Annotated in this window: 36 protein-coding genes (1 of these 36 running past the window's edge); 20 read left to right on the top strand and 16 right to left on the bottom strand. The window is 65.9% G+C overall.

What is annotated here, in order from left to right; all coding sequences use genetic code 11:
- Positions 1-577: 577 nt before the first annotated feature.
- From Q0743_RS32800 to Q0743_RS32790, 3 genes are all read left to right on the top strand, one after another.
- A complete protein-coding gene (locus Q0743_RS32800; RefSeq protein ID WP_298245548.1) occupies positions 578-1,357 on the top strand; it encodes a mechanosensitive ion channel domain-containing protein in 780 nt (259 codons plus the stop codon).
- Between the two features lie 253 nt (positions 1,358-1,610).
- A complete protein-coding gene (locus Q0743_RS32795; RefSeq protein WP_298245547.1) occupies positions 1,611-3,941 on the top strand; it encodes a TonB-dependent receptor in 2,331 nt (776 codons plus the stop codon).
- A 19-nt stretch (positions 3,942-3,960) separates the two neighbouring features.
- Complete coding sequence (locus tag Q0743_RS32790; protein WP_298245546.1) at positions 3,961-4,779, top strand: class I SAM-dependent methyltransferase; 819 nt, start codon at positions 3,961-3,963, stop codon at positions 4,777-4,779.
- A gap of 9 nt (positions 4,780-4,788) precedes the next feature.
- Here the strand turns inward: Q0743_RS32790 and Q0743_RS32785 are convergent, their stop codons facing one another.
- Both Q0743_RS32785 and Q0743_RS32780 read right to left on the bottom strand, forming a co-directional pair.
- Entirely contained in the window at positions 4,789-5,400 is a 612-nt protein-coding gene (locus Q0743_RS32785) for a CinA family protein (RefSeq protein ID WP_298245545.1), read from the bottom strand.
- Positions 5,401-5,403: 3 nt separating this feature from the next.
- Positions 5,404-6,585 (bottom strand): bifunctional 2-C-methyl-D-erythritol 4-phosphate cytidylyltransferase/2-C-methyl-D-erythritol 2,4-cyclodiphosphate synthase, encoded by a 1,182-nt coding sequence (locus tag Q0743_RS32780; protein ID WP_298245544.1) that lies wholly within the window; start codon positions 6,583-6,585, stop codon positions 5,404-5,406.
- Between the two features lie 281 nt (positions 6,586-6,866).
- On the opposite strand from Q0743_RS32780, the gene dusB reads away from it, so the two are divergent.
- From dusB to ntrC, 3 genes are read left to right on the top strand one after another with little or no spacing between them, the layout of a single operon-like run.
- Positions 6,867-7,868, top strand: a complete 1,002-nt coding sequence (gene dusB / locus Q0743_RS32775; protein WP_298245555.1) for a tRNA dihydrouridine synthase DusB — start codon at positions 6,867-6,869, stop codon at positions 7,866-7,868.
- Positions 7,865-9,034, top strand: a complete 1,170-nt coding sequence (locus tag Q0743_RS32770) for a nitrogen regulation protein NR(II) (RefSeq protein WP_097662710.1) — start codon at positions 7,865-7,867, stop codon at positions 9,032-9,034. The genes dusB and Q0743_RS32770 overlap by 4 nt, the downstream gene beginning before the upstream one ends.
- 9 nt (positions 9,035-9,043) lie before the next feature.
- A complete protein-coding gene (gene ntrC / locus Q0743_RS32765) occupies positions 9,044-10,486 on the top strand; it encodes a nitrogen regulation protein NR(I) (RefSeq protein WP_097662565.1) in 1,443 nt (480 codons plus the stop codon).
- A gap of 208 nt (positions 10,487-10,694) precedes the next feature.
- Here ntrC and Q0743_RS32760 read toward each other — a convergent pair whose 3' ends face one another.
- Complete coding sequence (locus Q0743_RS32760; RefSeq protein ID WP_298245543.1) at positions 10,695-10,835, bottom strand: hypothetical protein; 141 nt, start codon at positions 10,833-10,835, stop codon at positions 10,695-10,697.
- Between the two features lie 183 nt (positions 10,836-11,018).
- Between Q0743_RS32760 and Q0743_RS32755 the strand changes: the two genes are divergently transcribed.
- From Q0743_RS32755 to hflX, 4 genes are all read left to right on the top strand, one after another.
- Positions 11,019-13,412 (top strand): PAS domain-containing sensor histidine kinase, encoded by a 2,394-nt coding sequence (locus Q0743_RS32755; RefSeq protein WP_298245542.1) that lies wholly within the window; start codon positions 11,019-11,021, stop codon positions 13,410-13,412.
- A 17-nt stretch (positions 13,413-13,429) separates the two neighbouring features.
- The gene (locus tag Q0743_RS32750) at positions 13,430-14,800 is read left to right on the top strand and encodes a sigma-54 dependent transcriptional regulator (protein ID WP_298245541.1); all 1,371 of its coding nucleotides are present in this window, start codon (positions 13,430-13,432) and stop codon (positions 14,798-14,800) included.
- 290 nt (positions 14,801-15,090) lie between these two features.
- A complete protein-coding gene (gene hfq / locus Q0743_RS32745; RefSeq protein WP_007591126.1) occupies positions 15,091-15,339 on the top strand; it encodes an RNA chaperone Hfq in 249 nt (82 codons plus the stop codon).
- Between the two features lie 11 nt (positions 15,340-15,350).
- The gene (gene hflX / locus Q0743_RS32740; RefSeq protein ID WP_298245540.1) at positions 15,351-16,733 is read left to right on the top strand and encodes a GTPase HflX; all 1,383 of its coding nucleotides are present in this window, start codon (positions 15,351-15,353) and stop codon (positions 16,731-16,733) included.
- Positions 16,734-16,830: 97 nt separating this feature from the next.
- Here hflX and mazG read toward each other — a convergent pair whose 3' ends face one another.
- Positions 16,831-17,685: a nucleoside triphosphate pyrophosphohydrolase gene (mazG, locus tag Q0743_RS32735; protein WP_298245539.1), complete on the bottom strand. Its 855-nt coding sequence runs from the start codon at positions 17,683-17,685 to the stop codon at positions 16,831-16,833.
- A gap of 125 nt (positions 17,686-17,810) precedes the next feature.
- On the opposite strand from mazG, the gene queC reads away from it, so the two are divergent.
- Positions 17,811-18,524, top strand: coding sequence for a 7-cyano-7-deazaguanine synthase QueC (gene queC / locus Q0743_RS32730; RefSeq protein WP_298245538.1), 714 nt, complete (start codon positions 17,811-17,813; stop codon positions 18,522-18,524).
- A gap of 158 nt (positions 18,525-18,682) precedes the next feature.
- On the opposite strand, the gene Q0743_RS32725 is transcribed toward queC, so the two are convergent.
- Genes Q0743_RS32725 through nthA form a run of 3 tightly spaced genes read right to left on the bottom strand, consistent with a single transcriptional unit; the run spans position 18,683 to position 20,339 of the window.
- Positions 18,683-19,060 (bottom strand): nitrile hydratase accessory protein, encoded by a 378-nt coding sequence (locus tag Q0743_RS32725; protein ID WP_298245554.1) that lies wholly within the window; start codon positions 19,058-19,060, stop codon positions 18,683-18,685.
- Positions 19,057-19,716, bottom strand: a complete 660-nt coding sequence (gene nthB / locus Q0743_RS32720; RefSeq protein ID WP_298245537.1) for a nitrile hydratase subunit beta — start codon at positions 19,714-19,716, stop codon at positions 19,057-19,059. Before nthB ends, Q0743_RS32725 begins: the two co-directional genes overlap by 4 nt.
- The gene (gene nthA, locus Q0743_RS32715; RefSeq protein WP_298245536.1) at positions 19,713-20,339 is read right to left on the bottom strand and encodes a nitrile hydratase subunit alpha; all 627 of its coding nucleotides are present in this window, start codon (positions 20,337-20,339) and stop codon (positions 19,713-19,715) included. The genes nthB and nthA overlap by 4 nt, the downstream gene beginning before the upstream one ends.
- 62 nt (positions 20,340-20,401) lie before the next feature.
- On the opposite strand from nthA, the gene Q0743_RS32710 reads away from it, so the two are divergent.
- From Q0743_RS32710 to Q0743_RS32695, 4 genes are all read left to right on the top strand, one after another.
- Positions 20,402-21,160: a hypothetical protein gene (locus tag Q0743_RS32710; protein WP_298245535.1), complete on the top strand. Its 759-nt coding sequence runs from the start codon at positions 20,402-20,404 to the stop codon at positions 21,158-21,160.
- A gap of 30 nt (positions 21,161-21,190) precedes the next feature.
- Positions 21,191-21,997, top strand: coding sequence for an enoyl-CoA hydratase/isomerase family protein (locus Q0743_RS32705; RefSeq protein ID WP_298245534.1), 807 nt, complete (start codon positions 21,191-21,193; stop codon positions 21,995-21,997).
- A 243-nt stretch (positions 21,998-22,240) separates the two neighbouring features.
- Positions 22,241-23,380: a methionine ABC transporter ATP-binding protein gene (locus Q0743_RS32700; RefSeq protein ID WP_298245533.1), complete on the top strand. Its 1,140-nt coding sequence runs from the start codon at positions 22,241-22,243 to the stop codon at positions 23,378-23,380.
- A complete protein-coding gene (locus Q0743_RS32695; protein ID WP_298245532.1) occupies positions 23,370-24,035 on the top strand; it encodes a methionine ABC transporter permease in 666 nt (221 codons plus the stop codon). The genes Q0743_RS32700 and Q0743_RS32695 overlap by 11 nt, the downstream gene beginning before the upstream one ends.
- Before the next feature lie 5 nt (positions 24,036-24,040).
- Here the strand turns inward: Q0743_RS32695 and Q0743_RS32690 are convergent, their stop codons facing one another.
- Entirely contained in the window at positions 24,041-25,030 is a 990-nt protein-coding gene (locus tag Q0743_RS32690) for a helix-turn-helix domain-containing protein (RefSeq protein ID WP_298245531.1), read from the bottom strand.
- Positions 25,031-25,212: 182 nt separating this feature from the next.
- Between Q0743_RS32690 and Q0743_RS32685 the strand changes: the two genes are divergently transcribed.
- Positions 25,213-26,403: a serine hydrolase gene (locus tag Q0743_RS32685; protein ID WP_298245530.1), complete on the top strand. Its 1,191-nt coding sequence runs from the start codon at positions 25,213-25,215 to the stop codon at positions 26,401-26,403.
- Between the two features lie 15 nt (positions 26,404-26,418).
- Complete coding sequence (locus Q0743_RS32680) at positions 26,419-28,413, top strand: primary-amine oxidase (protein WP_298245529.1); 1,995 nt, start codon at positions 26,419-26,421, stop codon at positions 28,411-28,413.
- A 436-nt stretch (positions 28,414-28,849) separates the two neighbouring features.
- Here the strand turns inward: Q0743_RS32680 and Q0743_RS32675 are convergent, their stop codons facing one another.
- The gene (locus Q0743_RS32675) at positions 28,850-29,086 is read right to left on the bottom strand and encodes a hypothetical protein (protein ID WP_298245556.1); all 237 of its coding nucleotides are present in this window, start codon (positions 29,084-29,086) and stop codon (positions 28,850-28,852) included.
- Here Q0743_RS32675 and Q0743_RS32670 point away from each other — a divergent pair.
- From Q0743_RS32670 to Q0743_RS32660, 3 genes are all read left to right on the top strand, one after another.
- A complete protein-coding gene (locus tag Q0743_RS32670) occupies positions 29,052-30,989 on the top strand; it encodes a TonB-dependent siderophore receptor (RefSeq protein ID WP_298245553.1) in 1,938 nt (645 codons plus the stop codon). The two genes, Q0743_RS32675 and Q0743_RS32670, sit on opposite strands and share 35 nt — an antisense overlap.
- A gap of 53 nt (positions 30,990-31,042) precedes the next feature.
- Complete coding sequence (fsrB, locus tag Q0743_RS32665; RefSeq protein WP_298245528.1) at positions 31,043-32,332, top strand: siderophore utilization protein FsrB; 1,290 nt, start codon at positions 31,043-31,045, stop codon at positions 32,330-32,332.
- An 86-nt stretch (positions 32,333-32,418) separates the two neighbouring features.
- A complete protein-coding gene (locus Q0743_RS32660; protein WP_298245527.1) occupies positions 32,419-33,234 on the top strand; it encodes a hypothetical protein in 816 nt (271 codons plus the stop codon).
- 26 nt (positions 33,235-33,260) lie between these two features.
- Here Q0743_RS32660 and Q0743_RS32655 read toward each other — a convergent pair whose 3' ends face one another.
- The 7 genes in view from Q0743_RS32655 to Q0743_RS32625 are tightly spaced (at most 22 nt apart) and all read right to left on the bottom strand, a layout consistent with a single transcriptional unit that may run on beyond the window.
- Positions 33,261-34,256, bottom strand: coding sequence for an FAD:protein FMN transferase (locus Q0743_RS32655; protein ID WP_298245526.1), 996 nt, complete (start codon positions 34,254-34,256; stop codon positions 33,261-33,263).
- A complete protein-coding gene (locus tag Q0743_RS32650; RefSeq protein ID WP_298245525.1) occupies positions 34,253-34,825 on the bottom strand; it encodes a nitrous oxide reductase accessory protein NosL in 573 nt (190 codons plus the stop codon). Before Q0743_RS32650 ends, Q0743_RS32655 begins: the two co-directional genes overlap by 4 nt.
- Positions 34,822-35,649 carry an ABC transporter permease subunit gene (locus tag Q0743_RS32645; RefSeq protein WP_298245524.1) on the bottom strand — a complete coding sequence of 276 codons (828 nt, stop codon included), beginning with the start codon at positions 35,647-35,649 and terminating at the stop codon, positions 34,822-34,824. The genes Q0743_RS32650 and Q0743_RS32645 overlap by 4 nt, the downstream gene beginning before the upstream one ends.
- Positions 35,646-36,566 (bottom strand): ABC transporter ATP-binding protein, encoded by a 921-nt coding sequence (locus tag Q0743_RS32640; RefSeq protein ID WP_298245523.1) that lies wholly within the window; start codon positions 36,564-36,566, stop codon positions 35,646-35,648. The genes Q0743_RS32645 and Q0743_RS32640 overlap by 4 nt, the downstream gene beginning before the upstream one ends.
- On the bottom strand, positions 36,563-37,921 hold the full coding sequence (locus tag Q0743_RS32635; protein ID WP_298245522.1) for a nitrous oxide reductase family maturation protein NosD: 1,359 nt from the start codon (positions 37,919-37,921) through the stop codon (positions 36,563-36,565). The genes Q0743_RS32640 and Q0743_RS32635 overlap by 4 nt, the downstream gene beginning before the upstream one ends.
- A gap of 13 nt (positions 37,922-37,934) precedes the next feature.
- The gene (gene nosZ, locus Q0743_RS32630; RefSeq protein WP_298245521.1) at positions 37,935-39,884 is read right to left on the bottom strand and encodes a TAT-dependent nitrous-oxide reductase; all 1,950 of its coding nucleotides are present in this window, start codon (positions 39,882-39,884) and stop codon (positions 37,935-37,937) included.
- A gap of 22 nt (positions 39,885-39,906) precedes the next feature.
- A protein-coding gene (locus tag Q0743_RS32625) for a NosR/NirI family protein (RefSeq protein ID WP_298245520.1) crosses the window boundary here: on the bottom strand, positions 39,907-41,624 show its 3' portion. 586 nt of this gene lie beyond the right edge of the window; 1,718 of the gene's 2,304 nt are visible here — the last part of the coding sequence; its start codon lies off the right edge, out of view; the stop codon is at positions 39,907-39,909.

Here is a 41,624-nt window from a genome sequence, read left to right as displayed (position 1 = left end):
GACGGCTTATGCCGTGCTCTCCCCGGGGAGCGTTGCACTATTGCCCCCGTCGCCTTGCAGATGACTGATGGGCGCGCCCGGTCGGGCAACACACATCACCACAAGACTTGACGCACAGACCCCGGGCGTCAGGACGACACGGTTTTGCCGTACGCAAATCACACCGGTCGTATGCGCGACGGTTTTCGCTCACGGTTTCCCGCCCTGCGAACCCTTCGCGCCGATGTGACGAGCGTCCACTGCAACTCACCCCACGTTCGTGACGATCGCGATACGCCCCTCTGACAAGGGATGAGGTAGCCCGAGAATGCGTCAAAGCCGAAATTCTGTAAAGGCGAATATTTTCGTCATCGCGTATTGCCCCACCGCTGGCGTGTTTTGCCCGTCAGGCAACGCAAGGGCTTGTGTGCCGTAGGGCGGATTAGCCGAAGGCGTATCCGCCATCTGTGCCTCGGAGGCAAAAGAGGCGGATTACGCTTCGCTAATCCGCCCTACGGGCCGTGTTCCACCTCGGCCCTTGCCGGGATCATTTCGCATCGCAATGCGTTCTCAACGGATTGCCCGGGTTGGAGCCGCCATGACCATCAATTTCGACACGTTGAAAGCCTCGCTCGTCCTGTATGGCCTGAACGCGATCTACGCGATCCTGCTGCTTGCGGTCGGCTGGTATCTCTCCGGCGCCATGCAGCGTTTCGTGACACGGCTGCTCAGCGTCACGCACCGCGTCGACCCGCTCGTCACGCTGTTCGTGGGCAGTCTCGTGCGCTATGGGGTGCTGGCCGTGGTCGGAATCGCCGTGCTTCAGCTGTTCGGCATCCAGACCGCGAGCCTTGTTGCCGTGCTGGGCGCGACATCGCTCGCCATCGGCCTGGCGCTGCAGGGCACGCTGTCCAATCTCGCCGCCGGCGTGATGCTGCTGCTGTTCCGGCCCTTCCATATCGGCGACGACGTCGAGATCGCCGGCAAGGCGGGCAAGGTGAAGTCGCTGTCGCTGTTCATGACCGAGCTGGTCGCGGCCGACAACACGCAGATCCTGCTGCCCAACGGGCAGGTGTGGGGCGCGGCGATCGTCAACCACAGCGCCTACCCGGGCACGGGCGAGGTCAAGGTGGCGTTTCCGGTCCCGGCCGGCGCGGCCAATACGCTCGCGGATCGCATCCTGAAGGAGCTGCGCAACGATTCCCGCATCGACGTTCAGGCGCAACCCACCGTCTCCGTCACGAGGGTCCTCGATGTCGGCAATCCCGCGGCACCGATCCTGGAATTGACGGTCAGTGCGAAGGCGAAACCCTCCGAGGCCGGTGCGGTCAAGCAATGTGTGCTCGACCATGCGAGCGCGCTACTGATGGCGGCATAGCGCCGGCGACATCGGCCAACCTGCAGCTTGGAACGAAACTAATTCCAAGCTGCGCGCTATTTGCTCCAGCGCAATCAGATTCCCGGCACCAGCGGCGAGCTTCGCGACCGATCGCGACGGCATGCACCGTCGCGCGGACATCGGCTCGCGCTCCCAACGCGTCGGCCGCAAGAGCAATGGGGCTGCAGTGCAACATACAATCAAAAACCTTGCATCGGGGCGAGGGCGCTCACGAAACAAAATTCAGGGAACGATGCGGCTGTCGTTGACGGCGTCGGTCCTGTTGCTGCCGGCGCTTGCCGGTGAAGCCTGCCTTGCGCAATCGGCAACGCCTGGCGCGGCGGTCCAGCTCGATCCCGTGATGGTGGATGCGCCGAAGAGCGCGGCAAAGCCCGCCTTGGTCTCGCGCGAGCGGGTCGCAGCACGACGCCGGGCCGCCAAGCCGCAGCCTCTTAGCGGTGACGGCGCCCGCGAAGCGGCAACGGCGCCCGCTACGGCAGCGGCGTCGGTGCAGGAGCGTTTCGAGGCGCTCGCGGGCGGCGTCGCGCTGGTCAAGCGCGAGGATCTCGCGCCCACCGGCAACCCGACCGTGTCGCGCGCGCTCAGCGGCGTTCCCGGCGTCGTGGTGCAGAATTTCTTCGGCGGCAACGACCAGCCGCGCATCCAGATCCGCGGCTCCGGCCTGCAACAGAATCCGGTCGAGCGCGGGCTGCTGGTGCTTCAGAACGGCCTGCCGATCAATCGCGCCGACGGCTCCTACATCGTCGGCTTTGCCAATCCGCAGCAGGCGGAGGCCATCGAGGTCTATCGGGGCTACATGGCCAACCGGCTCGGCGCCACCGTGCTCGGCGGCGCGCTGAATTTCGTCTCGCCGACGGGATCGTCCTCACCGGGCACGCAACTCGTGGTCACCGGCGGCAGCTTCGGACAGATCAATGCCAGTGCGCAGACGGGCGGCAGGAAGGACAATGTGGACGCGCTGGTGCAGGCCGATTTCAGCCGCCGCGACGGCTTTCGCGACTACAACAGCTCCGAGCGCTCAAGCTTCAACGCCAATGTCGGCGCCGTGCTGTCCGAGAACGTCAGCACGCGCTTCTTCATCGGCTACACCGATCTCGGCTTCGACGTCGCGGGCCCCCTGACCAAGAGCGCGATGGAGGCCAATCCGCGGCAGGTGTTCGCCGGCCCGACCTTCATCCCGCCATCGACCTCGATCAATCCCGGCCCCAACGTCGTGCGCGACAGGCCGCGGCGCGAGGCCGACCAGTTCGTGGCGGGCTCGCGGACCACCGCGACATTCGACGCGCATCTGTTCGACGTCGCGCTCGGCTACACCCACACCGACGACATGTTCCGCTTTCCGATCTCCTCGGGCATCCGCGCCACGCGGGGCGACGATGCGACCGGCGTGTTCCGCTACGCCTACAAGCCCGACAGCGCAGCCGCCTTGCCGCTCGTGGAAACGACCGCGCAATATTCGGTGGGATCGGCGGACCGGGAGAACTTCATCAACCAGGCCGGGCAGACCGGGGCGAAGTTCGGCGAGAGCCGGCTCGATGCGACCACGCTTGCGCTGCATACCGGTGTCAATCTGCCGGTCTGGGACCGGATCACCGTGTCGCCGGCGATCGCCTATGGCTACGCCACGCGCGACAATGACGACCTCTATCGGAACGCGACACGGCCGACGATTGCCTACAATCCGGCGAACCCGACCGCGCTGCTGCCGAACGGCGCGGTGCCGACGCAGAGCTCGAGCTACGCGCGCAGCTATTCGGCTTGGAGCCCCAGCCTCGGCGTGACCTTCCGGCCCGTGACCGGCCAGACCATCTTCGCCGCGGTCAGCCGCAGCTTCGAGCCGCCGTCGCATGACGATCTGCTCGCGACCGTCAACGGCACGCCCAACAGCAGCGCGGGACGGCCGACGCCGGGTAATCCGGCGCTAATCGCCGCGGTGTTCGCGACGCCCGATCTGAAGGCCCAGACCGCGACCACGGTCGAAGGCGGCTGGCGCGGTCGCGCCGGCATCCTGTCATGGGATGCGGTCAGCTATTATTCCTGGGTCGACAACGAGCTCTTGAGCCTGCGCGACTCCACCGGCGCGTTGATGGCGGCGTTCAATGCGGACCGCACCACGCATTTCGGCGTCGAGCTCGGCTTCGGCGTGAGGCTGACGGAGCGGCTGACCGGGCGCGTCGCCTACACCTATCAGGACTTCCGCTTCGATAATGATCCGCTGCGCGGCAACAACCATCTCGCCGGCGCGCCGCCACATCTCGTCAACGCAGTCCTGCAATATCAGGCGACCGACGCCTGGAAGCTCGAGGGCGTGGTGCGCTGGAGTCCGGGCCACATGCCGGTCGACAACATGAACACGCTGTTTGCCGATCCGTTCGTGGTTGCCGACCTGCGCAGCGAATACCGGATCAGCGATCGCTTCTCGGTGTTCGGCGAGATCACCAATCTGTTCAATGCGACCTATGCCGCATCAACCCTGATCGTCGATCAGGCGCGACCGGACCAGGCCGCTTTCATCCCCGGCGACGGACGCGGCTATTACGGCGGCATCCGGGCGCGGTTCTAACTCGCAAAGGAGATTCCAGATGATTGCGGACCACACGATGCCGCCAGCCGAACTGCCGGGCTGCGATCTCGACGTCGCCAAGATGCCAGGCCACTGGTTGCTGGCCCGGCTTGGCAAGCGCGTGCTGCGCCCCGGCGGGCTTGGCCTGACGCGCGCGCTGTTGCACGGGCTGGTGATCGGCGCCGCAGATGATGTCGTCGAGTTTGCGCCGGGCCTTGGCGTCACCGCCCGCATGATCCTGGAGCGGGGTCCGCGGCGCTATGTCGGCGTCGAGCGCGATGCGCAGGCGGCGGCGTGGACCAGCCGCCAGCTTCCTGCGAAGGGACATATCGCGGTCGTCGTCGGCACGGCCGATCAGACGACGCTGCCCGCAGGCTTTGCCTCGGTCGTAATCGGCGAGGCGATGTTGAGCATGCAGACTCAGGAGCAGAAGCGCCGCATCGCGGCCGAAGCGTTCCGCCTGCTGCGCCCGGGCGGACGCTATGGCATCCACGAGCTCGCCGTGACACCCGACGACATGCCGTTTGGCCAAAGGCAGGAGATCGACCGCGCGCTTTCCGGGGCCATCCATGTCGGCGCGCGTCCCTTGTCCGGCGACGGATGGAGAGGGCTGCTGGAGAGCGTCGGCTTCGAGATCGAAGCGGTCGAATTCGCGCCGATGCATCTGCTGCGGCCGCGGCGCCTCGTGCAGGACGAGGGCCTGATCGGCGCCTTGCGGCTCGCCAGGAATCTGCTGCGCGATCGGGCGGCGCGGCGGCGGGTGCTGGGGATGCGCCGGGTATTCGAGCAGCATCGCGCCAATCTGGCGGCGATCCGCGTGATCGCCCGCAAACCCTAAGCGGAGCGATCAGCCCCGCGGCGACCGCGGCGTCCGGCGTTTGGCCGCATGGCGGCGCGGCGAGCGCGTCACGCGGGGGCGCAGGCGGGTGACTGCGGCGGCGCGTTTCGGCTTGGCCGCGACTTGCGGACCGCGCGCCAGGTCCATCAGCATGCGCAGCGCCTCGACCACGGAGCGCTGGCGCACGGCGCTGCGGCCGATCGCGCCGAAGCGATGCTCGCGGTGGATGATCCGGCCGTCGCGCGCGGCAGCGGCGAAGTGCACGAGGCCGACCGGCTTGCCGGGCGTCGCGCCACCGGGACCTGCAATGCCGGTGATGGCAACCGCGAGATCGACATCGGCCCGCTCCAGCGCGCCGACCGCCATCGCGGTTGCGGTCTCCTTGCTGACCGCGCCGAAATTGGCGAGCGTGCCCGCCTCGACACCAAGCATCGCGCGCTTGGCATCGTTGGAATAAGTGACGAAGCCGCGATCGATGACGTCGGACGAGCCGGGGATGTCGGTCAGCGCGCCCGCGACGAGGCCGCCGGTGCAGGACTCAGCCGTCGCGATCGTCAGCTTGCGCATCCGGCACAGATCGAGCAGCGAGCGGGAGAGGGCGCGTGCGTCGCTGCCGCCCATGGCCTAGACGCTCCAGGGCAGACGGATGGTGGCGCTCGCAGTGGCCGCGATGCCTTCCTCGCGGCCGGTGAAGCCGAGCCGCTCGCTGGTGGTCGCCTTCACAGCGACGCGCGAGATGTCCACGCCGGAGATCGCGGCGATGCTCGCACGCATGGTGTCGCGCAACGGGCCGATCTTCGGCCGCTCGCAGATCATGGTGACCTCGAGATTGGCGATGCGGCCGCCACGCGCCGTCACGCGCTCGATGGCGTATTTCAGGAACTGGTCGGAAGAGGCGCCCTTCCATTTGGGATCGGTCGGCGGGAAGTGCGAGCCGATGTCGCCGTCGGCGAGTGCGCCGAGGATGGCGTCGACCAGCGCATGCAGGCCGACATCGCCGTCGGAATGGGCGAGGAAGCCCTTGCTGTGCGGCACGCGCACGCCGCAGAGCATGACGTGGTCGCCCTCGCCGAAGGCGTGCACGTCGTAGCCCGTGCCGGTCCTGATGTCGCCGAGCTGGGCCGCCAGGCGCGCTTCCTCGCGCACGAAATCTTCGGGTGTGGTGAGCTTCATGTTGGCAACATCGCCTTCAAAGGTTGCAACCGTCAATCCCGCCCATTCGGCAATCGCGGCATCGTCGGTGAAATCCGAGCGCCCGTCCCTGGCCGCACGACGATGCGCCTCGAGGATGACGTCGAAACGAAAGGATTGCGGCGTCTGCGCGATTCGCAAACGGGCGCGGTCCGGCGTGTCCTCGACATCGCCGCTCGCGCCGGTGACCTTGATGGTGTCGGTGACGGGAACGACGGGGAGGGCGGCACCGGTGCGGCTCGCCGCCTCGATCGCGCGCGAGATCACGCCGGCGGAGACGAAGGGCCGGGCGGCGTCGTGGATCAGCACGATATCAGGCTTGTGCCTGGCGAGCGCTTCGAGGCCGGCGAGCACCGATGCCTGACGGGTGGCGCCGCCGTTGGTCGGCGGCTCGTGCTTCAATCCCGCGACCGCGGCCGTGAAGATGGCGCTGTCATCGGGGTTCACCACGGGCTGCACCGCAAACACCTCAGGGTGGCGGCTGAAGGCTTCCATGGCGCGGTAGATCACCGGCACGCCGCCGATCTCGCGATATTGCTTCGGCCCGCCGGCGCCGGCACGCAGTCCACGCCCGGCTGCGACGAGGACGACCGCGGTGCGCTGTGATTTCGCCATAGGACTCAAATACTCAGTTGGTGATGGAGAGTCGGGGGAGTGGGGTAATTGCCGCATGCCTCTAGCACGGCAGGCCCGCAAAAAAAGGGGGTTTCCCCGGATTGTTGGAAACAGCATTTTGCTGCACTGCACTTGAAAGATTTGCAGACTTGTCTAAACTGTAGGCATGACGCTTGACTGCACAAGAATTGTGCGCAAGATAGGTCATGGCAGGCGCGATGAGGCCCTGCCCAGGCAACGAGACCCCCGTGACCGGCTCGGCAGTATCCGGCTCTAAGCCGTTGAAAATTGGCGATATTGACGTCGCCACCCCGGTCTTCCTGGCGCCGATGTCGGGGGTGACGGACTCGCCCGTCCGCCGGCTGGCGGCCGAGCTTGGGGCCGGTCTCGTCGTGTCCGAAATGACCGCCAGCGATGAGCTCGCCAGCGGCCACAGGATGTCCCGGTTGCGCTGCGAAGCCACGGGGGTCGGGCCCCATGTGGTCCAGCTCGCCGGCTGCGAGGCCCGTTGGATGGCCGAGGGCGCCCGGATCGCCGAGGCCGAGGGCGCCGATATCATCGACATCAACATGGGCTGTCCGGCCCGCCACGTCACCGGCGGCCAGTCGGGCTCGGCCTTGATGCGCGACCTCGACCATGCCGTCAGCCTGATCGATGCGACCATCGCAGCGGTGAAGGTGCCGGTGACGCTGAAGATGCGGCTCGGCTGGGATGATCGCACGCGCAACGCCCCGGAGCTGGCGCAGCGCGCGCAAGCCGCCGGCGTCAAGCTCGTCACGGTCCATGGCCGCACCCGCAGCCAGTTCTACAAGGGCGAGGCCGATTGGGACGCGATCCGCGCCGTGCGCGTGGCGGTTTCGATTCCGCTCGTCGTCAATGGCGACATCACCTCCTACGAGAAGGCGGTCGCGGCGCTCGAGGCCTCCGGCGCCGATGCCGTGATGATCGGCCGCGGCGCGAACGGCCAGCCCTGGCTGCCCGGCCAGATCGGCCGCCGCCTGACGGGCGGGGCCGAGGAGGCCGCGCCCTCGCTCGAAAACCAGCTGCATTATGTCCAGACGCTCTACGAGGGCGTCTGTGCGCTCTATGGTCTGCGCGTCGGCCTCAAGCACGCCCGCAAGCATCTCGGCTGGGCGCTCGACGTCGCCGCAGAGGCGAGCGGCGCATCCATCGAGAAGCTGAAGGGGTGGCGGAAGACGATCCTCACTTCGGAGGATCCGCGCCTCGTTCGCCAGTCGCTGCAGGATGCTTTCGACGATTTCGCATGGAGCGCTGCTGCATGAGCTCAGCCGCTGAACATCGCCGGGTGTCCGACAGCGACGCGATGCTGGATGCCTTGCCCAATCCCGTGCTCATGATCGGGCCGGACGGCAAGATCGTCGCAGCCAATATCGCAACCGAAGCCTTCTTCGATATCTCGACCCAGTTCCTGAAACGGCAATCGCTGAAAGAGCTGGTGCCGTTCGGCAGCCCGTTGCTGGCGCTGATCGACCAGGTGCGGTCGTCGAACTCACCGGTCAACGAGTACAAGGTCGATCTCGGCACGCCGCGCATGGGTGGCGACCGCCAGGTCGATCTGCACGTCGCCCCGCTCACCGAGCGGCCCGGTCATATCGTGGTGATGCTGCAGGAACGCACCATCGCCGACAAGATGGACCGGCAGCTCACCCATCGCAGCGCCGCGCGCTCGGTGATCGCGTTGGCCGCGATGCTGGCGCACGAGATCAAGAACCCGCTCTCGGGCATCCGCGGCGCGGCGCAGCTGCTGGAGCAGCAGGCCTCGTCCGAGGATCGCATGCTGACGCGGCTGATCTGCGACGAGGCCGACCGCATCGTGACGCTGGTCGACCGCATGGAGGTGTTCGGCGACGAGCGCCCCGTGGTGCGCGGCCCCGTCAACATCCATTCCGTGCTCGACCACGTGAAGCGGCTGGCGCAGTCCGGCTTTGCCCGCAACATCCGCTTCATCGAGGATTACGATCCCTCGCTGCCGCCCGTGCTGGCGAACCAGGACCAGCTGATCCAGGTGTTCCTCAATCTCGTGAAGAACGCCGCGGAAGCCCTGATCGACGTGCCCGACGCCGAGATCCAGCTCACCACCGCGTTCCGCCCCGGCGTGCGCCTGTCAGTCCCCGGTCAAAAATCCCGGGTATCGTTGCCGCTCGAATTCTGCGTGAAGGACAACGGACCAGGCGTGCCGGACGATCTTCTGCCCAATCTGTTCGACCCCTTCGTGACCACCAAGCAGACCGGCTCGGGCCTGGGTCTTGCGCTGGTCGCCAAGATCGTCGGCGATCACGGGGGCATCATCGAATGCGAATCTCAGCCGCGCAAAACCACCTTCCGCGTGCTGATGCCGATGTATTCCACATCGGCGAAACATGCCGATCAAAGCAGTCGCGCCGACTCTGCCGGGAAGCCGTCGCCTGCGTCACAGGGGGCGAAATGAGGATTAACGATGCCCGCAGGTAGCATTCTCGTAGCCGATGACGACACCGCCATCCGCACCGTTCTCAATCAGGCACTGTCCCGCGCCGGCTATGAAGTGCGGCTGACCGGTAATGCCGCAACGCTGTGGCGCTGGGTCAGCCAGGGCGAGGGCGATCTCGTCATCACCGACGTGGTGATGCCCGACGAGAACGCGTTCGACCTGTTGCCGCGGATCAAGAAGATGCGGCCGAATCTGCCCGTCATCGTCATGAGTGCGCAGAACACGTTCATGACGGCGATCCGCGCCTCCGAGCGGGGCGCGTATGAATATCTGCCAAAACCCTTCGACCTGAAGGAGCTGATCGCCATCGTCGGCCGCGCGCTCGCCGAGCCGAAGGAGCGCGTCTCGACGCCGGACGAGGACGCCGAGATGGAGGCGATCCCGCTGGTCGGCCGCTCGCCGGCGATGCAGGAAATCTACCGCGTGCTGGCGCGGCTGATGCAGACCGATCTCACCGTGATGATCACGGGCGAGTCCGGCACCGGCAAGGAGCTGGTCGCGCGCGCGCTGCACGATTACGGCAAACGCCGCAACGGCCCGTTCGTCGCGGTCAACATGGCGGCGATCCCGCGCGACCTCATCGAGTCCGAGCTGTTCGGCCACGAGCGCGGCGCCTTCACCGGCGCCAACACCCGCGCCTCCGGCCGGTTCGAGCAGGCCGAGGGCGGCACCCTGTTCCTGGACGAGATCGGCGACATGCCGATGGAGGCGCAGACTCGCCTGCTGCGCGTCTTGCAGCAGGGCGAGTACACCACCGTCGGCGGCCGCACCCCGATCAAGACCGACGTGCGCATCGTCGCCGCCTCGAACAAGGACCTGCGCGTCCTGATCCAGCAGGGCCTGTTCCGCGAGGATCTGTTCTTCCGTCTCAACGTCGTGCCGCTGCGGCTGCCCCCCTTGCGCGAGCGCATCGAGGATCTGCCCGATCTCATCCGGCACTTCTTCGCGCTGGCCGAGAAGGACGGCTTGCCGCCGAAGAAGCTCGATGCGCTGGCGCTGGAGCGGCTGAAGCAGCACCGCTGGCCCGGCAACGTGCGCGAGCTGGAAAACCTCGCACGGCGTCTTGCCGCGCTCTATCCGCAGGACGTGATCACGGCGTCCGTCATCGACGGCGAACTGGCGCCGCCCTCGGTGAGCCCGGGCGCCGCGGTTCAGCAGGGCGTCGACAATCTCGGCGGCGCGGTGGAGGCCTATCTGTCCTCGCACTTCCAGGGCTTTCCGAACGGCGTGCCGCCGCCCGGCCTCTATCACCGCATTCTCAAGGAGATCGAGGTGCCGCTGCTGACGGCTGCGCTCGCCGCCACCCGCGGCAACCAGATCCGCGCCGCCGACCTGCTCGGCCTCAACCGCAACACACTGCGCAAGAAGATCCGGGATCTCGACATCCAGGTCTACAGGAGCGGCGGCTAGACGGAGCACGCGAAGGGCGTTTGTGCATTCGACAAACGCTTACGCGTTTGCGAAGAGGTGGCTCAGCTCCCCCTACCAAGCGGAGCTGAGCCTGTCCGGATCGCGCTGGCCTTTGTGGCTGACGCGGTGAGCAGAAGTCCGGATCCGACCCAAATGTTCCGGTGGAGGGGACGATTTCGGCGTTTCGCCGCAGGGCGCAGTGCCGCGCCTATCTGACCAGGCGCGCCTGCGTCGGCAACATGGCGAGGTCCGCCGGCTCCTGCAGACCCGGGCCATTGACCAGCAGGTCGGAGGCTACGATCAGCACCAGCACGGCGGAAGCCATTATCGCGAGAAAGATCCTGTCCATGTCGGGTCAAGCCGGAATGGCCTGATTCCGTTCCCGGTGACGAGCAGCTATTGCCCTGTGGATGCGCCGCTACGCCACGCCGGAGGCGCCGCGGAATTGTCGCAATTCGGCAACAATGTGGTACGAATACATCAGTATCCGCGCCTTCGTCGCGGACCCGTTTTCAGCACCGCCATTGCCGGAATGACCAGCGCAGATACCTCGGCCGCACACTTTGACACGGCCCCAGCAGAAGAGCCCCGGCGCTGGTCGGCACGGCGCTGGCTGGCGCCCTTTGCCGTGGCACTGGCGCTGGGGTCGGCGCTCCTGACCTTCCTGGTCCTGACCGGCCTCACCACGATCGAGCCGACGCCCAAGGTGGTGCGCTCGTTCTACCTTCTCAACGCGGCCACCATCCTGCTGCTGGTCGGCATCATCATCCGCGAGCTCTGGCAACTGATCCTGGCGCGGCGGCGGGGCAGGGCGGCGGCGCGCCTCCACGTCCAGATCGTCAGCCTGTTCTCGATCGTGGCGGTGCTCCCGGCGGTGCTGGTCGCGGTCGTCGCCAACGTCACCATCGAGCGCGGCCTCGACCGGTTGTTCTCAGGACCGACCAAGGAGGTGATCCAGAATTCGCTGACGATCGCGCGCGCCTATATGCAGGACCATGCGCAGCTGATCCGCGGCGACATTCTCGGCATGGCCAACGACATCGCGCACGCCCGGCCGCTCTACGACCAGGACCGCCGCTCGTTCCGCGAGATGCTGACCGCCAGCGCCGGCTCGCGCAATCTGCCGGGCGCGATGATCATCGACAAGAACACCAACATCCTGGAATCCGCCGATACCGGAATGCGGCTGGCTTATTCGCCGCCGGCGCCCGACTTCCTCAGCAACGTCAACGAGAGCGAGCCCGAGATCGCGGTGCTGCCGGACGCGAGCTTCGTCGCCGCGGTGATCCGCCTGCGCGCGTTCAACGACACCTTCCTCTACGTTGCGCGACCCCTGGATCCCAACGTCGTTGCCCAGCTCAAGCAGACCGAGGTCAGCGTCGCCGAATACGCCCAGATCGAGTCGCGCCGGCTCGGCATCCAGGTCGCCTTCGCACTGATGTTCGCTGTGATCGCCCTGACCATCCTGATGGCCTCGGTGCTGATCGGCCTCAACTTCGCCAATTCGCTGGTGGCGCCGATCCGGCGGCTGATGAACGCGGCCCATACGGTCTCGACCGGCGACCTCCACGTGAAGGTGCCGGTGCACCAGTCGGAAGGTGACCTCGCCCAGCTGGGTGAGACCTTCAATAAGATGACGCAGGAATTGCGCAGCCAGCGTGACGAGCTCGTCAACGCCAGCGACCTCATCGACAGCCGCCGCCGCTTCATCGAGGCGGTGCTGTCGAGCGCGAGCGCCGGTATCATCGGCGTCGACGCCTCCAGCAGCGTCGGTATCTTGAACCGTTCCGCCGAGAAGCTGATCGGGCACGCCGAATCCGAGACGCTCGGCCATCCGCTCTCCGACGTGCTGCCCGAGCTCGACGAGATGATGAAGGCGGCGCGGGAAGGGACCCAGCGTCTGGTGCAGGGCCAGATCACGATCACCCGCGACGGCACCGAGCGCAACCTCTCGGTCCGCGTCAGCGCCGAGAAGAACCAGCCGCACGACAGCTACATCATCACGCTCGACGACATCACCGAGCTGGTCTCGGCGCAGCGCACCTCGGCCTGGGGCGACGTCGCGCGGCGCATCGCCCACGAGATCAAGAACCCGCTGACGCCGATCCAGCTGTCGGCCGAGCGCATCCGCCGCAAGTTCGGCAAGGACATCACCGAGGCCAAGGACAAACAGATCTTCGACCAGTGCACCGACACCATCGTGCGCCAGGTCGACGATATCAGGCGCATGGTCGACGAGTTCTCGCGCTTTGCCCGGATGCCCAAGCCCGTGATGGAAGGCGAGGACGTCGCCGACACGGTTCGGCAGGCGGTGTTCCTGATGAAGGTCGCCCATCCCGAGATCGATATCGAGGCCGAGTTCAAGCAGGACCCGCTCCGGGCCCAGTTCGACCGGCGGCTGATCTCCCAGGCCGTCACCAACATCGTCAAGAACGCCACCGAGGCGATCGAGCAGGTGCCGCCGGAGGAACTCGGCAAAGGCCGCATCGACGTCGTCGTGTCGCGCGAGGGCGAGGACGTGCTGATCGATGTGATCGACAACGGCATCGGCCTGCCCAAGGTCGCGCGCTCGCGGCTGCTCGAACCCTATGTGACGACCCGGGCCAAGGGCACCGGCCTCGGCCTTGCGATCGTCGGGCGGGTGCTGGAAGACCATGGCGGGCGGATCGAGCTGAAGGATGCCTCCGACTTCCGCGAAGGCCAACGCGGCGCCTGGATGCGCATGCGCTTTGCAATCTCCGGGCAACCCGCCAAGTCCGACGGGGCCGCCGAGCCGGCACCGGTGGTCAAGGACGCCGCCGGGGAAGCGGTGGCGGGGCTGGCAAAGGACGCGGCGCCGGAAACAAAAGAGCCGGCGGCCGAAACCAAAGAGCTCGCTGAAAAGACCAATGATTCAACGAAAATCGAAGCCTCAACAGGCAGCTGACAAGACAGGCGCGACCCATGGCAAGTGAAATTCTGATTGTCGATGATGAGGCCGATATTCGCGATCTCGTCGCAGGCATTCTCGAGGACGAGGGTTTTGTCACGCGGACCGCGCGCGACAGCGACTCCGCACTGGCCGAAATCGCCAACCGCAGGCCGCACCTGGTGTTCCTCGACATCTGGCTGCAGGGCTCCAAGCTCGACGGCTTGCAGCTCCTGGAGCAGGTCAAGAAGGACAACGCCGACCTGCCGGTGGTGATGATCTCCGGCCACGGCAACATCGAGACCGCGGTCGCCGCGATCAAGCGCGGCGCCTACGACTTCATCGAGAAGCCGTTCAAGGCCGATCGCCTGATCCTGGTCGCGACCAGGGCGCTGGAGAACTCGCGGCTCAAGCGCGAGGTCAAGGAGCTGAAGCAGCTCGCGCCGAGCGCCAGCCAGCTCGTCGGCCGTTCGCCCAGCATGAACCAGCTGCGCCAGACCATCGAGCGCGCCGCCAAGGCCAACAGCCGCATCCTGATTGTCGGGCCCGCCGGCGCCGGCAAGGAATTGACCGCGCGCACGCTGCATGCGGCCTCGGGCCGCGCTGACGGTCCGTTCGTCGTCATCAACGCCGCGGCGATCACTCCCGATCGCATGGAGCATGAGCTGTTCGGCGTCGAGCAGTCCAACGGCGAGCAGCCGCGCAAGCCCGGCGCGCTCGAGGAAGCCCATGGCGGCACGCTGTTCATCGACGAGATCGCGGACATGCCGCGCGAGACCCAGAACAAGATCCTGCGCGTGCTGGTGGAGCAGTCATTCCAGCGCGTCGGCGGCACCGCCAAGGTACAGGTCGACGTGCGCATCATCTCGTCCACCGCGCGCAATCTCGAAGAGGAGATCGCGGCGGGCCATTTCCGTGAGGACCTCTATCATCGGCTTTCGGTGGTGCCGATCCGCGTGCCCGCGCTGTCGGAACGACGCGAGGACATCCCGGAATTGATCGACTATTTCATGGAACAGATCTCGGCCGGCAGCGGCCTGCCCAAGCGGCAGATCGGGCAGGACGCGATGGCAGTGCTGCAATCGCATGTCTGGCCGGGCAATGTGCGCCAGCTCCGCAACAACGTTGAAAGAGTCATGATTCTCGCCGCCGGCGGACCAGAGGTCATCATCACCGCCGATATGTTGCCGCAGGACGTCGGCTCGATGGTGCCGGCGATGCCGACCAGCAACAATGGCGAGCACATCATGGGCCTGCCGCTGCGAGAGGCGCGCGAAGTGTTCGAGCGCGACTATTTGATTGCACAGATCAGCCGTTTTTCAGGAAATATTTCTCGCACGGCCGAGTTCGTTGGCATGGAACGGTCGGCACTGCATCGGAAGCTGAAGGCACTCGGCGTCGGCTAACGACGCCGCGAGCGAAATGGATACCGGTCCGCATACAGAGAACGCCGCGACATCGCGGCGGCTCGTCAGCGATAAACGCGGAAAATCATCGATTTCCGTAGTTTTTCGGGGCAATAGAACGCGGGCTGCTGCGTGAAGCGGCTTGCCTAATATCCCGACCTGTCCTCTAATCGAACCGCTGTTCCTCCGAGGGGGATCTCATGAGGAGCGGCAACCGGAAGAGACCCCGAACATCATAAAGAGGGTCGCAACCGGCGCAATAAAAAGAAACTCAAAGCGAGAAAAAAACAATGGCGGCAGACCGCGCACAAAACCTACAGGACACCTTCCTTAATCACGTTCGCAAAACCAAGACGCCACTGACGATCTTTCTGGTCAACGGAGTGAAGCTCCAGGGCATCGTGACCTGGTTCGACAATTTCTGTTTGCTGCTTCGGCGCGACGGTCATTCGCAGCTGGTCTACAAGCATGCGATCTCGACCATCATGCCCGGTGCTCCGATCCAGCTGTTCGAAGGCGGCGAGGATCAGCCGGCTTGAGAGTGATCTGATTGGAACCCCGGAATTTCGACGGGGATGCCGACCGTCCGCGGTCGGCTGGGGCTAAGCAGACGGGGCGGGTGCTTGTCATCGGCCCCTATTTGCGGGTGCGCGCCGGCAGTGCCGACGCGCAATCGGAGAGTCATGTCCAGCGCGACGCCGAGGCCCGGCTCGACGAAGCCGCGGGCCTCGCGCGCGCGATCGATCTCGTCATTGCCGATGCCATCATCGCGCCGATCAGCCAGATCAGGCCCGCGACTTATATCGGCAAAGGCAAGGTCGAGGAGATCGCCGCGCTCGCCAAGAGCCTCGATGTCGAGCTCGTCGTGATGGATTGCGCGCTGGCGCCGATCCAGCAACGCAATCTCGAAAAGGAATTGCAAGCCAAGGTGCTCGACCGCACCGGCCTCATCCTGGAGATCTTCGGCCGACGCGCCAAGACCAAGGAAGGCGCGCTCCAGGTCGAGCTCGCGCATCTCAACTACCAGCGCTCGCGCCTGGTGCGATCATGGACCCATCTGGAGCGCCAGCGCGGCGGCTTCGGCTTCATGGGCGGTCCCGGCGAGACCCAGATCGAGGCCGACCGCCGCCTGATTCAGGAGCGCATCACCAAGCTCGAGAGCGAATTGAAGAAGGTGCAGGCGACGCGGCGGCTGCATCGCGCCGGCCGCCAGCGCGTGCCGTATCGCGTCGTGGCTCTGGTCGGCTACACCAATGCCGGCAAGTCGACGCTGTTCAACCGCCTGACCCGCGCCGACGTGCAGGCGGCGAATATGCTTTTCGCGACACTCGATCCGACCTTGCGCGCCCTCAACCTGCCGCATGGCGGCAAGGCGATGCTGTCGGACACGGTCGGCTTCATCTCGAATCTGCCGACGCAGCTCGTCGCCGCCTTCCGCGCCACGCTGGAGGAGGTGCTGGAAGCCGACGTCATCCTGCATGTGCGCGACATCTCGCATGAGGATGCCGAGGCGCAGCAGAGCGACGTCGACGCGGTGTTGCGCCAGCTCGGCATCAACCCCGATGACTCAGGCCGCATCATCGAGGTCTGGAACAAGATCGACCGATACAATCCCGAGCAGCGCGAGGAGCTCCTGAACATCGCCGCGCGCCGGCCGGAGGATCATCCGGCGATGCTGGTCTCGGCTGTGTCGGGCGAAGGCGTCGATGCGCTGCTTGCCGCGATCGAGGAACGGCTGGCCGCCAAGCGAACCACGCTGGATCTGTCAATCGACGCCGCCGACGGCGCCGGCATCTCCTGGCTGCACCGCAATTCCGAGGTGCTGTCGAAAGAGCTGCACGACGGCCGCTTCGACATGACCGTGCGGGTGGACGAGACCAAGCGGGATATCGTGGTGAACCGGTTCGACGCGGTGCCGCATCACGCGACGTAGATTCCGGCGCGGCAGTTGGGCCAACTGCTTCGTCAACACCGTTGTCGTCCCGGATCTGCGCGCGCCTGAGGCGCGCTTGTCCGGGACGACAGCGGTGTTAGCGGCGCGCTTCCTTGTGTCCTTCTGAGGTCGGCTTCGTCTCGCCCTTCGCCGCATTCCACAGCGCATCCATCTCCGCCAGCGAAGCCTGCTCCAGCGTGCGGCCCTGCGCCTCCAGCGCCCGTTCGATATAGGCGAAGCGCCGCTCGAACTTCGCATTGGTCGCGCGCAACGCCGCTTCCGGATCGGCATCGACATGGCGGGCGAGGTTGACCAGGGCGAACATCAAATCGCCGGTCTCCTCCGCGATCTCCCGCTTATCGTTGCGATCCAGCGCCGCCTCGATCTCGTCGGCTTCCTCGCGGATCTTCTGCAGCACCGCGCGCGGGTCGTTCCAGTCGAAGCCGACGGTGGAAGCCTTGCGCTGCAGCTCCATGGCCCGCGTCAGCGCGGGCTGGCCGGCCTTCACGCCTGACAGCAATGATTTGTGCACCGGTACATCCTCCGGCGGCCGGCGCGCGGCGCGCTCGGCTTTCTCCTCGGCCTTGATGCGGTCCCAGACTTCCTTGACATGGGAGGAGGCGAGGTTGCCGTCCTTGTCGGCGAAGACGTGGGGATGGCGCCGGATCATCTTGCGGGTGATGGCCTCGACCACGTCGCCGAAGGCAAAAGCGTTCTGCTCGGAGGCCATCTGGGCGTGGAATACGACCTGCAGCAGGAGATCGCCGAGCTCCTCGCGGAGATCGTCGAGATCGCCGCGGTCGATGGCGTCGACCACCTCATAGGCTTCCTCGATCGTGTAGGGCGCGATCGTCGCAAAATCCTGTTCGAGATCCCAGGGGCAGCCGGTCACCGGCGTGCGCAGCGCCGCCATGATCTCGATCAGGCGGGAAATGTCGCGGGAAGGGGTCATTGCGGGGCAGTCTCCTGGGTCCAGAGCCTTATGCCAAAAGCGGGCCGCCGTTCCCAGCGGAGGTACGTGGAACGGGCCGATTTCCACCGATTGGCTGAGACGTTCCGCGGTGCTAAAGCGCGGTCATGAGTGACGCATTTTCATCACAAACCGCGCTGGTGCTGTTCTCCGGCGGCCAGGATTCCACGACGTGCCTGGCCTGGGCGCTCAGCCGCTTTGCGCGCGTGGAGACGCTGGGCTTCGACTACGGCCAGCGCCACGCCATCGAGCTCGATTGCCGCGACCGGCTGTTCGCCGGCGTCAAGGCGCTGCGTGCCGATTGGGCCGCAAAGCTCGGCGAGAGCCATACGCTGTCGATCCCGACGCTGGCGGCGGTGTCCGAGACCGCGCTGACGCGCGACGTCGAAATCGCGATGGGAGCCGACGGACTGCCCAACACCTTCGTGCCCGGCCGCAATCTGGTGTTCCTGACGTTTGCGGCGGCGCTGGCCTATCGCCGCGGCATCACGCACATCGTCGGCGGCATGTGCGAGACGGATTACTCCGGCTATCCCGATTGCCGCGACGAGACGATCCGCGCGATGCAGACGGCGCTCTCGCTCGGGATGGCGAGGACGTTCGAGTTGCACACGCCCCTGATGCGGATCGACAAGGCCGCGACGTGGAAGCTGGCGCAGGATCTCGGCGGCGACGGACTGGTCGATCTGATCCGCGAGCACTCCCACACCTGCTATCTCGGGATGCGCGGCGCGCAGCACGATTGGGGCTATGGCTGCGGCGAGTGCCCGGCCTGCAGCCTGCGGGCGAAGGGGTGGCGGGAGTTCGTGGCGGGAAGGTAGCACTCGCCTCACGCGCCCCGGACGCAGCGCAGCGCTCCTTCAACGGTGCGCTGCAGAGCCGGGGCCCATGTTTCCGTAACGCATCGTGCCGCCGTCTGGGTCCCGGCTCTGCGCCGCAACGCTTACGCGATGCAGCTTGTCCGGAACACACGAGTGACCTACTCAAAATCCTCAGGCCTGAGCTCGATCGGCTTGCCGTGCGGCGTGCGATCGGCCGCGTGGTCCCAGGCGTCGCGGTAGCGGTGCAGGGTGTCCATCGACGCCACGCCCTTGCTTGCGACGAGGCCTTCCAGCGTGGCGAGCCAGTGCAGATAGTAGGTCTCGCCCGTGTCAGGATCGCCAGCGGCCTGCGCGCGCTTGATCTCGGCGGCGAGGCTAGCGGCCCATTCCGGCCAGGTGAACAGGCCATGCGCGTGCAGGCTCAATGCCATCGCGAACGCGTGCGCTTCCCAGGGCGCGCGGAACACCGGGCCGTCATCGTCGCGGGGAATGCTCGGAATGGCCGCCGTCGCGGCGGCAGCTGCACTGCTCATCAGGCCGGGTCCAGATAGGGCTCGAAAGCGTCGATCGAGACCTTCAGGGCGGGATCGCCGTCCTCGCCCCAGAGATCGCGGCCGTCGAACACGACGGTGTACAGCCATTGCGGATGTTCGCCGTGCTCCATCGCCGCCGTGTCCGGAAACACGTGGCAGCCATGGTTGAGCTCGACAACACCGACATGGCCGCGGACATAGCGCGGCAGCCGCGTGTGCGTCGCCGGATGAATGTTCTTCGCGCGCACGCGATCGCCGATGTTGAATTTCGCTGGTGCAGGGGCAGGGCGGCCGAACTTGCCGCGCACCATGATGCGCTCGACCTGGGTGAGATCGAACTTGCCGTGCTTGAGCGCCTTGCCGGGCTGCATCGCGTGACCGGCGGCGACCTCCTCCCGCGTGAGGTAACCCTTCTCGATCAGCATCTCCTCGAGCCCGAGGAACCATTTCTTGTAATAGGAGCTCGACAGATAAACGTGCGGCGGAATCGTCTCGCGATAGAAGCGCGAGGTGTCGATGTTGAAAGCGCCGGCCGCGCCCATCGCGCGCACCATGGCGAGGACACGGGACTCCCATTCCTCGTGAAAGGTCGGCTCGTTCAGTTCAGCCTCGACCTTGCCGAACCCGTCCATGCCGCCCATGTCGTGCACGCCGTTCATGAGGGCGCTCCGGGCGTCCTGGGAAAGCCGGTGCCGATCATGGAGTCGCGCGTGACGAGTTCGGCGAGCTGCTCCTCGCTCCACCCCTCGGTGCCCGCGGGGCGCATCGGCAGCACCAGGAAGCGCGTCTCGGCGGTGGAATCCCACACCCGGATCTCCATGTCCTTCGGCAGGCTGACGTCGAAATCGGCGAGCACGCCGCGCGGATCCTTCACCGCACGCGAGCGGTAGGGCGCGGCCTTGTACCAGACCGGCGGCAACCCCAGCATTTCCCAGGGGTAGCAGGAGCACAGCGTGCACACGACCATGTTGTGTCGCGCGGGCGTGTTCTCGACCACGACGAGGTGGTCGCCGACGCGGCTGACATGGCCGAGCGTGCCGATCGCCTTGGAGCCGTCCTCCAGCAGCGCCTGCTTGAATGCCGGATCGGTCCAGGCCTTGGCGACAACGCGGGCGCCGTTGTGCGGGCCGATCTTGGTCTCGTAGGCCTGGATGATGGCATCGAGCGCGGCGGGCTCGACATAGCCTTTTTCAGTCAAGATCGTCTCGAGCGCGCGCACGCGCAGCTCGGTCTCCGAGAGCTCGGAATGGTCGTGATCGTGGTCGTGATGATGTTCACTCATGGCGCAAAGATAGTCCCAGAATCCGGGCCTTGTCGAGGCGAAGACTCTGCTAACATCACCCCATGGGACGGGCTGAGCAGACTGGAATAGCCGCTGCAATCGCGGCTGTTGTCGGACTTGCGGCGCAGGATGCGCGCGCCGCGAATGGCGCCTATGCGGTGGATGCCGCCGACATCTCGGAAGTCGGCTCCTGCAAGGTCGAAAGCTGGCTGTCGATGGCGTCCAACACCGACGTCGCGGCCGTCGCCAATCCCTCCTGCGTCGTCGATCCCTTCAGGCCGGTCGAACTGAGCCTGCAGACCATCCGGGCCCGAAGTGACGGCGACTGGAGCACGACGATAGCTCCCAAAGCCAAGACGAACTTCATCCCGACCGGGGTGGGGCGATGGGGATTGTCGGCCTATGGCGGTGGCTCATTCGATGCCGCGACGGGCGAGGCGCTGTCCGCCTTCGCGGTCATCCCCGCGACCTTTCGCCTGTCGGAGACCATGCGCATCAACCTCAACGGCGGCTGGCTCTGGGATCGTACCGTCGATCGCCACTATTTGACCTATGGCATCGGCTTCGACTGGAAGTTCACCGACACGCTGCAATGGACGATCGAGGCGTATGGCCAGGCCGGCGCGTCCGAGGTGGCGAGCGTCGTTCAACCGCGCTTGCAGACCGGTCTGCGCTACCGGCCGAACGAGATCTTTTCCGTCGACGTGATCTACGGCCGCAACATCACCGGCGAGAATGCCAACTGGATCACCGTCGGGACCACGATCCGGTTTCCGGTCCGCGGCAGCGAGCCGGAGCACCGACGCACCGGACATCTGTGATCAAGAGCAACAAGAACAGGGGGACTTCCGTTGACCAATTATGTGACGATCGAGAAGGGGCTCGGGCCCGAGGGACGGATCGCGGTGGTGCGCTTCGACCGCGGCGACGGCATCAACGCGCTCTCGCCCGAGGCGCTGCGCCAGCTCACCGCGGCGGCGCGCAGTTTCGAGGATGATGCGACGACCTCCGTCGTGGTGCTGACCGGCAGCACCAGCGCCTTCAGCGCGGGCTTCGACCTGAAGGACGCCGAAGGTCGCTCGCGCAAGGAGATGGATCTCGGCACCTTGCGCCGTCACCTCAAGCTCGGGCCGCGCCTCACCCATGCCTGGCAGGAGATGGAGCAGATCACGATCGGAGCGATCGAGGGATTTTGCGTCGGCGGCGGCGTCGCACTTGCCGTGGCGCTCGACTTCCGCGTGATGGGGCACGACGCCCACTTGCGCGTGCCCGAGATCGGGCTTGGCATGAACATGAGCTGGCAAAGCATCCCGCGCATGCTGCACCTGATCGGACCTGCCCGCACCAAGCAGGCGGTGATCCTCGCCGACCAGCGCATCAGCGCGGACGAGGCCTATGAATGGGGCCTGGTGGAGCAGGTGACCGACCCCGGCCATGCCTTCGACGCCGCCATGGAGCTCGCGCGCAAGATCGCCGCGCAGCCGCCGCTCTCGGTTGCGATGACGAAGCTCACCGTCAACCGGCTCACGCATGCGCTCGACGATCTCGCCAGCCACATGGACGTCGACCAGTTCGCGCTCGCCAGCCTCACGGAGGATCACAAGGAGGGCGTCGAGGCGTTCCTGGGCCGCCGCAAGCCACGCTTCAAGGGGCGATAAACGGCGGCGCGCCGGGACGTTGATACCCCCGGCAGAAGAATTTTCTGCTGCAGCAGGGGCCTTCGGAAATCTTCGTCCATCTCCCCGCAAATATCTGACATTGCGAGGAAGACTGGAAAAGGCGAAGGTGCGTGCTGCGATGCAGCGCGGCCCCCCTGTGAGGCGCTTGTTGCTGTTCCCCCCAGTCGCTGATGCGACCCGGCTCTCGTTGCCTTTTCGGGGCGGACGGGAGAACTATTGTGCATGAAGGCCGTCTCCATGAACGCTCACCAATCGCTCGCCGTCGGACAGCCGATCGCGCCGCCTGAAGCGATGTCACGCGCCGCGCCGGAACCGGACCCGATGGTCCGTTTCGCCGGCATCTCGAAGATCTATCCGGCCTATCGCGGCAAGCCCGGCGTCAATGCGCTGCAGGACATCGACTTCGCCATTCCCCGCGGTTCCATCACCGGCGTGATCGGTCGTTCCGGCGCCGGCAAGTCGAGCCTGGTGCGGCTGATCAACGGGCTGGAGAAGCCGACCACTGGCCGCGTGATCGTGGACAACAGCGATATCTCGGCGCTCGCGGGCCGAGAGCTCAGGCTGGCGCAGCGCTCGATCGGCATGATCTTCCAGCACTTCAACCTGCTGTCGTCGCGCACCGCGGCCGACAACATCGCGCTGCCGCTCGAGATCGCCGGCTGGACCAGGGCCGACATCAAGGCCCGCGTTGCAGAACTCCTCACGCTCGTCGGCATCGCCGACAAGCACGACCGTTATCCGTCAGAGCTCTCCGGCGGCCAGAAGCAGCGCATCGGCATCGCCCGCGCGCTGGCGACGCGGCCGAGCGTGCTGTTGTCGGACGAGGCGACCTCCGCGCTCGATCCGCAGACCACGCGCGCGATCCTCGATCTGCTCGCCAACATCAACCGCGAGCTCGGCGTCACCATCGTGCTGATCACCCACGAGATGACCGTGGTGCGCCAGCTTGCCAAGGAAGTCGTGGTGCTCGATGCCGGCCGCGTCGTCGAGAGCGGCCATGTCGCGGACATTTTCACCCATCCAAAACATCCGATCACGCAGTCCTTCCTTGCGGAGGTCATCGGCGACAGCCTGCCGGTATCGCTGGCGAGCCGGATCGTCGCGGAGCCGCCCGCCGGCGGGCAGGCCGTGATCCGCGTCCAGGTGCGCGGGGCAGGGGCCGGCGACACCGTGGTGGCGCGGCTCGCCCGCGAACTCGGCCTCGACGTGGCGCTGCTGTCGGCCCGCATCGACGAGATCGGCGGCCAGCATGTCGGCTCGCTCGTCCTCGGCATTCCCGGCCGCGGGGATGCGCAGGCGCGGGTTCTCGCCTGGCTGTCTCACTATCAATTCCCGGCGGAGCATCTCGGCTATGTCGCCTGAACTCATCAACCTGATCATCCAGGCCACGGGCGAGAGCCTGTACATGGTCGGCATTGCCGCGCTGCTCGGCACCGCCTTCGGCCTGCCGCTCGGCGTCTTTCTCGCAACCAGCCGGAAGGGGGAGCTGTTCGCCGCGCCCCTCGTCAACCGCGTGCTCGGCGCCATCGTCAATGCGACGCGCTCGACGCCTTTCATCATCCTGGTCGTCGCCATCATTCCGTTCACGCGTCTCGTGGCCGGCACCTCGATCGGCTCGACCGCCGCGATCGTGCCGCTGACGATTGCATCAGCGCCGTTCATCGCGCGCCTCGTCGAGGCCGCGATCCGCGAGGTCGACGGCGGCCTGATCGAGACCGCGTCCTCATTCGGCGCCTCGCCCATGCAGATCGTGCTCAAGGTGCTGATCCCGGAAGCGCTGCCCGGCCTCGTGCTGGCGCTGACGCTCGCGGTGGTCAGCCTGCTCGGCTACTCCGCGATGGTCGGCGCGGTCGGCGGCGGCGGCCTTGGCGACCTCGGCATCCGCTACGGCTACCAGCGCTTCATGCCGGAGATGATGCTCGCCGTCGTGGCCGTGCTGATCGCGCTGGTGCAGCTCGTGCAGAGCGCGGGCGATTATCTGGCGCGGCGGGTCAATCGCCGGCTGCGGCATCGCTGAACCGATCAGGCGGCCAGCCTGGCGCGCCGCAAGGTCTCCGAGGGCTTTTCGGAGAAGTGCCGCTTGTAGTCGAGCGAGAACTGGCTGAAGTGCCAGAAGCCGTGCTGCACGGCGACGTCGTAGATCGAGGTTTCGATATCGCCGGCGCTCTTGAGGTCGCGGCGCGCGCGGTTGAGCCGCATCGCCCGCCAATAATGCATCGGGCTCGTGCCCACGACCTCCTGGAAGCAATAGCCGAGCTTGCGCGGGCTGGCGCCGACCGCCTTGCAGACCTCCAGCAGCGAGAGCGAGCGATGGCCGCTGCCATGCATCAGCTCGCGGGCGCGATCGACGGTCCGTCTGCGCGCCGCGGCGCTGCGGCCGGGCTCGCTGCTGCGTGCCGTCGGCAGCATGTCCATGATCTCGACGAGGAGGGCGTCTTCGAGCGCCTGCCGGACGGCCGGATCGTCAAACCGTTTTGGTGCAGTCGTGATGGACTCGTGGATGGCGGCAAGAAGGGCGCGCAATCGCGCGACCGGTGCCTCCGCCATCTCGATCACCCGCAACTGATGCCAGACGGCGCGCGGCAGCGCGATGTCGAGGCGGTTGGCGAGCTCCTCGATCAGCGCCGCGCTGGCGACGACGCCGCGCAGCTCGAACGCCTTCGGCGTGCACATGTCGACCTCGGCATCGATGCAGGCGATCACTTGGGCGCCGGCCACGCTGGCGCCGTTGCAATTGACCTCGCCGTCGCCGTGCCACGGCAGGCCGATGCCAAAGCTGTCGGCTCCCAACTGGCCGTACTGGCGGACCTGCTGGCTGGTGATCTCGCGGAATACTTCGAGGTGAGGCAGGGAGAGTTGCGTGAAGCTGCCCCGAAAGGTCCCTGCGCTGATCTGGTCGTAGCTCAGCTGCCAGCGGCCGAGGCCGGCGCAGTGCTCATCGACATCCGTGCTGCTCGCCTGGAACAGGCTGGCAGCCGAGTCCTGAATCGGAAGAGTTGCGCTTAAGGCCATGGCAATACGTCGAAATCCTTGAGCCGAGCAGGGAGCAAGAACCACGCCAGACTGACACGGCCAGAGGCGCTGTCCAGCAAAATATTGCCGGATCTCGATAACGCCCGACGCTGCCGCGGTGCAGGCTTCCGGTCTGCCGTTCCGATCGCAAACCGGGGGCGGCGCTTCGCGGAGGGATCGAGATGCGACCGACCGAGATCATGCGTGGCAGCCCGCCCGCGCCCGAGGCCCAGGTGACGCGCGCCAACTGGCGCGCCTTTCCCGCGATCCGCTGGGGCTTCACCCACACCCGCGAAGTGCTGCCGACCGCTGAGATCCGGCGCTCGGCTCAGCCGACGCTGATGCGAAGCGCGCCGCGCGAACTGGCAAAGCTCGGCTTCACTGCGCCTGACGGCCAGGAGACCACGATCGAAGCCACGCTCCGCGAGACCTTTGCCGACACGCTGCTCGTGATGCACCGGGGCACGCTGGTCCACGAATGGTACGGCGACGGCATGAGCGTGACCACGCCGCATCTGATCTGCTCGATCAGCAAGGCGATTGCCGGCACGCTCGGCGGCGTGCTGGCCGCGCGCGGCCTGGTCGATCCCGAGGCGAGGGTGCTGCGCTACGTGCCGGAGCTGGAGACCTCGGTCTACGCCGGCTGTACCGTCCGCAACCTGCTCGACATGGCTGTCGCCATCAAGTTCGAGGAGGATTACGAAGACCCCGCCGGCGACGTCGCCCGCTACCGCTTCTCCTCGGGCTGGGACGTGCCGCCCCCGGGCGTCGAGCCCGGCCACCAGCGCGCCTATCTCACGACCCTGCGCGGCACCGGCAAGCCGCACGGCAAGGTGTTCCACTACGTCTCACCCAACACCGAGGTGCTCGGCTGGGTTTATGAGCGCGCCTGCGGCATGCCCTACCATCGCATCCTCTCCGACTATCTCTGGCAGCCCCTGGGCGCGGAGGAGGACGGCTCGCTCACGCTGGACAGCCACGGCATGGGGCGCATCGCCGGCGGCATCTCGGTCACCGCGCGCGACCTCGTCCGCTTCGGCGAGATGATCCGCTGCCGCGGCGTGGTGGAGGGGCGGCAGGTGGTGCCGGGCTGGTGGATCGACGACATCCGCGAGAACGGTGATCCCCAAGCCTGGGCCGACGGCGACCTCGCGGAGTTCTTCCCGGGTGCGCGCTATCGCAGCAAATGGTTCACGATCGATCCGTCGCGCAACGCGATCACGGGAATCGGCATTCACGGCCAGCACCTCTATGTCGATCTCGACTCCGACACCGTCATCGTCAAGCTCGCGACCCAGCCGAAGGCGATGGACGTGCCAATCGACCAGCGCTGGTTCGCCGCCTTCAACGCCATCACCGCGGATCTCGCCTAACTCTTGGATATTCCCATGCTCGAGACCGTCAAAGCCCAATCGCCGGCGCAGACCGCAGCGCCGCATCCGCTCGATCCGCTGACGGCCGAGGAGATCACCGCCGCCTGCGCGCTGGTACGCGCCTCCGCGGTCTCGCCGGAAAACTGCCGCTTTCCGACGGTGCGGCTGGAGGAGCCTTCCAAGCAGGACCTGGCCTCGGGCGGCGTCGGACGCCGCGCCTTCGCGTTGACTCTGGATATCACCACGGGCGAGGCGATCGAGCACATCGTCGATCTCACCCGCAATGAGATCATCGCACGAAAAGTTCTTCCGAACCGCGAGGCTCCGTACGGGCAGCCGCCGGTGATGCTGGAGGAGTTCTTCAAGTGCGAGGCCGTGGTGAAGGCCGATCCCACCTGGCGCGCCGCGATGCACCGCCGCGGGCTGACCGACAAGGACATCGAGCTGGTCCAGGTCGACCCGTTCTCCTCCGGATTCTTCGACAAGGCGTTCGAGCGCGGCGCCCGTATCGTGCGTGCCGTCAGCTATTTCCGCGAGCATCCGCAGGACAACGGCTATTCGCACCCGATCGAAGGGGTGGTTGCCGTCGTTGACCTGATCGGTGGCAAGGTCATCGACCTCACCGACGAGGATCCGATCGTGCCGATCCCCTGCAAGAAGCGGAACTATGGCGCGCACGAGGTCACGAACCCGCGCACCGACATCAAGCCGCTGCATATCGAGCAGCCGGAAGGCGCCAGCTTCAAGGTCGATGGCTGGAAGGTCGACTGGCAGAAATGGAGCTTTCGCGTCGGCTTCACGCCGCGCGAGGGCCTGGTGCTGCATCAGCTCGCCTATCAGGACGGCGCGCGAAAACGTGCGCTGATCCATCGCGCCAGCGTCACCGAGATGGTGGTGCCATACGCCGATCCGACCGCCAACCATTTCTGGAAGTCAGCCTTCGATGCCGGCGAGTATGGGCTCGGCATGCTCGCCAATGCGCTGGAGCTCGGCTGCGACTGCCTCGGCAACATCCACTATTTCGACGTACCGGCGGCCGACAACAATGGGAAACCCTTCGTCATGCAGAACGCCATCTGCATGCATGAGGAAGATTACGGAATTGCCTGGAAGCACTACGAATTCCGCAACGGCCTGTTCGAGGTCCGAAGGTCCCGCCGGCTGGTGATCTCGTTCTTCGCGACCGTCGGCAACTACGACTACGGCTTCTACTGGTATCTCTACCAGGACGGCACGATCCAGCTCGAGACGAAACTCACCGGCATCATCCAGACCGCCGCCGTAAGGCCGGGCGAAAAGTACCGCTGGGGCGGCATGGTCGACGACAATCTCGGCGGCCCCACGCACCAGCACTTCTTCAACGCGCGCCTGCACATGGATCTCGACGGCGGCGGCAACACCGTGACCGAGCACGAGTTCGTGCCGCGGCCGTGGGGCGACGACAATCCGCACGGCAACGTGTTCGACACCACCACGCGCGTGCTGTCACGCGAGAGGGATGCTGCGGCGGTCGCCAATGGTGAGACTGGCCGGTTCTGGAAGATCAGCAACCCCAACGAGACCAACTCGGTCGGCGGTGCGCCGGCCTACAAGCTCGTCGTCAACCCGAGCCCTCTGATGCTGGCGCAGGAGGGCAGCCATGTGCGTCAGCGCGGCGGCTTTGCGACAAAACATGTCTGGGTGACTGCCTTCGACGCGAGCGAAAAATACGCCAGCGGCGACTATCCGAACGTCCATGCCGGCGGCGACGGCCTGCCGCGCTATGCCGCGCAGAACCGCAACATCGAGAATACAGATCTCGTGCTGTGGCACTCGTTCGGCCACACCCATGTCTGCAAGCCCGAGGATTTCCCGATCATGCCGGTGGAATATGCCGGCTTCGTGCTGAAGCCGACCGGCTTCTTCGCGGCCAATGCGGCCGGCGACATTCCGCCTGACCGCAACAGTCGCAGCGTGCTGGCGGGCGAGAAGGATGCCGCCGCGACCTGTTGTCACGCGAACCAAACGTAATCTTCAACGATGCGCGCCTTCGGCTTCGGTCAGCAGCGCCGATCGCGCGATGCAGTCGCCGCATGCGCTTGCGCGTGAACGGACTGACGGCGCCAGTCTGGAAGTATTCCAATTCTAAGGAAGCAGCGTCGCAGCGCGCGTGAGCGCATTCGTCGCACATGCTGCGCACATGTCTGGAGAAATTCTAACGTTGTTCCTATCGCACTCCCCAACCGCCTGCGTTAGGGCGGAACATCAAGAACGATACCGGCGAAGCCGGCAGTGCGTGGGGCTCAACAAACGTGACCAACTCCGGACTTCCTTCGCGTTTTGATACGCGTCTTCGACACATCCGAGCGCTTTTTTTCGGCGCGGCCAGCACATTAGCTCTCGCAATCCCCTTCGGTCCCGCACAATCCCAGACGCAAATTCCCGCCGTCGCCGTCGATGCGCCGGCTCAGCGCGCGCGTCCTGCGGCGATCGCCTCGTCGCGGCGGGCAACAACGCGCACCTCGCGCGCCACGCGTCGCTCTGCCGCGCAGCAGGCCGCACCAACCCAGTCGGCCTCTTCGAACGGCAATACGGGCGAACGCGCCAACGGTCCGGTACGCGGTTTCGTCGCGACGCGAAGCGGCACCGCGACCAAGACCGATACGCCCCTGATCGAAACGCCGCAGTCGGTCTCGGTGATCACGACCGACCAGGTCAGGAACCAGGGCGCGGTCTCGATCGGCGAGGCGCTGCGCTACACCGCCGGTGTCAGCGGTGACGTCAATGGCGGCTCGGACACCCGCTTTGGCGGCCTCCAGATCCGCGGCTTCGACATGACCATGCCGGGCCTCTATATCGACGGCCTGCGCATTCCTTCCAGTAATTACGTGCACTTCAACGGCCTCGACCCCTACGGCGCGGAGCGCATCGAGGTGCTGAAGGGACCGTCATCGGCGATGTATGGCGGCAGCGGCACCGGCGGCCTGCTCAACTACGTGACGAAGCTACCGACCGCGCAGCAGTTCGGCAAGGTCTCGATCTCCGGCGGCAGCTTCAACCGCTATCAGGGCCAGTTCGACATGGGCGGCCCCGCCAACAAGGAAGGCACCGTGCTGTGGCGCCTGACCGGCGTCGTCCGCGACGGCGAGACCCAGGTCGATTTCACCAAGGACAATCGCGTCTTCATCGCGCCGGCCGTCACGTTCAAGCCGAATGAAGACACCACGCTCACGATCCTCGCCAATTATCAGCGCGACCGGGCAGGGTGGGGCCTCCAGTTCCTGCCGGCTTCCGGCACGGTCTGGCCGAACAACGGCCGCACCATCCCGGTCTCGTTCTTCGCGGGCGTGCCGAGCTTCGATGCGTTCAACACGGAGCTTGCGACCGCCGGCTATCAGCTCTCGCATAACTTCGCCGACAACATCACGTTCCGGCAGAACATGCGTTACGCCTACCAGCACAATGAGGAGAAGGTCTTCTACGGCGCCGGCTACACCAACGAAGCCGCCGGCGACTATGCCCGCGTCGGCAGCTACAGCAATTCGTACATCAACTCCTTCGCGGTGGACAATCAGCTGCAGGGCAAGTTCGCGACCGGCTTCCTGCAGCACACCGTGCTGGCCGGCGTCGACTATCGCAACACCCGTTTCCGCGATACCGCCTTCGGCGTGACGACCTCCTCACCCACGGTCAACGTCTTCAACCCCGTGTACAGCTACGACTACGCCGTGGACACCACGCCAAACGACAAGACCGGCGTCAAGCAATCGCAGACCGGCCTTTACCTGCAGGATCAGATCAAGCTCGGCCGGCTGTCGTTCCAGCTCGGCGGCCGCCAGGACTTCGTGACGACGCAGGTCGACAACGGCATCGCCAACAATTCGATCTCCAAGGATGCATCGGCCTTCACCGGCCGCGCTGCCGTGATGTACAATTTCGACAACGGCATCGCGCCTTACGTCAGCTACTCGGAATCGTTCCTCCCGGTGCTCGCGACGGCGAGCGGCCAGCTGCTCAACCCTGAAACCGGCGTTCAGTACGAGGTCGGCGTCAAATACCAGCCGCTCGGCTGGAACGCGCTGTTCACCTTCGCGGCCTTCGACCTGACGCGCGACAACGTCGTCGTCTATGCGCCGCCGACCTATACGGCCTCGCAGCTCGGCCAAGTCAAATCGCGCGGCATCGAGCTCGAGGGCACGATGTCGCTTGCCGACGGCTGGAACCTGCGCGCCGCCTACGCCTATGTCGATGCCGAGCTGTCGCGGGATCCCGTCAATCTCGGCAAGGCGCCGACGACGGTGCCGCTCAACCGTGCTTCGCTGTGGAGTGACTACACGCTGCAGAGCGGCCAGCTCGCCGGCCTTCAATTCGGCGGCGGCATCCGCTATGTCGGCGCGACCTGGGGCGATGACGCCAACACCTTCAAGGTGGGATCCGCAACTGTGCTGGATGCGCTGCTCGCCTATAGCAGGGACAATTGGCGGCTGTCGCTGAACGTCACCAACCTGACCGACCTGCGCTATGTCGCCGCCTGCTACGGCGCCGCCTCGGGTTGTTTCTACGCCGAGGGACGCAAGGCCATCGGCAAGCTGACCTATCGCTGGTGAGTCTTGATGCCGAGGGACGATGCACGAGATAGGCTCTTGATGAGATCCGAGCCATGAGAGCGATATTCGGCAAGCTGCATCGCTGGGCGGGACTGCTGACGGCCGGGTTCCTGTTCTTCTCCGGCATAACAGGCGCGATCATCTCCTGGGATCACGAGCTCGACGACGTCCTGAACGGCCATCTGTTCGACGTCTCGACCAAGGGCCCGGCGATCCCCTCGATCGAGCTCGCCAAGATGATCGAGCAGCGCGATCCCCACGCGCGCGTCGTCTATCTCTTCATGACGCCGGAGGAGGGGCACTCGCTATGGTTCTTCGTGATGCCGCGGATCGATCCCGCGACCGGCAAGCGTTATACTCTGGACTACAACCAGGTCTTCCTCGATCCCAACACCGGCGCCGAGCTCGGCCGGCGCTATTGGGGCGCGGTCTGGCCGGTGACGCGCGAGAACTTCGTCTCGTTTCTCTACAAGCTGCATTACACCATGCACATCCCGGAATTCTGGGGCAGCGACCGTTGGGGCATGCGCGTGCTCGGCGTGATCGCGATCATCTGGACCATCGATTGCTTCGTCGGCTTCTACCTGACGCTGCCATCGCGCAAGCGGGCGAAGGCGGCGCGGGCGACAGCCGTGACGCGCCAGCTCGCGCGCGGCTTCTGGGCGCGCTGGGCGCCGGCCTGGACCATCAAGACCTCGGGCAGCGCCTACCGGATCAATTTCGACATCCATCGCGCCTTCAGCCTGTGGACCTGGGGCGTGCTGTTCATCATCGCCTTCACGGCGTTCTCGCTGAACCTCTATTTCGAGGTGTTCTCGCCGCTGATGAAGATGGTGTCGAACTACACGCCGACGCCCTATGAGCAGCGGCCCTATCGCGATCTCGACGATCCCATCGAACCCAAGGTCACCTTTGCCGAGATCGCAGCCCGCGCGGCGGCCGACGGCAAGGCGCGAGGGTGGACCATCCCGGTCGGCTCGATCAATTACGGCCCGGCCCATGGCGTCTATGCCGCCGCCTTCTTCCACCCCGGCGACGATCATGGCGCCGGCGGCGTCGGCCCGGCGCAGCTCTATTACGACAGCGAGGACGGACGCCCAATCGGCGAACGGCTGCCCTGGGTCGGGACTGCCGCGGACATCTTCGTCCAGGCGCAATTCCCACTGCATTCGGGCCGCATTGTCGGCCTGTTCGGCCGCATCCTGATCTCGATCATGGGTCTCGTGGTGGCCGCGCTCTCGGTCACCGGCGTCGTGATCTGGTGGCGCAAACGCCGCGCCCGGGTTCGCGTGCGCGAGACCGCAGCGGTGCGCTTGAATCGGCAGCTCACGCCGGCAGAGTAGGGCCGGCGCACCCGCCCTTGCGGGTGAACCTCGCCGTAAGGTAAGGGCACAAAGAAGGGAGGTCGCTCCCCGAGTCCGGATATCTCATGAAATCGCTTGCCTTGCTCTGCCTGCTCGTCCTGGCGACGCCTGCTCATGCGGCGACGCCCGAGCAGCGCTATCTCGACCTGCGCGACCGCTACATCGCAAAATTCTCGAAGGCCAAGGAGAGCGATGAACTCTCCAAGCAGCATGACGCAGCTCTGAAGGAGCTGGCAGGCGTGTTGCGCGGCCTGGTGGGGCCGGTCGCGATCAAGGGGCTTCCCGCCGACGGCACGTCGAACGCCGACACGCTGTTCAAGGGAGACTCGGGTTTCGGCCATCTCGACGGTCTCGGCTTCGCCTCCGAAGGCGACAAGAGGCAGGCCGTGGTGACCACCACCGGGCTGCTCAAGCACTGGCTGCGCGAGCATCGCGAGGACGGCATGCCGCAAGAGATCGGCGCGGCCTTCAAATCCGACCGCTTTTATTACCAGGCGATCCAGGACTCCGCCTTCGCCAAATACGCGGAGCTGCCGATTGCCAAGCCCGCATCCGCGAGCACTGTCGCCGCAGTGCTGGGCGTGCGCGGCAATGGCAACCTGAAGGGAGCACCGCAGGAAATCGACGTCGTCGCGATCCAGGGCGACAAGGTCTTCTTCCTCGCCGACACCGACGCCGTGAAGACGGCAGAGATTCCGGCCTGCGAAAAGGTCTGGAAGCAGATGATGGCGAAGAAAGTGCCAGAGGACGCCATGGCCAAAGAGGACCAGGCGATGGACGCCTACACAAAGTGCTTCGCCAAGGAAGCACCGAGCCAGAGCTGGTACGCAGCGGCCGTAAAGAAGGCGCAGAGCCAGCTCGAACTGCTGCTATCGCACTAGCGCGCGCCCGGCACTTCCCTTCGCGGCTACGCCGACAATTCGACCGACTTGCCCGCCGCGTCGATCAGGTGCACGCGGTCGATGTCCACGCGCGGCAGCAACGATCGGATCCGGTCTTCTGGCATCAGGCTGAACGCCGTCGACAAGGCATCCGCCGCAGTCGCGCTGCGGGACACGGTCGTCACGCTGCGATAGCGGTGCGCGCAGCCACCTGATCGCGGATCGAACAGGTGGTTGAAGCGCGCGCCGGGATCGAACTGGCAGCCGTAGCCGCCCGAGGTGGACACGGCGCGGTCGATGATCGGCAGCACCGTCTTCGTCTGCCCCGCCAGGTCCGGATCGGCGACGCCGACATCCCAGGGACGTCCGTCCGGACGCGAGCCGATCGCACGGGCCTCGCCCATGTCGACCAGGCTGTGAGAAATGCCGTTTGCCCGCAGCAGATCGACCACCTTGTCCGTGACATAGCCTTGCGCGATCCCGTTCAGGGTGACCGCCATGCCCTTGGGCATCACGATCCGGTCGCGGCTGACCGACAGCCGGCTGCTGCCGACGCGCGCGAGTGCGGCCTCGATCTCGGCAACCACAGGGCCGGTCGGATCGGCGTCGGCGCGCGCGAAATGGCCGGCATAGAGCTCCCAGAGCGGCTGCACGGTAACGTCGAACAGTCCGCCCGTCAGCGTGGAATAGTGCTGCGCGGCCGACAACAGATCGACCATTTCGACGGCGGGATCGAGCAGGACGCCGGTCCGGTTCAGCGCGACCAGGGCGGACTCGTCGAGGTAAAGACTGAACAGGCGCTCGAGCCGCCGCGCCTCGGCGCAGGCCAGCGAGATCAGTCGCTCCGCCCGGCTGCGGTCCTCGTCGTGGATCTCCAACGTCGCGACGGCGCCCAGCATCGTGCCGCGCCAGGTCGCCGGGGCGACCTCCGCCCGAACAGGATGATTTGGGGACAGCGCGCCAAGGCCCGCTGCCGCCGCGCTGATCCGGATGAAACGTCGGCGCGTCAGGGGGCGCGTCATTGCGTTCTCCTCGGTCGTTCGCCCGGCGGGCCTTCTGTCGTCTCGTCGGCCGCCGCGGCGCCGGTGGCGTTCGCCGACGTCAGGACGTAGTCCCGGGACACCTCGTTGAAGCCGACGATCCTGCCGCCGTTTTCAGCCGTGAACTTCTCCGCCGCCGCCCGCTCCGAGAACGGCACGGCTTCGTCGCCGCCCATGCCGCTCTTGACCCGGCTCTCGATCACGAACAGCGCCTTGCGTGCCTCGATCCAGTTGTCGGCGCCGGGCTTGTCCCAGTCGGGCGCCTTGCCCATGTCGGAGACGTAGATCGCCTGGATGTCCTTGGGCTCGTCCGGCAACATGGTGAAGGCGATGGTGTCGCGCACCGACGAGAACCACACGGGCTCCATCAGGCTCGCGGCGAAGATATGGCCCTTCGGTCCCGGATGCTCGAGCACGTTCATGCCGCAGTAGTGACCGATATCTTCGGCACTCATCCGATGCGGCGGCGGGATCTTCGCGGCCTGCTTCTCGTTACAGCCCGCGAGCGTGAGCGGCACGAGCAGGGCGAGCAGGAGCGTTCGGCGTCTCATAGCTCCCTCCGCGAGAAGGCGAGCGCGGCCAGGGTGAGCGGCAACAGCGTCCAGCCGAGCAGGGCGGTCAGCAGGACCGGGATCGTCAGGGACGTGGTTTGGGCAAGGCCGGCCATGCCGGCGAAGGTGCTGACATTGGCAAAGCCGGTTAAATTGATCAGCCGATAGGCGTCGGTCGGGTTCGCCAGCAGCAAGGCGTTGAGCACGGCGGCCGAGATGCTGCGTCCCTGATCGAGCGCAAGCACGCCCAGCAGCGCCATGTCGTAGATCAGCACCAGCAGCAGCCACAATCCGATACAGATGCCGGCGGCCGTGCCGCGGTCGCGCACGAGCGCGCTGACAAGATAGCCGATTGCGACGAACGCGGCGCCGAGCAGCACCGAGGAGCCCACCATCGCTCCGAAGGCCAGGAGACTATCGTTGTCGATCTGGCTGCCGGTCGCCGCCAGCGCGCCGACCGCCGCGCCGTAGCCGAGGCAGGTCGCAAAGGCGAGAACGGCGAGGTGGCCCAGGAACTTGCCGAGCAGCACCTGCCATCGCGCGACCGGATAGCTCAGCAGCAGCAGCATCGTTCCCCGTTCCATCTCACCGACGATGGCGTCGTGGGAGATCAGAAGCGCGATGAGCGGCACGAGGAAGATCGTCAGGCTCGACAGACTGACGATGACCACGTCCAGGGCGCGTGCGCCGACGTTCCCGGTCGGCGCGCTGCCGAGAAAAGTCAGCGACAGCGCCAGCCCGGCGAGCAGCAGCGTTGCGGCCAGCACCCAGCGATTGCGGATGGCCTGATGGATTTCCTTGGCGGCGATGATCAGGACGTTCATGGCGCCTGCTCCGATTGCCGGAGAAAGTGAGCATAGAGCTCGTCGAGTGTGGGCGGGACCACGTCGACATCCTCGACGGCATTGCCGGCGGCGGTCGCGCGATGCAGCAGCTCGATCTTCCGCTCCGGCGCGGCATCGATCTCGACGATGTGGCCGTTGAGGCGGCGGCAAGTGGTGTCCTGGGGAGCCCAGCCCGGCAGTTCGCTGGGCGCAAGGCCTGCCACCTTGAGACGGATGCGGGTGGGCAGCCGGGCGAGACGACGCAGCTCATCGATCGACCCGTCCGCGACCTTGATGCCGCGGTTCATGATGATGACCCGGCCGGCGCGCTCCTCGAGCTCGGTCAGCGCGTGCGACGACAGCAGCACGGTCGCCCCGCCTGCAGCGAGCCGCGCGATGATGTCGTAGAAGGTCTGCCGCAGCTCCGGATCGAGACCGGTGGTCGGCTCGTCCAGCAGCAGCACGCGCGGCGCGCCGAGCAGTGCCTGCGCGAGGCCGAGCCGCTGACGCATGCCCTTGGAATAGGTGCTGACCCGGCGGCGGCTGGCGGCTCCGAGCCCGACGGCGTCGAGCAGATCGAGGGCCTTGGCCACCGGCTCACGCTTCAGTCGGGCGTAGAAGGCCTGGGTCTCGCGGCCGGTCAGGGCAGGGTCGAAGGAGACGTTTTCGGGGAGGTAGCCGAGCTGGCGCCGGCCCGCGAACTCGCCGGCGGCGGGATTGTCTCCGAGAACCTCGATCGCGCCGCTAGTCGGCCGGATCAAGCCGAGCATGAGCTTCATCAGCGTGGTCTTGCCGGCGCCGTTGTGGCCGATCAAGGCAACGAGCTCGCCCAGGCCGAGCGCGAACGAGGCGCCGCGCACGGCCTCGACGCGGCCATAGGCCTTGGTGACGTCGCTGACGCGTACCGTGCTGGTCATCGCGTTTCCTTCGGTGCAGGGCTGCGCGGCGGCGACACCAGCGGATGGCTGTCGACCACGCCGCCGGGCAGCAGCGCCGGAAACTGCGCCTGCGCCCAGCGGATCACCTGGACGGCCGGGCTGTTGATCAGGACCTTCGCGGCGGGTGCCGTCCACAGCACGCGGTCGATGAGGTCGTTCGGCCGGTATGCCGTATCGGCGATGCCGTCGCCGTTCAGGTCGAACGCCGGATTATCGCTCCAGTAATTGCCGCGCCCGCCGGTCGACCAGTCGAGGTGGCGGGTGCCGACATATTTCACCTGGTTGGCGTTGTTGACGAAGGCGTTGCCGGTGATTTCGTTGCCTTCGGAGCCGGCCGTGAAGTGCACGCCGATGGCGCAGCGCTCGAACCAGTTGTTGCGGAACTTGTTGTGATTGGTGTTGTAGATGAAAACGCATTTCTCCGGGCCGCTCTTGAGCGAGCTCTCCCGTTTCGCCTGCGGGAGCATGCCACGCTCGTCGTCAGGACCGTCTTGCGTGCTCTGCATCGTCGCGTTCAGCGGGCCGCCGATCACCCTGTTGTCCTCGATCTGGGCATAGTTCGCGTAGTTGAACAGCATCCCGTAGTCGCGGTCGTGATCGGAGGAGTTGCCGCGGATCACGAGGCGGTTCGAATACATGATGGCGTAACCGACATGGTTGCCGATCGAAACGTTGCCGCTGATCTCGCTGTCGTTGGTGTACATGTAATGGACGGCAAATCGAACCTGCTTGAAGCGATTGTCAACGAAGCGGTCCTTGCTGCTGGAGATCGAGAAGATGCCGTCCCGCCCGTAGCGGACGACGTTGTTCGCAATGGTGACGTCGGGCGCATTCCACAGCGAGACGCCGTTGCCGGCCTCGCTCATGCGTCCGCCGCGCAGTCCCTCGATCTCGTTACGGACGACCCGGGAGCCTCTGGCGCCGTGCACGTAGATGCCGAACAGGTTGCCCACCAGCCTGACGCCCTCGACCGTCGCGCGTTCGGCCGACTTCTGCAGGAAGATTCCGGAATTCATCGCCTGAAGATCCCGGCCCGAGGCCCGGATCGTCAGACCGCGAATGGTGACGTCGGGCGCGGTGACCGTGATGACGTTGCCGGAGCCGTCGCCGTCGAGCACCGCATCGCGGCTCCCGACCAGTTGCAGGGAGCGGTCAATCCGGATCGAACCGTGATATGCGCCGGGCGCAAGCATAACGACGTCGCCGGCGCGCGCGCCATCCAGCACCGCTTGCAGCGGCTGCCCGGGCACGGCCGTCAACGTCTCCGCTGTGGCGAAGCTGGACAATCCGGCGGCGACCAGCGCCGCCGGAAACATGCGTAAGAGAAGACCCACGAGGTCGCTCCGATCAGACCGATTTCGGCTCGACGAACATCCGGCCCTTCATCTCCATGTGCATGGCGTGGCAGAACCAGGAGCAATAGTACCAATAGACACCCGCCTTGTCGGCCGTGAAGGTCACGGACGCCGTCGCCATCGGCCCGATTTCCATCTGGATGCCGTAGTTCACGATGCAGAAGCCGTGCGTCAGGTCTTCCACGGCGTCGATGTTGGTGACGAACACGGTGACTTCGTCACCCTGCTTGACCTGGAACTGGTCGAGGCCATAGGCGGGGGCGGTTGACGTCATGTAGACGCGCACCTTGTTGCCGTCGCGAATGATCTTCGAATCCGCTTCCAGGTTGATGCCGTCCGCCTTGGCCTGCTTGACCGCATCGGCAAACATCGGATCCGCGCGATCGTAGATCGAGATCGGGTTGATCTTGGAGCGGTGGACGATGGTCGCGTCATGCGGCTCGGCGAAGCTCGGGCCGTCATGCACCAGCTTCATCTGATCGCCCGAAATGTCGATCAGCTGGTCGTTCTCGGGCTTGAGCGGCCCGACGTTCAGGAAGCGGTCCTTCGAGAACTTGTTCAGCGAGATGAGCCACTTTCCATCGGCCTCCTTGGTCTGGCCCATCGAGGAATGGTTGTGACCCGGCTGATAGTGCACGTCGAGCTTCTGAAGGATGGGATTGACCTTCTCACCCTTGAAGGCCCGCTTGGCGAGGTCGATGTTCCACTTGCAGACCTGGCTGTCGAGGAACAGCGTGGTGTAGGCGTTGCCCTTGCCGTCATAGGCCGTATGCAACGGTCCAAGTCCGAGCTCGGGCTCCGCGACGACGACGTCGCGCGGCTTGATCTTGTCGTCGAACAGGTCGTCGAACTTGCGGACGTCCATCACGGTCACGGTCGGCGAGAGCTTTCCGGCCGCCACGATGTGGATGCCGTCGGGCGCGGTGTTCATGCCGTGCGGATTGTTCGAGACCGGAACGTAGCGGGTGTAGGCCGAGCCCTTGCGGCCGTCGATCACGGGCACGCCGTTCATTTCCTTGAAGTCGCCCTTCTTCACGGCCTCTTCGATCCGCTTGATGTTGAAGATGACGACCCAGTCCTGTTCGCTCGCCGTCATCTCGGCCAGGGTGACGCCTTCCTCGCCGTTGTAGCAGGTCGAGAAAGCATATTTGCCTTGGTAGTCGGCGTCGACGTTGTCCAGGTTGCCGCTGACGATGATCTGCCAGGCCACCTTCATGGTGTCGCCGTCGATCGCGCTGAAGATGGAGCGATACTGCTTGGGATCGTCGAGCACCTTGCCGTCGTTGGGCAGCGGCACGCCGTCCTCGCCATTGGCAAACACATAGCCCGTGCGCGGATATTTCTGCACCCGCAGGCCGTGGACCGTGTGCTGGTTCGGCAGCTCGATGATCTTGTCGCACTTCATGATGTCGAGCCGCACCCGCGCCACGCGGCTGTTGGCCTTGTCGTTCATGAAGGCATAACGGCCGTCATAGGTGCCGTCCGTGAACGAAATGTGCGGGTGGTGAAGGTCGCCGTTCATGTAGGTGGTGAGGCCACGCTTCTTCAGGAATTCGCGGGTCGCGGGCTGCAGCCCTTCGGTCAAGACCTTGATGCTTTCATTGGTCTGGCCCCAACCGGTCGCACTGCAACGGTTGAACACCGGAACACGCATCAATTCGCGCATCGAGGGGAGACCGATGATCCGCATCTCGCCGGACTGACCACTCGAGAAGAACACGTAGTATTCGTCGAGCTCCCCGGGGGCGACCTCGGTCTTCTGCACGGCTGGCCGGGCCGCCGGTGCTTTCGGCGCGGCATTCTTGGTCTGCGCGTCGGCCGACGAGACGAAGCCGCCGTCCTTCAGCGCCACTCCGCCGGCCAGGCCCACGCCCGCCGCGGCTGCCGTCGTTCCCAGCACGGTTCGTCGGCTGACGCCCTTTGCCTGCTCGTTCTCGCTCATGATTGCCTCCTCGGCTTCCGGTTCAGTTTGGTGGTGGAGTTGCGACGGTTGACGCCGCGACAGGCTTGCCGCCGGCGGTGATGACGGTCGCGGGACCCTTGCCGCTCGAACGCATCGACGGCGAGGACATGGCCGCGAACTTCTCGCGCTTCAGCCGCACCTGGATCATGTGCGGGCAGCGGTGATCGTCGTAATAGAGTTCCTGACAATGCATGCAGTAGATGCACTCATTGACGTTGATGTGACCCTCGGGATGGATCGACTGCACCGGGCATTCCTTGGCGCAGCGTTGGCAGGGCGAGCCGCATTCCTGCCAGCGTCGCAACCATTCGAAGGTCCGGATGCGGCCCGGGATCGCGAGTGCGGCACCGAGCGGGCAGAGGTAGCGGCAGAAGAAGCGTTCGATGAAAAGGCCGATGACGAGCAGGGCGACGGCATAGGCGACGAACGGCCAGCTCCGCGAAAACTTCAGGATGATCGCGGTCTTGAACGGTTCGACCTCGGCGAACCGCTCGGCCATGTCGACGGAGTAGAGCGACAGGCCGAACAGCCCGAGGAAGATGATGTATTTGATCGGCCACAGCCGTTCGTGCAGCCCCCACGGCACCGTGATCTGCGGCACCTTCAGCCATTTCGCCGCCGTGTTGGTGAGCTCCTGAAGTGCGCCGAAGGGACACAGCCAGCCGCAGAACGGGCCGCGGCCCCAGAACAGAAGCCCGCCGGCCGTCGCGGCCCACAGAATGAAGATCAAGGGCGCGGCGAGGAAGAACTCCCAGTGGAATCCCGTCACCAGCGCATTGGTGAAGGTGACGACGTTGACGACGGAGAGCTGCGCGTTGGCGTACCAGCCGAGCCAGACCAGAACGAAGGCGAGATAGCCACGTCGGACCCAGTTGTAGAGCACGGGCCGGCGCACGAGCAGGTTCTGAAAGAAGAAGATGCCGGTGAGGGCGGCCAGCATGAACGCGGTGATGCCGATCGAGACGGTGCTCGACCGCCAGATCCGCATCCAGAGCGGCTCGTCGGCCTCCTCGGCCGGCGCAGCCGGTGCGGCCGCAGCCTTCACCTGCGAGGGCGGAGGCGCCGCGCTCGCCGGCGCCGTCACGGCCCGCTGCTCACGGCGTATGTAGCTGTCGGGGAGGGTGTAGTTGAGGTCGAAGGTCAGGAACGCCTTGTCGCGGCCGCCGAGGCTCCGCTGCACCAGCAGCTGGATCTGCCAGGGCTGGGTCGGGTCCAGAGTGAATTCGGGAGGCGTGACGAACAGGCCGACTTCCCTGAACTCCGGTGCGCCGGCCGCCTCCAGCGCGCCGAGGCGGGTGTGGTTACGGTCACGGAAGCGGGTGCTGTTGCCTTCCTGCAGGATCTCGATGCGATCGAAGATGCCGCCGCGGACGTAAGCCGATCCTTTGAAGGAGTAGGGGCCGTTGCCGGCGACGATGATCGCCTGCTGCCCGGGCTTCAACCCGTCCTTCAGCCGTCGATAGCCGTCCTCGCCGAGCAGGCTGCGGCCGATCGTCGGCGCGCTGACGAGCGCGGCGTAGAGATCGATGAAGGTCTCGTCGGGCTCGCCCGGTTCGGGGTATTGGCTTGCCGCTGCGTTGCCGGACTTTGCAAAGGCATCGTTGATGTCGCCGATGCCGAGATGAAGCCGGCGGATCGAACCGTCGCCGACCAGAGTCTCCCAGTCGCGGACGTCACTGTTGTCGAGATCGAGCGTCTTGATGACAGGGGGCAGGGCTG

This window comes from uncultured Bradyrhizobium sp. (genome assembly GCF_936943645.1).
GTDB lineage: Bacteria > Pseudomonadota > Alphaproteobacteria > Rhizobiales > Xanthobacteraceae > Bradyrhizobium.
This window is presented reverse-complemented; position numbering and strand designations above follow the sequence as displayed.

Coding starts and splice junctions, on each gene's coding strand:
- Q0743_RS32650 (WP_298245525.1), bottom strand. CDS start 34,825: ATGAGACGCCGAACGCTCCTGCTCGCCCTGCTCGTGCCGCTCACGCTC.
- Q0743_RS32685 (WP_298245530.1), top strand. CDS start 25,213: ATGCGACCGACCGAGATCATGCGTGGCAGCCCGCCCGCGCCCGAGGCC.
- Q0743_RS32760 (WP_298245543.1), bottom strand. CDS start 10,835: ATGGACAGGATCTTTCTCGCGATAATGGCTTCCGCCGTGCTGGTGCTG.
- Q0743_RS32695 (WP_298245532.1), top strand. CDS start 23,370: ATGTCGCCTGAACTCATCAACCTGATCATCCAGGCCACGGGCGAGAGC.
- Q0743_RS32785 (WP_298245545.1), bottom strand. CDS start 5,400: ATGGGCGGCAGCGACGCACGCGCCCTCTCCCGCTCGCTGCTCGATCTG.
- hfq (WP_007591126.1), top strand. CDS start 15,091: ATGGCGGCAGACCGCGCACAAAACCTACAGGACACCTTCCTTAATCAC.
- nthA (WP_298245536.1), bottom strand. CDS start 20,339: ATGAGTGAACATCATCACGACCACGATCACGACCATTCCGAGCTCTCG.
- Q0743_RS32640 (WP_298245523.1), bottom strand. CDS start 36,566: ATGACCAGCACGGTACGCGTCAGCGACGTCACCAAGGCCTATGGCCGC.
- Q0743_RS32690 (WP_298245531.1), bottom strand. CDS start 25,030: ATGGCCTTAAGCGCAACTCTTCCGATTCAGGACTCGGCTGCCAGCCTG.
- Q0743_RS32755 (WP_298245542.1), top strand. CDS start 11,019: ATGACCAGCGCAGATACCTCGGCCGCACACTTTGACACGGCCCCAGCA.
- Q0743_RS32700 (WP_298245533.1), top strand. CDS start 22,241: ATGAAGGCCGTCTCCATGAACGCTCACCAATCGCTCGCCGTCGGACAG.
- mazG (WP_298245539.1), bottom strand. CDS start 17,685: ATGACCCCTTCCCGCGACATTTCCCGCCTGATCGAGATCATGGCGGCG.
- Q0743_RS32770 (WP_097662710.1), top strand. CDS start 7,865: ATGAGCTCAGCCGCTGAACATCGCCGGGTGTCCGACAGCGACGCGATG.
- Q0743_RS32780 (WP_298245544.1), bottom strand. CDS start 6,585: ATGGCGAAATCACAGCGCACCGCGGTCGTCCTCGTCGCAGCCGGGCGT.
- Q0743_RS32795 (WP_298245547.1), top strand. CDS start 1,611: ATGCGGCTGTCGTTGACGGCGTCGGTCCTGTTGCTGCCGGCGCTTGCC.
- nthB (WP_298245537.1), bottom strand. CDS start 19,716: ATGAACGGCGTGCACGACATGGGCGGCATGGACGGGTTCGGCAAGGTC.
- Q0743_RS32660 (WP_298245527.1), top strand. CDS start 32,419: ATGAAATCGCTTGCCTTGCTCTGCCTGCTCGTCCTGGCGACGCCTGCT.
- Q0743_RS32800 (WP_298245548.1), top strand. CDS start 578: ATGACCATCAATTTCGACACGTTGAAAGCCTCGCTCGTCCTGTATGGC.
- Q0743_RS32710 (WP_298245535.1), top strand. CDS start 20,402: ATGGGACGGGCTGAGCAGACTGGAATAGCCGCTGCAATCGCGGCTGTT.
- ntrC (WP_097662565.1), top strand. CDS start 9,044: ATGCCCGCAGGTAGCATTCTCGTAGCCGATGACGACACCGCCATCCGC.
- nosZ (WP_298245521.1), bottom strand. CDS start 39,884: ATGAGCGAGAACGAGCAGGCAAAGGGCGTCAGCCGACGAACCGTGCTG.
- Q0743_RS32645 (WP_298245524.1), bottom strand. CDS start 35,649: ATGAACGTCCTGATCATCGCCGCCAAGGAAATCCATCAGGCCATCCGC.
- queC (WP_298245538.1), top strand. CDS start 17,811: ATGAGTGACGCATTTTCATCACAAACCGCGCTGGTGCTGTTCTCCGGC.
- Q0743_RS32680 (WP_298245529.1), top strand. CDS start 26,419: ATGCTCGAGACCGTCAAAGCCCAATCGCCGGCGCAGACCGCAGCGCCG.
- Q0743_RS32750 (WP_298245541.1), top strand. CDS start 13,430: ATGGCAAGTGAAATTCTGATTGTCGATGATGAGGCCGATATTCGCGAT.
- fsrB (WP_298245528.1), top strand. CDS start 31,043: ATGAGAGCGATATTCGGCAAGCTGCATCGCTGGGCGGGACTGCTGACG.
- Q0743_RS32790 (WP_298245546.1), top strand. CDS start 3,961: ATGATTGCGGACCACACGATGCCGCCAGCCGAACTGCCGGGCTGCGAT.
- Q0743_RS32655 (WP_298245526.1), bottom strand. CDS start 34,256: ATGACGCGCCCCCTGACGCGCCGACGTTTCATCCGGATCAGCGCGGCG.